At 66.1% G+C, this 57,671-nt stretch carries 44 protein-coding genes, 2 tRNA genes and 1 other RNA gene (2 of these 47 running past the window's edge); 23 read left to right on the forward strand and 24 right to left on the reverse strand.

The window, feature by feature from the left end:
- From RV045_RS05920 to RV045_RS05940, 5 genes are all read left to right on the forward strand, one after another.
- Nucleotides 1-457, forward strand: the 3' portion of a protein-coding gene (locus RV045_RS05920) for a hypothetical protein (protein WP_423234851.1). Its footprint begins 233 nt before the window's first position; 457 of the gene's 690 nt are visible here — the last part of the coding sequence; the start codon falls outside the window, past its left edge; the stop codon is at nucleotides 455-457.
- Between the two features lie 41 nt (nucleotides 458-498).
- On the forward strand, nucleotides 499-1,794 hold the full coding sequence (locus RV045_RS05925; RefSeq protein WP_423234852.1) for an MFS transporter: 1,296 nt from the start codon (nucleotides 499-501) through the stop codon (nucleotides 1,792-1,794).
- A gap of 85 nt (nucleotides 1,795-1,879) precedes the next feature.
- Nucleotides 1,880-5,389, forward strand: a complete 3,510-nt coding sequence (gene mfd, locus RV045_RS05930; protein ID WP_423234853.1) for a transcription-repair coupling factor — start codon at nucleotides 1,880-1,882, stop codon at nucleotides 5,387-5,389.
- A 1-nt stretch (nucleotide 5,390) separates the two neighbouring features.
- Nucleotides 5,391-6,020 (forward strand): DUF4230 domain-containing protein, encoded by a 630-nt coding sequence (locus RV045_RS05935; RefSeq protein WP_423234854.1) that lies wholly within the window; start codon nucleotides 5,391-5,393, stop codon nucleotides 6,018-6,020.
- Nucleotides 5,999-7,045, forward strand: coding sequence for a DUF2157 domain-containing protein (locus tag RV045_RS05940; protein ID WP_423234855.1), 1,047 nt, complete (start codon nucleotides 5,999-6,001; stop codon nucleotides 7,043-7,045). The genes RV045_RS05935 and RV045_RS05940 overlap by 22 nt, the downstream gene beginning before the upstream one ends.
- Before the next feature lie 77 nt (nucleotides 7,046-7,122).
- Here RV045_RS05940 and RV045_RS05945 read toward each other — a convergent pair.
- The 11 genes from RV045_RS05945 to ffs all read right to left on the reverse strand — a co-directional run bounded on the left by RV045_RS05945 (nucleotide 7,123) and on the right by ffs (nucleotide 17,089).
- Nucleotides 7,123-7,198: transfer RNA gene (locus RV045_RS05945), tRNA-Asn, on the reverse strand.
- A 65-nt stretch (nucleotides 7,199-7,263) separates the two neighbouring features.
- Nucleotides 7,264-7,587, reverse strand: a complete 324-nt coding sequence (gene fdxA, locus RV045_RS05950) for a ferredoxin FdxA (protein WP_423234856.1) — start codon at nucleotides 7,585-7,587, stop codon at nucleotides 7,264-7,266.
- A 126-nt stretch (nucleotides 7,588-7,713) separates the two neighbouring features.
- Nucleotides 7,714-9,546, reverse strand: a complete 1,833-nt coding sequence (typA, locus tag RV045_RS05955) for a translational GTPase TypA (RefSeq protein ID WP_423234857.1) — start codon at nucleotides 9,544-9,546, stop codon at nucleotides 7,714-7,716.
- A 134-nt stretch (nucleotides 9,547-9,680) separates the two neighbouring features.
- Nucleotides 9,681-10,676, reverse strand: coding sequence for a tRNA pseudouridine(55) synthase TruB (truB, locus tag RV045_RS05960; RefSeq protein WP_423234858.1), 996 nt, complete (start codon nucleotides 10,674-10,676; stop codon nucleotides 9,681-9,683).
- Nucleotides 10,673-11,047: a 30S ribosome-binding factor RbfA gene (gene rbfA / locus RV045_RS05965; RefSeq protein WP_423234859.1), complete on the reverse strand. Its 375-nt coding sequence runs from the start codon at nucleotides 11,045-11,047 to the stop codon at nucleotides 10,673-10,675. The genes truB and rbfA overlap by 4 nt, the downstream gene beginning before the upstream one ends.
- A 13-nt stretch (nucleotides 11,048-11,060) precedes the next feature.
- Nucleotides 11,061-14,027 carry a translation initiation factor IF-2 gene (gene infB / locus RV045_RS05970; RefSeq protein ID WP_423234860.1) on the reverse strand — a complete coding sequence of 989 codons (2,967 nt, stop codon included), beginning with the start codon at nucleotides 14,025-14,027 and terminating at the stop codon, nucleotides 11,061-11,063.
- A gap of 96 nt (nucleotides 14,028-14,123) precedes the next feature.
- Entirely contained in the window at nucleotides 14,124-15,602 is a 1,479-nt protein-coding gene (gene nusA, locus RV045_RS05975) for a transcription termination factor NusA (protein ID WP_423234861.1), read from the reverse strand.
- A gap of 77 nt (nucleotides 15,603-15,679) precedes the next feature.
- The gene (locus RV045_RS05980) at nucleotides 15,680-16,414 is read right to left on the reverse strand and encodes an LSm family protein (protein ID WP_423234862.1); all 735 of its coding nucleotides are present in this window, start codon (nucleotides 16,412-16,414) and stop codon (nucleotides 15,680-15,682) included.
- An 89-nt stretch (nucleotides 16,415-16,503) separates the two neighbouring features.
- Nucleotides 16,504-16,580, reverse strand: a tRNA-Val gene (locus RV045_RS05985).
- Nucleotides 16,581-16,684: 104 nt separating this feature from the next.
- Entirely contained in the window at nucleotides 16,685-16,906 is a 222-nt protein-coding gene (locus tag RV045_RS05990) for a cold-shock protein (protein ID WP_423234863.1), read from the reverse strand.
- An 86-nt stretch (nucleotides 16,907-16,992) separates the two neighbouring features.
- Nucleotides 16,993-17,089, reverse strand: an RNA gene (ffs, locus tag RV045_RS05995) — signal recognition particle sRNA small type.
- 71 nt (nucleotides 17,090-17,160) lie between these two features.
- Between ffs and RV045_RS06000 the strand changes: the two genes are divergently transcribed.
- The 3 genes from RV045_RS06000 to RV045_RS06010 all read left to right on the forward strand — a co-directional run bounded on the left by RV045_RS06000 (nucleotide 17,161) and on the right by RV045_RS06010 (nucleotide 22,223).
- A complete protein-coding gene (locus RV045_RS06000; RefSeq protein ID WP_423234864.1) occupies nucleotides 17,161-18,180 on the forward strand; it encodes an asparaginase in 1,020 nt (339 codons plus the stop codon).
- A gap of 57 nt (nucleotides 18,181-18,237) precedes the next feature.
- Nucleotides 18,238-19,041, forward strand: coding sequence for a hypothetical protein (locus RV045_RS06005; protein ID WP_423234865.1), 804 nt, complete (start codon nucleotides 18,238-18,240; stop codon nucleotides 19,039-19,041).
- Between the two features lie 62 nt (nucleotides 19,042-19,103).
- Entirely contained in the window at nucleotides 19,104-22,223 is a 3,120-nt protein-coding gene (locus tag RV045_RS06010) for a hypothetical protein (protein WP_423234866.1), read from the forward strand.
- Between the two features lie 105 nt (nucleotides 22,224-22,328).
- Here RV045_RS06010 and tldD read toward each other — a convergent pair whose 3' ends face one another.
- Genes tldD through RV045_RS06030 form a run of 4 tightly spaced genes read right to left on the reverse strand, consistent with a single transcriptional unit; the run spans nucleotide 22,329 to nucleotide 25,752 of the window.
- On the reverse strand, nucleotides 22,329-23,792 hold the full coding sequence (gene tldD / locus RV045_RS06015) for a metalloprotease TldD (RefSeq protein ID WP_423234867.1): 1,464 nt from the start codon (nucleotides 23,790-23,792) through the stop codon (nucleotides 22,329-22,331).
- The gene (locus RV045_RS06020) at nucleotides 23,789-24,766 is read right to left on the reverse strand and encodes a bile acid:sodium symporter family protein (protein WP_423234868.1); all 978 of its coding nucleotides are present in this window, start codon (nucleotides 24,764-24,766) and stop codon (nucleotides 23,789-23,791) included. The genes tldD and RV045_RS06020 overlap by 4 nt, the downstream gene beginning before the upstream one ends.
- Nucleotides 24,767-24,772: 6 nt before the next feature.
- Nucleotides 24,773-25,456, reverse strand: a complete 684-nt coding sequence (locus tag RV045_RS06025) for a nucleotidyl transferase AbiEii/AbiGii toxin family protein (RefSeq protein WP_423234869.1) — start codon at nucleotides 25,454-25,456, stop codon at nucleotides 24,773-24,775.
- A complete protein-coding gene (locus RV045_RS06030) occupies nucleotides 25,453-25,752 on the reverse strand; it encodes a hypothetical protein (protein WP_423234870.1) in 300 nt (99 codons plus the stop codon). The genes RV045_RS06025 and RV045_RS06030 overlap by 4 nt, the downstream gene beginning before the upstream one ends.
- A gap of 231 nt (nucleotides 25,753-25,983) precedes the next feature.
- On the opposite strand from RV045_RS06030, the gene RV045_RS06035 reads away from it, so the two are divergent.
- The 9 genes from RV045_RS06035 to RV045_RS06075 all read left to right on the forward strand — a co-directional run bounded on the left by RV045_RS06035 (nucleotide 25,984) and on the right by RV045_RS06075 (nucleotide 38,919).
- Nucleotides 25,984-27,234, forward strand: coding sequence for an MFS transporter (locus RV045_RS06035; protein ID WP_423234871.1), 1,251 nt, complete (start codon nucleotides 25,984-25,986; stop codon nucleotides 27,232-27,234).
- 50 nt (nucleotides 27,235-27,284) lie between these two features.
- Nucleotides 27,285-28,667 (forward strand): NarK family nitrate/nitrite MFS transporter, encoded by a 1,383-nt coding sequence (locus RV045_RS06040; RefSeq protein WP_423234872.1) that lies wholly within the window; start codon nucleotides 27,285-27,287, stop codon nucleotides 28,665-28,667.
- A 17-nt stretch (nucleotides 28,668-28,684) separates the two neighbouring features.
- Nucleotides 28,685-32,422 carry a nitrate reductase subunit alpha gene (locus RV045_RS06045; protein ID WP_423234873.1) on the forward strand — a complete coding sequence of 1,246 codons (3,738 nt, stop codon included), beginning with the start codon at nucleotides 28,685-28,687 and terminating at the stop codon, nucleotides 32,420-32,422.
- Nucleotides 32,423-32,427: 5 nt separating this feature from the next.
- Nucleotides 32,428-33,990, forward strand: a complete 1,563-nt coding sequence (gene narH, locus RV045_RS06050) for a nitrate reductase subunit beta (RefSeq protein WP_423234937.1) — start codon at nucleotides 32,428-32,430, stop codon at nucleotides 33,988-33,990.
- 10 nt (nucleotides 33,991-34,000) lie between these two features.
- Nucleotides 34,001-34,690 (forward strand): nitrate reductase molybdenum cofactor assembly chaperone, encoded by a 690-nt coding sequence (gene narJ, locus RV045_RS06055; RefSeq protein WP_423234874.1) that lies wholly within the window; start codon nucleotides 34,001-34,003, stop codon nucleotides 34,688-34,690.
- On the forward strand, nucleotides 34,687-35,370 hold the full coding sequence (gene narI, locus RV045_RS06060; RefSeq protein WP_423234875.1) for a respiratory nitrate reductase subunit gamma: 684 nt from the start codon (nucleotides 34,687-34,689) through the stop codon (nucleotides 35,368-35,370). Before narJ ends, narI begins: the two co-directional genes overlap by 4 nt.
- A 14-nt stretch (nucleotides 35,371-35,384) precedes the next feature.
- The gene (locus tag RV045_RS06065) at nucleotides 35,385-36,143 is read left to right on the forward strand and encodes a peptidylprolyl isomerase (protein ID WP_423234876.1); all 759 of its coding nucleotides are present in this window, start codon (nucleotides 35,385-35,387) and stop codon (nucleotides 36,141-36,143) included.
- A gap of 92 nt (nucleotides 36,144-36,235) precedes the next feature.
- On the forward strand, nucleotides 36,236-38,206 hold the full coding sequence (locus RV045_RS06070; protein WP_423234877.1) for a type IV pili methyl-accepting chemotaxis transducer N-terminal domain-containing protein: 1,971 nt from the start codon (nucleotides 36,236-36,238) through the stop codon (nucleotides 38,204-38,206).
- Between the two features lie 44 nt (nucleotides 38,207-38,250).
- Nucleotides 38,251-38,919 carry a response regulator gene (locus tag RV045_RS06075; protein ID WP_423234878.1) on the forward strand — a complete coding sequence of 223 codons (669 nt, stop codon included), beginning with the start codon at nucleotides 38,251-38,253 and terminating at the stop codon, nucleotides 38,917-38,919.
- Nucleotides 38,920-38,931: 12 nt separating this feature from the next.
- Here RV045_RS06075 and ychF read toward each other — a convergent pair whose 3' ends face one another.
- Entirely contained in the window at nucleotides 38,932-40,023 is a 1,092-nt protein-coding gene (gene ychF / locus RV045_RS06080) for a redox-regulated ATPase YchF (protein ID WP_423234879.1), read from the reverse strand.
- 134 nt (nucleotides 40,024-40,157) lie between these two features.
- Here ychF and RV045_RS06085 point away from each other — a divergent pair, with 134 nt between their 5' ends.
- Entirely contained in the window at nucleotides 40,158-42,566 is a 2,409-nt protein-coding gene (locus RV045_RS06085; RefSeq protein WP_423234880.1) for a Tex family protein, read from the forward strand.
- A 106-nt stretch (nucleotides 42,567-42,672) separates the two neighbouring features.
- Complete coding sequence (locus tag RV045_RS06090) at nucleotides 42,673-43,707, forward strand: sulfate ABC transporter substrate-binding protein (protein ID WP_423234881.1); 1,035 nt, start codon at nucleotides 42,673-42,675, stop codon at nucleotides 43,705-43,707.
- A gap of 54 nt (nucleotides 43,708-43,761) precedes the next feature.
- Here the strand turns inward: RV045_RS06090 and RV045_RS06095 are convergent, their stop codons facing one another.
- Both RV045_RS06095 and RV045_RS06100 read right to left on the reverse strand, forming a co-directional pair.
- Nucleotides 43,762-45,105 (reverse strand): Y-family DNA polymerase, encoded by a 1,344-nt coding sequence (locus RV045_RS06095; RefSeq protein WP_423234882.1) that lies wholly within the window; start codon nucleotides 45,103-45,105, stop codon nucleotides 43,762-43,764.
- The gene (locus tag RV045_RS06100) at nucleotides 45,105-45,554 is read right to left on the reverse strand and encodes a LexA family protein (RefSeq protein ID WP_423234883.1); all 450 of its coding nucleotides are present in this window, start codon (nucleotides 45,552-45,554) and stop codon (nucleotides 45,105-45,107) included. The genes RV045_RS06095 and RV045_RS06100 overlap by 1 nt, the downstream gene beginning before the upstream one ends.
- A gap of 44 nt (nucleotides 45,555-45,598) precedes the next feature.
- On the opposite strand from RV045_RS06100, the gene RV045_RS06105 reads away from it, so the two are divergent.
- On the forward strand, nucleotides 45,599-46,030 hold the full coding sequence (locus RV045_RS06105; RefSeq protein WP_423234884.1) for a signal peptide prediction: 432 nt from the start codon (nucleotides 45,599-45,601) through the stop codon (nucleotides 46,028-46,030).
- Here the strand turns inward: RV045_RS06105 and RV045_RS06110 are convergent.
- Both RV045_RS06110 and exaC read right to left on the reverse strand, forming a co-directional pair.
- Entirely contained in the window at nucleotides 46,006-46,383 is a 378-nt protein-coding gene (locus RV045_RS06110) for a DUF779 domain-containing protein (protein WP_423234885.1), read from the reverse strand. The genes RV045_RS06105 and RV045_RS06110 overlap by 25 nt on opposite strands.
- Nucleotides 46,384-46,434: 51 nt before the next feature.
- On the reverse strand, nucleotides 46,435-47,955 hold the full coding sequence (gene exaC, locus RV045_RS06115) for an acetaldehyde dehydrogenase ExaC (RefSeq protein WP_423234886.1): 1,521 nt from the start codon (nucleotides 47,953-47,955) through the stop codon (nucleotides 46,435-46,437).
- A gap of 290 nt (nucleotides 47,956-48,245) precedes the next feature.
- Here exaC and RV045_RS06120 point away from each other — a divergent pair, with 290 nt between their 5' ends.
- Both RV045_RS06120 and RV045_RS06125 read left to right on the forward strand, forming a co-directional pair.
- On the forward strand, nucleotides 48,246-50,294 hold the full coding sequence (locus RV045_RS06120; RefSeq protein ID WP_423234887.1) for a sigma-54-dependent Fis family transcriptional regulator: 2,049 nt from the start codon (nucleotides 48,246-48,248) through the stop codon (nucleotides 50,292-50,294).
- Between the two features lie 117 nt (nucleotides 50,295-50,411).
- Entirely contained in the window at nucleotides 50,412-51,200 is a 789-nt protein-coding gene (locus RV045_RS06125) for a FadR/GntR family transcriptional regulator (protein WP_423234888.1), read from the forward strand.
- A gap of 25 nt (nucleotides 51,201-51,225) precedes the next feature.
- Here RV045_RS06125 and RV045_RS06130 read toward each other — a convergent pair whose 3' ends face one another.
- The 4 genes from RV045_RS06130 to RV045_RS06145 are packed head-to-tail and all read right to left on the reverse strand — an operon-like array spanning nucleotide 51,226 to nucleotide 56,904.
- Complete coding sequence (locus RV045_RS06130; protein ID WP_423234889.1) at nucleotides 51,226-52,563, reverse strand: enolase C-terminal domain-like protein; 1,338 nt, start codon at nucleotides 52,561-52,563, stop codon at nucleotides 51,226-51,228.
- 59 nt (nucleotides 52,564-52,622) lie between these two features.
- Entirely contained in the window at nucleotides 52,623-53,954 is a 1,332-nt protein-coding gene (locus RV045_RS06135) for an enolase C-terminal domain-like protein (protein WP_423234890.1), read from the reverse strand.
- A gap of 26 nt (nucleotides 53,955-53,980) precedes the next feature.
- Nucleotides 53,981-55,525, reverse strand: a complete 1,545-nt coding sequence (garD, locus tag RV045_RS06140; protein WP_423234891.1) for a galactarate dehydratase — start codon at nucleotides 55,523-55,525, stop codon at nucleotides 53,981-53,983.
- A gap of 2 nt (nucleotides 55,526-55,527) precedes the next feature.
- Nucleotides 55,528-56,904, reverse strand: coding sequence for an MFS transporter (locus tag RV045_RS06145; protein ID WP_423234892.1), 1,377 nt, complete (start codon nucleotides 56,902-56,904; stop codon nucleotides 55,528-55,530).
- A 190-nt stretch (nucleotides 56,905-57,094) separates the two neighbouring features.
- On the opposite strand from RV045_RS06145, the gene kdgD reads away from it, so the two are divergent.
- Nucleotides 57,095-57,671, forward strand: partial view of a 5-dehydro-4-deoxyglucarate dehydratase gene (kdgD, locus tag RV045_RS06150; RefSeq protein WP_423234893.1) — the 5' portion only. The gene runs 329 nt beyond the window's last position; the window shows 577 of its 906 coding nt (coding positions 1-577); the start codon lies at nucleotides 57,095-57,097; the stop codon falls past the right edge of the window.

Raw genomic sequence — 57,671 nt, forward strand, 5'->3', positions numbered from 1 at the left:
GCCCCCGGCGCCGCGCCGCACGGCGCCCGGGGCGGCCGGGCTGTGGCTGGCCTGGAGCCACCAGGACACGCCGCCCCACCGGGGCACGCTGCTGGGCCTGGCCAGCCAGCCGCTGGGGCTGGACATCCAGCACCGGGGCCTCGTGCCTGCGCCCGAGCGCGCAGGCCTGATCCGCGACTTTCTGGGCGGCGAGCCGCACGCCACACCCTACAGCGCCGCAGCCTTGAGCGACGCCGCCTTCAACCACGCCTGGGTGACGATGGAGGCCTGCGACAAGGCGTTGCGCCGGGGCCTGCGCGAGGCCAGCCCGGCCGCCACGCGCGAACGCCAGCGCTGCCGCACCCGGCTGCTGTCGCCGCAGGAGCTGCAGGGCCTGGGCCTGCCTGCCACAGCAGCGCTGGACGCTGCACTGGCCTGGTGCGACGAGGCGGCAATTCCCCACGAAACCTGGGGTTGAGCCAGCCGAGCCACCCCAGGGAAAACCCTTAGAATTGCGCGATGTCTGCCACCGCTACCCCCTCCGCCCTGCCCGCCCGGCCGCCGCTGTACACGCAGCTGGACCGCAGCATCATCTGGTTCCCGCTGATGCTGGTGCTGTTCGAGTTCTCGGTCTACATCGGCAACGACATGATCCAGCCGGCGATGCTGACCATCACGCAGGAGTACGGCGCGGACAGCGCGTGGGTGCCGACCTCGATGACGCTCTACCTGCTGGGGGGCGCGGTGCTGGCCTGGTGCGTGGGCCCGATGTCCGACCGCTGGGGGCGACGCCCGGTCATGCTGGGCGGCGCGCTGCTGTATGCACTGGCCAATTTCGCCATCCTGCTGGCGCCCACCATCGAGGCCTTCATGGCCATGCGCTTCGTGCAGGGCATTGCGCTGTGCTTCATCAGCGCGGTGGGCTATGTCAGCATCCAGGAGGCTTTCGAGGAAAAAACCGCCATCAAGGTGATGGCGCTGATGGCCAACGTGGCCATGGTCGCGCCGCTGCTGGCGCCGCTGCTGGGCGCGGGCATCCTGAGCCACCCGCTGGGCTCGTGGCAGCTGATTTTCGTGCTGATCGGCGCCATCGCCCTGATCAGCCTGCTGGGCCTGACGCGCGCCATGCCCGAAACCGCCGTGCGCCTGGAGAAGGCCGATACGCTGGGCCAGATCGGCCGCTCCTACCTGGCGGTGCTGCGCAACCGCCCCTTTCTGCTGCTGGCGCTGGCCACGCCGCTGTCCGGGCTGCCGCTGCTGACCTGGATTGCGCTCTCGCCGCTGATGCTGATCCGCGACATGAGCCTGCCCACCTGGGCTTACGGCCTGGCGCAGGTGCCGGTGTTCGCCGGGCTGATCCTGGGCAACATCACGCTGGCGCGCGTCACCGACCGCGTGGTCGTGGGCCGCACCATCCAGTGGGCCATGCCGCTGATGGCCGTGGGCGCTGCGCTGCTGCTGGCCTGCAGCCTGGCGGGCCTGGGCTGCCCGCTGCAGATCAGCCTGCTGCTGGGCGGCATGGCGGTGATCTGCTTCGCGGAAGGGCTGACGTTTGCGGTGCTCTACCGCCTGTCGCTGATGGCCAGCGATGCGCCCAAAGGCGTGGTGGCCGCCGCGCTGTCCATGGGCGTGGCGGTGCTGTACGCGCTGGGCATCGAAGGCGGCAAACTCACCTATGTGGCTTTTGGCCTACCCGGATTCGCGGTGTTCAGTGCGCTGGGCCTGCTGGCCTTCGCTTTCTGTGTAAAAGGCGTGCTGCGCGAAGCCATCGCGGCACGCAGCCTGGACAAGGCCAGCGCCGCGCCCATGCACTGATCGCACGGGCGGCGTCCCCCTCGCGGGACGCGGGCTTGGCGGCGGCGCCTAAAATGGCCGATTGATCTGATCGGGGCCCTCTGACATGCCGTCCGCTGAATCTTCCGCTTTGCCTTTGCTGGCGCTCCCCAGCCTGTCCGGCCACAAACGCCATACCCTGCCCCGCCCGCCCGGTTCGGCCGACGCCGCGCTGCTGGCGCAGTTCGTGCGCCGCCAGGCGCAGACGCTGCAGCAGCCCGGCGCGCGCAAGCCGCTGACGCTCATCATCACCGCCGACCCCGCCGACAGCCAGCGCCTGTCTGGCGAGCTGAATTTTTTTGATCCGGACCTGGTCGTGGCGATTTTCCCCGACTGGGAAACCCTGCCCTGGGACACCTTCAGCCCGCACCAGGATCTGATCTCCGAGCGCCTGCTCACGCTGTGGCGCATGGCCCAGGGCGAGCTGGACGCCGTGCTGCTGCCCGCCACGACCGCGCTGCAGCGCCTGGCACCGCCGTCTTTTCTGGCGGGAACCACGTTCTACTTCCGTCACAAAAGTGCGATTGATGAAGCCGCGTTGCGCGCACAGCTCGTGCTGGCGGGCTACCACCACGTCAACCAGGTCGTGCAGCCGGGCGAATACGCCGTGCGTGGCGGCCTGATCGACATCTTCCCCATGGGCTCGCCGACGCCCTTTCGCCTGGATCTGTTCGACGACGAAATCGACGCCATCCGCACCTTCGACCCCGACACCCAGCGCAGCCTCTACCCCGTGCCCGAGGTGCGGCTGCTGCCCGGGCGTGAGTTCCCCATGGACGAGGCCAGCCAGCAGGCCTTCCGCCGCCGCTGGCGCGAGCACCTCAGCGGCGATCCCACGCGCTGCCGCATCTACAAGGACATGGGCCAAGGCCTGGCCAGCGCGGGCATCGAGTACTACCTGCCGCTGTTTTTTGACGCCACCGCGCCGCTGTTCGAGCACTGTCCGCCCGCCACCACCCTGGTGCTGCACGGCGAAATGGAAGCCGCCCTGACCAGCTTCTGGACGGACACGCGCGAGCGCTTCCGCTTCATGCAGCACGACCCCGAGCGTCCCATCCTGCCGCCGGAGCAGCTCTTTTTGACGGTGGACGATTTCTTCGCACGCAGCCACGATCTGCCCTGCCTGCTGCTGCGGGGCAGCGGCGAAACCGCCTGGGCACGGCCGCTGCCCGACGTGCAGGTCGAGCGCGGACACAGCGATCCGCTGCACCGCCTGCGCCTCTTCCTGAAGGACACGTCGGCGCGCACGCTGCTGGTCGCCGAGAGCGCAGGCCGCCAGGAAAGCCTGCTGGACATGCTGCGCGAGCACGATCTGGCCCTGCCGCCCAGCGGCTCGCTGGCCGATTTCGTGCGGGGCGATCAACCCATGGCGATCACGTCGGGCGATCTGGCCAGCGGCTTTTACCTGCTGGACGAGGCCGATGATCTGCGCGTGGCGCTGATCACCGAGACCGAGCTTTTCGCCGCCAGCCCCAGCAGCCGCCGCCGCAAACGCCAGGAGCAGGGCAGCGCGGTCGAGGCGCTGATCCGGGATCTGTCCGAGCTCAAGCTGGGCGACCCCGTCGTGCATGTGCAGCACGGCATCGGGCGCTACCAGGGCCTGATCAACCTGGACGCGGGCGAGGGGCAGAGCTCCGAGTTCCTGCACCTGCTTTACGCGGGCGACGCCAGCCTGTATGTGCCCGTCAGCCAGCTGCACCTGATCGGGCGCTACACCGGCGTCAGCCCCGAAGAGGCGCCGCTGCACCGCCTGGGCAGCGGCCAGTGGGACAAGGCCAGGCGCAAGGCGGCCGAGCAGGTGCGCGACACCGCCGCCGAGCTGCTGGCGCTCTACGCCCGGCGCGCCGCGCGCGAAGGCCACAGCCACCGCTTTGACGTCGGCGATTACGAGGCCTTTGCCGCCAGCTTCGGCTTCGAGGAAACGGCCGACCAGAACGCCGCCATTCACGCCGTCATCCAGGACATGGTCAGCCCCAAGCCCATGGACCGCCTGGTCTGCGGCGACGTGGGCTTTGGCAAGACCGAGGTCGCGCTGCGCGCTGCCTTTGTCGCGGTCACCGGCGGCAAGCAGGTGGCGCTGCTGGCGCCGACCACGCTGCTGGCCGAGCAGCACTACCAGAACATCGCCGACCGCTTCAGCCCCTGGCCGGTCAAGGTGGCCGAGCTGTCGCGCTTCCGCTCGCCCAAGGAGATCAAGGCCGCGCTGGAGGGCATGGCCAGCGGGCAGATCGACATCGTCATCGGCACGCACAAGCTGCTGTCCAAAGACGTGAAGTTCCAGCGCCTGGGCCTGCTCATCATCGACGAGGAGCACCGCTTTGGCGTGCGCCACAAAGAGGCCATCAAGGCGCTGCGCGCCGATGTGGACGTGCTGACGCTGACGGCCACGCCCATCCCGCGCACGCTGGGCATGGCGCTGGAGGGGCTGCGCGATCTGTCCGTCATCGCCACCGCGCCGCAGCGCCGTCTGGCGATCAAGACGCTGGTGCGCACCGAGAACAGCAGCATCATCCGCGAGGCCATGCTGCGCGAGCTCAAACGCGGCGGTCAGATCTACTTCCTGCACAACGAGGTCGATACCATCGAAAACCGCCTGCAGAAGCTGCAGGAGATCCTGCCCGAGGCGCGCATCGCCGTGGCCCACGGCCAGATGCCCGAGCGCGAGCTGGAGCGCGTCATGCGCGATTTCGTCGCCCAGCGCTACAACGTGCTGCTGTGCTCGACCATCATCGAAACCGGCATCGACGTGCCCAGCGCCAACACCATCCTGATCAGCCGTGCCGACAAGTTCGGTCTGGCGCAGCTGCACCAGCTGCGGGGCCGCGTGGGCCGCAGCCACCACCAGGCCTACGCCTACCTGCTGGTGCCCGACGCGCAGGCCCTGCCCAAACCGGCGCAGCAGCGCCTGGACGCCATCCAGAGCATGGAAGAGCTGGGCAGCGGTTTCTACCTGGCCATGCACGATCTGGAGATTCGCGGCGCGGGCGAGGTGCTGGGCGATCACCAGAGCGGCAACATGATGGAGGTGGGTTTCCAGCTCTACAACGACATGCTGTCGCAGGCGGTCGAGGCGCTCAAGCGCGGCGAGGAGCCCGACGTGCTTAACCCGCTGTCCATCGCCACCGAGGTCAACCTGCACTCGCCCGCCCTGCTGCCCGACAGCTACTGCCCGGACGTGCAGATTCGGCTCTCGCTCTACAAACGCCTGGCCAGCGCCAGCCAGCCGCACCACATCGACGCGCTGCTGGAAGAAATCACCGACCGCTTCGGCAAGCTGCCGCCGCAAGGCCAGGTGCTGCTGGACAGCCACCGGCTGCGCGTGCTGGGCCAGCCCTATGGCGTGCTGAAAATCGACAGCAGCCCCGGCGTGACCACGCTGCAGTTCAAGCCGCACCCGCCCATCGACCCCATGGCCATCATCACGCTGGTGCAGAAAAACCGCCACATCCAGCTCTCGGGCAACGACAGGCTGCGCATCACCCGCACCATGGACCAGGTCGACGACCGCGTGCGCTTCATCCGCGACGTGCTGCGCTCGCTGGGCCAGCCGCTGACCACGGCGGCGGCCGTCCACTGAGATGCTGACGCGCTTTTTTGCCCTGATCGGCGCTCTGGCGGTGGGCGCCGCACTGGCCCTGCTGCTGCGCCCGGCCGCCGCGCCGCCCGAGGCCCCCGCCCCGCCGCTCATCGCACTGGAGGCCATGGGCCAGCTGGTCTCGGTGAAAGTGCATGAATCCAGCGTCATCGAGGTCACCGAAAACATCGCCCAGGACATTCCGCTGACCGGGCGCGAGCTGCGTTTTGGCTCGGCGCGCGCACTGCTGGTGGCGCGGGGTGAATGCCTGGCCGGCACCGATCTGCGCGCCAGCCACTACCGCGACATTGACGCCACCGCGCGCACCGCCACCCTGGTGCTGCCGCAGCCGGGGGTGATTTCAGCGCGCGTCAATCACGGCCCCCGCCAACAGGGCGGATCGTATTTTTACGAGATCACCGGCAGCGGTCTGGAACCCTTTCTGCCCGGATCAGCCACCCGCACCAAGGCCACCGACGCCGCCCTGGCCCGCGCCGAAACCGTCATCCGCCAGGCCTGCGCCAGCCAAAGTGTGCTGGAAAGCGCGCGCAGCAACGCCCTGGCCGTGCTGCGGCCACTGTTCGCCGTCACCGGCTGGACGGTGACGCTGGCGTGGGCCACGCCCGCACCGTGAACATCGACCGCCACCAGCTCGATGCGGCCGCCCGCGCGGGCCTGATCGCGCCCGGTCAGGCCGAGGGGCTGTGGCAGTTTCTGGCCGCGCAGCAGGGCAGCCGCGCCACGCTGCGCCTGACGCACGTGCTCTACCACCTGGGCGGGCTGATCGCCATAGGCGCGATGACGCTGTTCATGACCCTGGCCTGGGAGCGCCTGGACGGCTGGGGTATTGCCGGGCTGGCGCTGCTGCTGGCGGCGGGCGCCCTGCTGCTGGCCGAAGCGCTGCGCCGCCGCGATCTGCTCCTCCCCACCGGGCTGACCGCCGCGCTGGCCGTGGCGCTGACCCCGCTGGCGGTCTGCGGCGTGCAAAAGGCGCTGGGTCTGTGGCCGACCGAGGGCTGGCCTGCGTCCGGCTTCGAAAACCGCTGGCTGCCGATGGAAGCCGCCACCGTGCTGACCGGCCTGCTGGCGCTGTGGCGTTACCGCCTGCCCTTTCTGGTTCTGCCCATCGCCATCGCGCTGTGGGCCCTGAGCCAGGACGCCGCGCCACTGTTTTTGGGCGCCAGCAGCAGCGATCTGCCCTGGGGCCTGCATGAGCGCGTCTCGCTGGCTTTGGGGCTGGCCCTGATACTGACAGCGGTCTGGGTGGATGTGCGCACGCGGCGCACGCCCGATTTCGCCTTCTGGCTGCACCTGGCTGGCGCCAGTGCCTTCTGGGTCGGCCTGTCCCTGATGAGCACCGGCAGCGATCTGGCCCGGTTCGTCTACCTGGGCCTGAATGTGGTGATGGTCCTGGGCGCCGCACTGCTCTTGCGCCGCGTTTACGCCGTCTTCGGGGCTCTGGGCATCACCGCTTACCTGGCCTGGCTGGCGCAGATCGTCTTTGCCAACAGCCTGCTCTTCCCCCTGGCGCTGGCCGCCATCGGCCTGGGCGTGATGGCGCTGGGCATCGTCTGGCAGCGCTGCGAGGCACAGCTGGCACGGCGATTGAGCACATGGCTGCCGGAGCGCTGGCAGGGCCTGGGACGCCACGGGTCCTGACACCCCGAAAAGCACAGAATTCCGGGTTGGCCAAACAGAAACCCCCGCAGCGTTGCCACTGCGGGGGTTTTGTATTTTGGCTCCTCGACCTGGGCTCGAACCAGGGACCTACGGATTAACAGTCCGGCGCTCTACCGACTGAGCTATCGAGGAACAGAAGCAAAGATTATAGCCAGATTTTCAGCGCTGTGTCGGTGGGCGCTGAAATTTTTTCGCCTTCAGCGGATCAGCTCGTCGAGCTTGTCCTTGCGGTTCTTCCACTCGTCGGCGTCGGGCAGCGCGGCCTTGCGCTTGGTGATGCTGGGCCAGCCCTTGACCAGCTCGGCGTTGAGCTGGATAAAGTGCAGCTGGTCGGACGGCACGTCTTCCTCGGGGAGGATGGCGTTGACCGGGCATTCGGGGATGCAGACCGCGCAGTCGATGCACTCGTCGGGGTCGATGACCAGGAAGTTCGGGCCCTCGCGGAAGCAGTCGACGGGACAGACATCGACACAGTCGGTGTATTTGCAGCGGATGCAGGCTTCGGTAACCACGTGTGTCATGGCGGCATTTCCAGATTCAGCAGGTTCGGCAGACGGGCGTCACGCCCGAAAAACAAGGATTGTAGCGGCTGAGCCCGAGGCCCGCAGGCCCCGGGATTCAGGGGTGCACAAGGACGGGATCCGGCCTCAGGCGTTGGACTCGCGGGAGGCGCGCTTGCGCTCGTGCTCCTGCAGGTGGCGCTTGCGCAGGCGGATGCTCTTGGGCGTGATCTCGACCAGCTCGTCGTCCTCGATGAACTCGACGCCATATTCCAGCGTCAGGTCGATCGGCGGGGTGATCTTGATGGCGTCTTCCTTGCCCGAAACGCGGAAGTTGGTCAGCTGCTTGGTGCGCGTGGCGTTGACCACCAGATCGTTGTCGCGGCTGTGGATGCCGACGATCATGCCTTCATACACGGCGTCGTTGGGCTTGACGAACATGCGGCCGCGATCGTCCAGTTTGCCCAGCGCGTAGGTGAAGATTTCGCCCGCATCCATGCTGATCAGCACGCCATTCTTGCGGCTGGCGATCTCGCCCTTGTGCGGCTCGTAGCCGTCAAAAATGTTGCTGATCAGGCCAGAGCCACGCGTCAGGTTCAGGAATTCGTTGGAGAAACCGATCAGGCCACGCGCCGGAATGCGGTACTCCAGGCGCACGCGGCCCCGGCCGTCCGGCTCCATGTTGACCAGTTCGCCCTTGCGCTCGCCCAGCGCCTGCATGACGCCGCCCTGGTGCTGTTCTTCCACGTCGGCGGTGACCAGCTCGATGGGCTCGCAGCGCTCGCCGTTGATCTCCTGGAAAACCACGCGCGGTTTGGACACAGCCAGCTCGTAGCCTTCGCGGCGCATGTTTTCCAGCAGGATGGTCAGGTGCAGTTCGCCCCGGCCGGAGACTTCAAAAATGCCGTCTTCGCTGGTTTCGCGCACGCGCAGCGCGACGTTGCTCTGCAGCTCTTTCTGCAGGCGGTCCCAGATCTGGCGGCTGGTGACGAACTTGCCTTCGCGGCCGGCCAGCGGGCTGGTGTTGACGCAGAAGTTCATGGTCAGCGTCGGCTCGTCGATCTTGAGCATGGGCAGCGGCGAGGGCTGCGCCGGGTCGGTCAGCGTCACGCCGATGCCCAGGTTCTCGATGCCGTTGACCAGCACGATATCGCCCGGACCGGCTTCGGCGGTCTGCACGCGGGCCAGACCCTCGAAGGTCAGCACCTGGTTGATGCGGCCCTTGAAGCTCTTGCCGTCCGGCCCTTCCATGACCAGCACGTCCATGGAGGGCTTGAGCGTGCCCGCATTGATGCGGCCCACGCCGATGCGGCCGACGAAGCTGTTGTAGTCCAGCGCGGAGATCTGCAGCTGCAGCGGCGCCGCCGGGTCGCCCTGGTGGGCCGGCACGTGCTTGAGCACGGTGTTGAACAGCGCCGACATGTCGGGGCCCCACTGCTCGCCGGGCTCCCCTTCGGTCAGGCTCGACCAGCCGTTGATTCCGGAGGCGTAAACCACGGGGAAATCCAGCTGCTCGTCGGTCGCGCCCAGCTTGTCGAACAGATCGAACGCGGCGTTGATGACCTTGTCGGGGTTGGCGCCCGGCTTGTCCACCTTGTTGACGACGACGATGGGCTTGAGACCCAGCGCCAGCGCCTTGCGCGTCACGAAACGCGTCTGCGGCATGGGACCTTCCTGAGCGTCGATCAGCAGCACCACGCCGTCCACCATGGACAGGGCGCGCTCGACCTCGCCGCCGAAATCCGCGTGTCCGGGCGTATCGACGATGTTGATGTGCGTGCCCTCCCAGGTCACGGCGCAGTTCTTGGCCAGGATGGTGATGCCACGCTCGCGTTCGATGGCGTTGTTGTCCATCACCGTGTCCACGACTTTTTCGTGTTCGGCGAAGGTGCCGCTCTGGCGCAGCAGTTGGTCAACCATGGTGGTTTTGCCGTGGTCAACGTGGGCGATGATGGCGATATTGCGGATTTGGCGACTCATGTCAGGATTTCTCGGTGAGCGGGACAGTTGGGACAGGGCGGGCGGCGGACCGGCTCTGCGGCAGGTCGCGGGGAGCCCGCAAGAGGGAAAACCAGGAAAGATCAGGTGGGAATCAGGCGGCTAGCAGGCGGATATCAGGCCGGTCGGGGCGCCTGGTCCAGCACAGCCTGCACTTCGGGCGGGCTGAGCAGGCGGTCGGGAATGAGTTCGCGGGCGCGGATGTGCGCCATCCCCAGAAAAGCGGCGGGCTGGGGTCCGTAGACGCGCACGCGCTCGCGGTCCGGCAGCGCCGTGCGGCGGCGCAGGCCACTGAGGAATCGGCCCGATTCGGCATCGTCCAGACGCACCACGGGCGCGTCCTGGATCAGGGTATCGACCCCGCGCAGTACGCCCGCAGGCCACTGCGGCAGCGGGCGCTCGGCCAGGCCTTCGAGCTGCTCCAGCGTGACGCCGCTGGCGACCTCCAGATCGCCGCTGGCCACGCGGCGCAGTCCAGCCAGGTGGGCGCCGCAGCCGAGCTGCTGCCCGATGTCGTGCGCCAGGCTGCGGATGTAAGTGCCTTTGGAGCAGCGCACGCGCAGCCTGAGCAAGGGCATCTGCAAATCCAGCACCGTGACTTCATGCAGGGTAATGCGGCGCGGCGTGCGCTCCACTTCCAGACCCTGGCGGGCCAGCTCGTAGAGCGGCTGGCCGTCTTTTTTCAGGGCGCTGTACATGGGCGGCAGCTGCTCCTGCTCGCCCTGCAGCGCGGCGCAGACGGCGGCGATGCGCTCGGACGTCACGCCGTCCAGCGGGCGCTCGTCAAGCACGGGTGTTTCGGCGTCGAAACTGGCCGTGGTCTGGCCCAGGCGCAGGAGCGCCTCGTAGGTTTTGTCCGCGTCCAGGCCGCTGGCGGAAAACTTGGTCGCGGCGCCCAGGCACACGACCAGCAGGCCGTCGGCCAGGGGGTCGAGCGTGCCCGCGTGGCCGCCTTTTTCGGCGCCCGTGAGGCGGCGAACGCGAGTGACCGCGTCCTGCGAGGTCAGGCCGCGCGGCTTGTCCAGCAGCAGCACGCCGTGGATGGCGCGACGCGGCGCGCGCACCCGCTGGGGGCGGGCCGCCGGGGCTGTGCTGACGCTGGCAGGGTTCACGGCTGGGGCTCGTCCCCGGGGCTGTCCTGCAGCGCCTGTGTGATCAGCGTGCTCATTTGCGCGGCGCGCTCCAGCGTCGGATCGTAGAAAAAATGCAGCGTCGGCACGGTGTGAATGTGCAGGCGCTTGAAGAGGCCATTGCGCAGGAAACCCGCCGCCTCGTTCAGCGCCTCGCCGGTGGCGGTCTTGTCGCCGACCAGCACGGTGAACCAGACCTTGGCGTGGGCGTAGTCGGGGGTGACGTCCACCCCGCTGAAGGTGACCATGCCCAGGCGCGGATCTTTCAGCTCGCGCACCAGCTCGGCCAGATCACGCTGGATCTGGTCGGCCACGCGCAGGCTGCGGTTGGGGGTGGATTTCTTGTGTCGCATGAGGCCCGGTCGCTCACTCGAGAGTGCGCGCCACTTCCTTGATCTCGAAGAATTCCAGCTGGTCACCTTCGTAGATGTCGTTGTAGTTCTTGATCGTCATGCCGCACTCGAAGCCCTCGCGCACTTCGCGGACATCGTCCTTGACGCGCTTGAGCGTATCGATCTCGCCGGTGAAGACCACGATGTTCTCGCGCAGCACCCGCACGCGCGAACCGCGTTTGACCACGCCCGAGGTGACCATACAGCCCGCGATGGAGCCGATGCGCGACACCTTGAAGACCTGGCGGATCTCGGCGCCGCCGATGATCTCTTCCTTCTGCTCGGGAGCCAGCATGCCGCTCATGGCCTGCTTCACGTCGTCCAGCGCGTCATAAATGATGCTGTAGTAGCGCAGATCGATGCCGTTGCCTTCGGCCAGCTTGCGGGCCTGGGCGTCGGAGCGCACGTTGAAGCCGATGACCACCGCCTTGGAGGCGATCGCCAGGTTGACGTCCGATTCGCTGATGCCGCCGACGGCCGCGTGCACGATCTGCACCCGGACTTCCTCGGTGGACAGCTTGAGCAGCGACGCGGCCAGCGCTTCCTGCGAGCCCTGCACGTCGGCCTTGATGATGATGGGCAGCGTCTGGGCAGCGCCCTGGCCCATCTGCTCCATCATGGATTCGAGGTTGGCGGCCTGGCGGCGGTTCAGCGTCACTTCGCGGTACTTGCCCTGACGGAAAGTGGCGATTTCGCGGGCGCGGCGCTCGTCGGCCAGCACCATGAAATCGTCGCCCGCCTGAGGCACTTCGGTCAGGCCCTGGATTTCCACCGGGATGGACGGGCCGGCTTCGGCGGTGTTCTGGCCGTTTTCGTCCAGCATGGCGCGCACGCGGCCATAGCTGGCCCCGGCCAGAACCACGTCGCCGCGCTTGAGCGTGCCACTGCGCACCAGCACGGTCGCGACCGGGCCACGGCCCTTGTCCAGACGCGCTTCAACCACCAGGCCCTTGGCCATGGCGTCGACGGGCGCGCCCAGCTCCAGCACTTCGGCCTGCAGCAGGACCTGCTCCAGCAGCTCGTCGATGCCCTGGCCGCTCTTGGACGACACGCCGATGAAGGGCGAATCACCACCAAACTCTTCGGGCACGACGCCTTCGGCGACCAGCTCGTTCTTGACGCGGTCCACGTTGGTGTCGGGCTTGTCGATCTTGGTCAGCGCGACCACGACAGGCACCTTGGCGGCCTTGGCGTGGGCGATGGCTTCCTTGGTCTGCGGCATGACGCCGTCATCGGCGGCGACCACCAGGATGACAATGTCGGTCGCCTGCGCACCGCGGGCCCGCATGGCCGTGAAGGCCTCGTGACCCGGGGTGTCCAGGAAGGTGATGGTGCCGCGCGGCGTCTCGACGTGGTAGGCGCCGATGTGCTGCGTGATGCCCCCGGCTTCGCCCGAAGCGACGCGCGAGCGGCGGATGTAATCCAGCAGCGAGGTCTTGCCATGATCGACGTGGCCCATCACGGTGACGACGGGCGCGCGGGTGATCATCTCGCCCGAGTAGGCGGCGTGTTCGTCCTCGGTAAAGGCTTCCGGGTCGTCCAGCTTGGCGGCCAGCGCCTGGTGGCCCATTTCCTCGACGAGGATCATGGCCGTTTCCTGATCCAGCTGCTGGTTGATGGTGACCATCTGGCCCAGCTTCATCAGCGCCTTGATCAGCTCGGAGGCCTTGACGGACATCTTGTGCGCCAGGTCGGCCACCGAAATGGTCTCGGGCACATGAATCTCCTGCACCACGAACTCGGCCGGAGCGACAAACGACGGCGAATTGTCCTGGCCACGGCCACCACGGCGACCGCCGCGCGGGGCTTTCCAGCCCGCACGTCCGGCGGAAGTGTCGGTGCGGCCCTTGGTCGCGGCGCGGCGCTTGGCGGCGTCGTCGGCCCAGCTGGACGACAGCTTCTCGGATTTGACCGATTTCTTGTCGCCGGGCTTGACCTCGGCAGCCTTGGCCTTGGCAGCCACAGCGGCCGCATCGGGCTCGGGCTTTTTGGCCGTCAGCACCTTGCGCGGCGCAGCCATCATGGCGCGGATCGCGGCGGCTTCGGATTCAGCGGCCTTGCGGCGCTTTTCCACGTCCTGCAGGTTGGTCAGCGGCGCAGCGGCAGCAGGCGCAGCGCTGGCAGCGGCGGTCTCTGCCACGGCCGGAGCCGCCGGGGCCGCTTCAGGCGCGGACGCAGGGGCAGCCACTGCTTCGGCGGGCGCTTCGACCTTGGCGGGTTCCGCCTTGACCGGCTCGGCCTTGGGCGGCGCCTTGGGGGCCGTGGGTTTGAAGTTGTAATCAATGCGCGCGCCGATGCGCGGCTTGGCGGGCACGCCGTCCAGCACCACGCGGCCGGATTCGATGGCAGCATCTTTGGCCGCCTCGCGGGCGGCACCGGCGGCCTGGGCGGATTCGGCCTGCGCAGCTTCAGCAGCAGCGCGCTCGGCGGCGGCGGCTTCCTGGCGGGCGGCCTCGGCGGCAGCTTCAGCGGCTTCCTGGGCGCGGCGGGCCTCGGCGGCGGCCTGGGCCTGCAGAGCCTCTTCTTCAACGCGCAGGCGCTGGGCGGCCAGTTCGGCGTCGCGCAGGGCCTGGTTGCGGCGCTCGGCCTCCTGGGCCTCGTGCTCGCTCTGGGCCACCGACGCGGCGCTGTCCACATCCTCGCGGCGCACAAAAGTGCGCGTCTTGCGCACCTGCACCTGGATGGTGCGGGCCTTGCCGCTGGCGTCGGCCTGCTTGATCTCGCTGGTCTGCTTGCGCGTCAGCGTGATCTTCTTGGTCGGGTCAGGAACGGCTGCGCCAGACTCGCTGCGCAGATGGGCCAGCAGACGGGTCTTGTCGCTGTCGCTCATCACGTCCCCGGCCGAAGACTTGGGCACGCCGGCCGCTTTGAGCTGCATCAGCAGCGTATCTGTCGGTTGTTTGAGTTCCGCAGCAAACTGGGCAACGGTGGTCACAGCCATGAAATTTTTCCTTCGCTGAAGCCAGCGCACCCGCGCCAGACTTCGTATCTCTTGCAATGCCTTGCGGCGCTTCAGTCGTTGTTCATACGGCCGCCGTCAGGTCGTGAACCAGTGCTCGCGCGCTTTCAGGATCAGCGCGGTCGCCTGTTCTTCGGACATGCCGGTGATCTCCACCAGCTCGAACACCGCCAGGTCGGCAAAATCGTCCAGCGTGGCCACGTCGGCGGCGGCCAGGCTGGCCAGCGCTTCGGGGCTCAGGCCCTCCAGGCTGGAGAGCTCGCGCGTCGCCTGGTTGACCCGCTCGGCCTGCGCGATCTCCTGCGTCAGCAGCACATCTTTGGCGCGCTTGCGCAGTTCGTGCACGGTGTCTTCGTCGAAGCCGTCGATCTCCAGCATCTCCTGCAGCGGCACGTAGGCCACTTCTTCCAGGGTGGTGAAGCCTTCGGAGATCAGGATCTCGGCGACCGTCTCGTCCACGTCCAGCTTGCTGACGAACACGTCGCGGATGCCGGCGGTTTCGGCCTCCTGCTTGGCCATCGATTCCTCGGCGCTCATGATGTTGATGCGCCAGCCGGTCAGCTCGGACGCCAGGCGCACGTTCTGCCCGCTGCGGCCGATGGCCACGGCCAGGTTTTCCTCGTCAACCACGACGTCCATGGCGTGTTTTTCTTCGTCCACCACAATGGACTGCACGTTGGCCGGGGCCAGCGCGCCGATGACGAACTGCGCCGGATCATCCGACCACAGCACGATGTCGACCCGCTCGCCCGCCAGTTCGTTGGTCACGGCGTTGACACGCGACCCGCGCACGCCCACGCATGTGCCGATGGGATCGACGCGCTTGTCGTAGGACACCACAGCAATTTTGGCGCGGCTGCCAGGGTCACGGGCGCAGCTTTTAATTTCCAGCAGGCCCTGCTCGATTTCGGGCACTTCCTGCGAGAACAGCTCGATCATGAATTGCGGGCTGCTGCGCGACAGCATGATCTGCGGGCCGCGCACAGTCTGCTCCACGCCCATCAGCAGGGCGCGCAGACGGTCACCGGCGCGCAGGTTTTCGCGCGGGATGGTTTCGCTGCGGCGCAGACGGCCTTCGACGCGGCCGGATTCGACCAGGATGTCGCCCTTGTCGCTGCGCTTGACGGTGCCGATGAAAATTTTCTCGTTGCGGTCCAGGAAGTCGTTGAGCAGCTGCTCGCGCTCGGCGTCGCGCACCTTCTGCAGGATGACCTGCTTGGCGGCCTGCGCCCCGATGCGCCCGATGGGCACGGATTCGATGGCCTGCTCGATGTACTCGCCCACCTCGACGCCGGGGCGCTCGTCCTGCGCCTCGAAGTGCAGCATCTCGCGGTCGGGCTCCTGCAGGCCGGCCTCGTCGGGCACGACCAGCCAGCGGCGGAAGGTTTCGTAGTGGCCGGTGTCGCGGTCCACCGCCACACGCACGTCCACGTCTTCCTCGTAAAAGCGCTTGCTGGCCGAGGCCAGCGCAGCCTCAACCGCCGCGAAGACCACATCGGCTTCGACGTTTTTCTCTTTGGATATGACATCCACCAACAACAAGATTTCGCGACTCATGCCGTCCAGTTCCTTCCGTCCCGTCTGCCCCGGGGGCAGCCCTCTGTTCTGTTTGATCCGTGTGTGCGGGGGCGGCCTCAGTCGCCGCGACCCCGTCCGCGAAAATCCACCACCGGCACCAGGGCCGCCGACTGCAGCTCGTGCAGCTCAAAATCCAGCGAGCGTGGCGCCAACGCCACCTCGCCTGCCTCAGTCTCTGTCCCGGCCAGTGCGCCTTCTTCCACCGGCAGCGCCACCATTGGCTCGGCCTGGCGGGCGCGGGCGTTGCTGGCCTTGCTCTTGCGGGCTTTTCCGCCCGCCGCCGCAGCGCCCGCTTTCACGCCGGATTTCACGCCAGTCTTGCCCCCGGATTTCGACGCCGCATCGTCCAGCAGCAGCGCCCAGTGGCCGTCCGCCGCGCCATCGTGGCGGAACAGCACGCCTTCGTACTTCTTGCGCCCCAGAAAAGGCTGGCGCAGCGTCAGGCGCACGCGCTCGCCCGTGAAACGCTCGAAATCAGACGGCTTGTTCAGAGGCCGATCCAGCCCGGGCGAGGACACTTCCAGGCGTTGATACTGCAGGTTCTCGACCTCCAGCACGTACTGAAGCTGGCGGGTGACGCGTTCGCAATCCTCGACCAGCACGAATTCGCTCTCGCCCGTCAGGTAAACGTGGCCGGGCACCCGGTCTATCGTGACCTGCAGCGTGGCGCGCGGCCCCCACTGCACATCGACCAGGTCATAGCCCATGCCGCTGACGGTGGCCTCAAGGGCAGCACGCCACCCGCCGGATGAAGGCGCCGGCTGAGGCTGGATGCTGTCTGTATCACGCATGAAAAAGGTATCACCCGAATGATCCAAAACGGATCGTCCAAAAAAAAGGCACTCCGGACAACCCCGCAGTGCCTTTTCTACCGCTTGTTTGGTAGGCGCGATTGGACTCGAACCAACGACCCCCACCATGTCAAGGTGGTGCTCTAACCAGCTGAGCTACGCGCCTAAGGTCAAGCAAGCATTGTAGCAGAAAATTTTGGCAACGCAGCAGCGACTGCTTGAGTTTTCTGCCGGTGTCCTGGCCGCCAAGCGACAGTCAGGACGGGGTGGTCAGACCGTCTGGGTCTTTTCCGCCACACGGATGTTCTGGGCCATCAGGCCACGCGGGCCGGTGGCGATGTCAAAACTGACGTAAGCGCCTTCTTTGAGCGTCTTGAAGCCTTCCATGGCGATTGCCGAGAAGTGCGCGAAAACATCTTCGCCACCGCCCTCAGGCGCAATAAAGCCGAAGCCTTTGGTGTCGTTAAACCATTTCACTGTTCCGAATGCCATGTTTATCTCCGTGTAAAACTGGCAAACCAAGACAGGAGCGGACGACCTAAACTTGCTTGCCTGTGCCGCAAGAGCGCGGCGTGGGGGTTGACGAGCCTGATCTCGGCACTGGTCACAATGGCTGGGGCTGCTTCGTTCCCGACCTGACCCGGTTCACCACGCTTCCATGCGAGGAGGCCCGTCGCTGATCATTGTATGACAAGGCAGCGCAAACCCAAGTTTTCGCCATTTCGCTACACCGCAAAAGGTTTTTTGTGCCAGAAACTTCACTACAGCTGGGTATTTTTGCCTTGGGAGGCACGATTGCCGGTACGGCCAATGCCCCTGGCGCGACCGTGGGTTATCGCGCGGGCGCTCTGGATATCAGCGAACTGCTGCGTGGACTGCCCTTTCCGGCGCACTGCGCGCTGACGGCGCGGCAGGTGGCGGCCATCGACAGCAAGGATCTGACCGCCTCCCACTGGCACGATCTGCTGGACGCCATGGACGCCAGCCCCGGGCATCAGGCCGCTGTCGTCACCCACGGCACCGACACCCTGGAAGAAACCGCCCACTGGCTGTGGCGGCTGCACGCGCCCGGCCAGCGGCCCGTGGTGCTGACCGCCGCGATGCGCCCGGCCGACGCCCCCGGCGCCGACGGCCCGGGCCATCTGGTGGACGCGCTGGCGCTGGCGGCTGACCTGGCACAGCGCCACGCGGCAGGGCAGCCCTCGGCGGTGTGGGTGACACTGCACGGGCAGATCTGGCGCGGTCTGGACATGGACAAAACCCGCCCCTACCACCTGCCCGCCTTCGAATCGGTGGACTCCGGACCGTGGGGGCTGGTGGAGAACAGCCACGTGCGCTGGCTGCGCGACCCGGCTGCGGCGCTGCAGCCGGGTCCGCAGGATCACGCGCAGGCGCTGGCGACCCTCGCCGCTGGCGCGCAGCGCTGGCGGCAGGACCGGGATGCGCCCTGGCCCTGGGTGGAGGTGATTTACGCGACGGCGCAGGCCGACCCCCGCCTGATTCCGGCGCTGGTTCAGGCGGGCGTTCAGGGGCTGGTGCTGGCCGGGCTGGGCAATGCGCAGGTGCCGCAGCGCTGGGAAGCGGCTGTCGAGGCCGCCCGCGCGGCAGGCATCACCGTCTGGGCGTCGTCGCGCTGCACGCGCGGCCAGCCGGTGCCTGCGGGACAGCCGCCTTTTTCGGCGCCCCAGCACAGCGGCCAGTTCCTGTCGCTGGCGCGGCTGCGGCTGGATTTATGCCTGACTTTGCTGGCTTTTCGACGGGCCTGACGCGGCGGGCGGCGCCCATAATCGGCGCACTTCCTGAAATTCAACGTCGGGTCATTCATGTTTGCCGCCCTCAAGAAGCTGCTGTCAGCCGCTCACCGCTCCCGCCGCTGGAGCGAAGCGGCCGCGTGGGCGCGGTCACAGAACGCGGTGCTCAAACCCATCCGCGACCAGGACGGCTTTGTCATCGAAGGCGAAAGCCAGGGCCGCGCCTGGCGCCTGGAGTGGGGGCCGTCGCGGCGCATTTATATTCCCGGCCCCGAACTGCGCCTGATCGCCCACGACGCCCTGCCCCCCGAAATGCTGCTGCTGGCGGCCAACCGCCATCTGGCGGCCGAAATGGAAAAGACGGTGTTCGAGCAGTTCACCGGCGCCGTGCAGACACGGGCTGATCTAAACACCCCGGAAGAAATGCGCTGGCTGGTGATGATCCCCAAAGTGCCCGCCAGCGACGTGCCCAAGGTGCGCACGCACTGGATGGCGCTGGCCAGCCATGTGCCCTGGATGGTGCACTGGCTCAATTCCAGCCTGGGCGACGCGCTGGGCGCGCACTACCCGCAGCACAGCCCGGTCACCCACCCGGCGGTGTGGGTGGGGCTGCGTGGCAAGCTCACGCTGCGCACCGGCCTGGCCACGCCCACCGCTGCGGCGCTGGATTACTGGCTGAAACTGTTCACGCTGGCGACCGCTCAGGCGGCGCAGGTCGGACTGGCGCCCCCACCCGCTCCAGACAGCCGCAGCGATCTGGACGCCAGCACCACCCCGGCGCTGTGGATGCCCAGCCAGATGCCCACCCTGCCCATCGGCGACACCGACGACGCACCCCGGCCGCCCCAGGGGCACGGTTCCCAGCCGGTACACTGACCGCCATGTTAGATTCGGCTCCAGGATACACCGCCCGGCCCTTTCACCGTCCCCCATCAGGCATGTCCAAAGCAATCCCCCCCCTGCTCGCACTCACGGCCGCTCTGGCCGCCGCCTTCCCGGCCCAGGCGGCCACGCTGGGGGCATTTGCTCCCCAGGCCGAGATCGGCTCCGCACTGCGCTGGCAGATTCCCCTCCAGGGCAACGATCTGCCGCTGGATGCGTCCTGCGTGCGCGTCAGCGCCACCCAAGGCGACAGCGGACTGCGCATCAGCCACAGCGTGACCGGCAATGTCCTGACCATCCGCTCGCTGGGCCCTGTGCAGGAGCCCGTGGTCAATGTGCGCATCAGCCTGGGCTGCCCGACCACATTTGATCGCACCCTGGTCGCCCTGGCTGATCCGCCGGGCAGCGCCCGTGCGGCACCGGCGGTCGCTGCACCGGCTCCAGTTGCAGCGGCGCCTTCGGCTCCGGCTGTGGCCACGACCATTGCTCAGGCAGAAGCCAGCGCAGCAACGGCTGCGGCCCCTGCCGTGACGCCTGCCCCGGCGCGCCTGCCGCGCGTCCCCAGTGCCGAGCTGCCCGCGCTGGCCCAGGTGCCGACGCCCGCCCGCAATGTGCCGCCCGCCACACCGGAGCGCAGTGCGCAGGAAGCGCCACGCACGTCAGTGCTGGATGCGCCAGCGTCCACCCCATCTCCTGTGGCCGTCAGCCCGGATGCCCTGCTGGCCGCGCAATTGCGCACGGCCGACGAAGCCATTGCCCGCGCGCTGGGACGCGCCGTACCCAGCGCCAGCCGCAGCGCCAGTGCAGCGCCCCCGCGCCGCGCCGCCGAAAGCCGCGCCACGGCGCCCCGTCGCAGCACGGCCAGCGTGACGCGCAAGCGCCCCGCTGCACCGCCCAGCCGCCCGAGCCGGGCGCTGGCTGCGGCCTCTGCCGCATCGGCTGCCACCAGTGCCGATCTGGACGACACCCTGCCGCTGACCGCCGGGGTGCCCCGCTCGCCGCAGGTTGGTGACCGCCTGCGCCTGGACGACATCCAGCACGGCCTGACGCTGGACGACCAGTGGGTCGAGCCCACGGCCAACGCCACGACCACCGCTGGACAGGCCAGCGAGCAGATCCTCTTCGGCCAGGACGCCGCCGCCAGCGAGGCGCGCATCCTGCAGCTCGAGAAAGAAGTCGGCGATCTGCGCAGCCAGGTCGCCCAAGGCGGTTCAGGCAGCGCAGGCGCTCCGGCGGCCAGCGCAGGAACTCCAGCCAGCGACGACAGCAGCTGGATGACCTGGGCTCTGGCCGCAGGCGGTGGCCTGCTGGCCCTGCTGCTGGCCCTGGCCGTGATGCGCCGTCGCAAAGGTCAGACGAAAGACGCTGGCAGCGACGCGGCCCAGTCTCTGGCACCCCGCACCGCCGCCAAAACGCCGCTGCAGCCCTGGGAGACCGCACCCGAGACCGCCCTGCCCGTGGCAGCACCCGAACCCCCGACGCCCGCAGTTGCGCCGGCGCCCGAAGCCGCTCCGGCCAGCTTCTTTGAAGAGCTGGATGAGCCCGCCGCTGCACCGGCCGTGGCCGCCGCTGCGCCCGAACCGGACAACGCCGATCTGCTGCTGGACGAAGAATGGGCCCAGCCGCCCAGCGACGAGCTGACCGCGCACTTCCACTACGACGATCTGGTCGATCTGCAGCAGCAGACCGAGTTTTTTGCCGCCTTCGAGGACGACGACAAGGCCGTGGCCCTGCTGGGCGAATCGGTCAAGGGCCGCGCCGCGCGCTGCCCGATCGTCTACGGCCACCTGCTGGAGCTGCTGCAGCGCCAGGGCGACGAAGCCACGTACGCGCAGGTCAGCGAGCGCTACCGCCGCCTGTTTGGTGCTGCAGCGCCCGCCTTCGGCCAGCCTGTGCTGGACGGCCCGGGCCTCGAAACCTACCCCGAGCTGCTGCAGCCGGTGGAAGACGCTGCCGCGCAGCCGCAGGAGGCCATGGCCCTGCTGGACGGCATCCTTTTCCCGACCTCGCCCGAACTGTCCAGCCTGACGCTGCCCGCTTACTGCGACGCTCTGGCGCGCTACGGCGAGCTGCACACGCGCTGGACCGAACAGGGCGGTCTGACCTCGCCCGCAGCCAGCCTGCCTTTCGCCGACGACGCGCTGCAGTCGCGGGCCACCAGCAGCCCGGTCGAGGCGGCGACTGCCGCCGCTCCAGCCGCCGCAGTCGCCATGGCGGCCGCTGCGACTGCCGCCGCTGCTGCGGGCGCCGCCGCCGCGCTGGCCAGCCCCTCGGCCCCAGCCGAAGCCGCCGCCGGATCGGACGATGACGACCAGGCCGACAGCCCGCTGGCCGAGTTCCAGCGCCTGTTTGGCGCGGAACCCGAAGCCGAATCAGGTGCAGAGGCCAGCGAAGAGGCCACAGCCCACTCGGCCCACGACGCCAGCAGCGATGACCTGGACATTGATCTGGATGACGGCGCCGATGCGCCGTCCGCCGACCTGAGCGTGGCCCAGGTGGCCGCGCCGCCCGCGCCGGAAGGTTGGCCGCAGACGCCGCAGCAGGCGCAATCCCTGCCGGTGTTCGAGGGAGCCGCCGAGGGCGACGAGGAACTGCTGTCCGCCTTCAGCGAGGCTTGGGACGCCGCTGAAAGCGTGCCGCCCGACGAGCACGGCGGCGACATCACCGATTTCACGCCCATCCCGGATCTGCCGGCGACGCCAACGCCAGCCCAGACGGAAACCCCCGAAGACGTGCTGGACGCGGGCGACCTGGATCTCGATTTCGATCTGGACGATCTGGCGCTGGAAGAACCCGCCGCCGCGCCCGCACCCGCTGCGGAAAGCCCGGACGTACTGGCCGATCTGGAGGCCGAGCTCGACAGCATGGCCCTGAGTCCGGCTGGTGCGCCCGAACCGGCTGCCGACGAGGCGGTGGACGTCGATTTCGACGCCCTGCTGGGCGACATGGCGCTGGACGACAGCCCGGCAGTGGCTTCGCCCGCCCCGGCCCCTGCGGCGGCGACGGCTGCAGCGGCCAAGAGCGACGATCTGGACTTCGATTTCGACGACCTGCTCGCCCTGAGCGAAGACGGCGCCAAGGCCAGCCAGACCCCGGCGGCGGCCGCTCCCGCCCCCGCTGATCCGGCCGACGATTTCGCCAGCCTGCTGCGCTCCAACAGCGGCAAGAAGTTCTGATCCGAAGAAGCTGAAGCTGGCACGCGGATCGCCCCCGCGCCGCCCACAAAAAACCCCGGTCACCGCAAGGTGCCGGGGTTTTTTGTGGGGGAGGCCGCGGCCGGGTCAGGCGGTACCGCCCACCGTCAGGCCTTCGATGCGCAGCGTAGGCTGGCCGACGCCGACGGGCACGCTCTGGCCCTCTTTGCCGCAGACGCCCACGCCGGTGTCCAGCTCCAGGTCGTTGCCTATCATGGACACGCGGGTCAGTACGTCGGGGCCGTTGCCCACCAGCGTCGCGCCCTTCACGGGGTACTGCAGCTTGCCGCCTTCGACCCACCAGGCTTCGCTGGCCGAGAAAACGAACTTGCCGCTGGTGATGTCGACCTGACCACCGCCGAAGTTGACGGCATACAGGCCCTTGTCCAGGCTGGCGATGATGGCCTGCGGATCGTCCTGCCCGGCCAGCATATAGGTGTTGGTCATGCGCGGCATGGGCAGGTGGGCGTAGCTTTCGCGGCGGCCGTTGCCGGTGGGCGCCACTTTCATCAGACGCGCGTTCAGGCTGTCCTGGATGTAGCCTTTGAGGATGCCGTCCTCGATCAGCACGTTGCGCTGGCTGGCGCAGCCTTCGTCATCGACGTTGAGCGAACCCCGGCGGTCGGGCAGCGTGCCGTCGTCCAGTACGGTGACGCCTTTGGCCGCCACGCGCTCGCCGATGCGGCCCGCGAAGGCGCTGGAGCCCTTGCGGTTGAAATCGCCCTCCAGCCCGTGGCCGATGGCCTCGTGCAGCAGCACGCCGGGCCAGCCCGGGCCGAGGACCACAGTCATCTCGCCGGCCGGTGCGGGGCGGGCTTCCAGGTTGAGCAGCGCACCCTGGACGGCCTTCTCGACGTAGCTGGCAACCAGTTCATCGTTGAAATACAGCAGGTCGTAGCGCCCGCCGCCGCCGGACGATCCCACCTCGCGGCGGCCGTTCTGCTCGGCGATCACGGTGACCGACATGCGCACCAGCGGGCGCACATCGGCGGCGCGCGTGCCATCGGCGCGGGCGATCATCACCACATCGTATTCGGCAGCCAGGCCGACCATGACCTGCACCACGCGCGGATCGCGGGCGCGGGCCAGGCGCTCGGCGCGCTCCAGCAGGCTGACTTTGGCCGCGCTGTCCAGCGAGGCGATGGGGTCAAAGGGGCGGTACAGCTCGCGGATGGGCGCGATGATCTGGGGCGCATCGACCTTGATGCGGCGGCTCTGCCCTGCCGCCGCAATGCTGCGCACGGTGCTGGCGGCGCCCAGCAGGGCGTCGGGCGTCAGCGCGTCAGAGTAGGCGAAGGCGGTTTTTTCGCCCGACAGGGCGCGCACGCCCACGCCCTGGTCAATGGAGAAGCTGCCGCTTTTGACGATGCCTTCCTCCAGGCTCCAGCCCTCGCTGCGCGTGTACTGGAAGTAGAGGTCGGCGTCGTCCACATCGTGGGCGGCCATGCGCGAGAAGGCCTCGCGCAGATGGGCTTCGGTGAGGCCATGAGGCTCCAGAAGGAGCTGCTGCGCGACGGCCAGTCGCGCCAGGGTGGGTTCAGTGCTGATCATGGGGTGATTGTAGGAGCGCCATCCGCGGCCTGCACGCCTTTTGCGGGAAGCCCGGCGCGGCGGGACCAGTATGCGGCCAGGATAGAGCCGGACACGTTGTGCCAGACGCTGAAAATGGCGCTGGGCACCGCCGCCAGCGGCGTGAAATGCTGCGTGGCCAGCGCCACGCCCAGGCCCGAATTCTGCATGCCCACCTCGATGGCCAGCGTCTTGCGCGACGGGTAAGGCAGCCCGGCCAGCTTCGCCGCGCCATAGCCCAGCAGCAGACCCAGCCCGTTGTGCAGCATGACCACGCCCAGGATGAGCAGGCCGCTGTCCAGAATGCGCGCGCGGCTCAGCGCGACCACGGCGGCCACCACCGCCACAATGGTCAGCACCGACACCAGCGGCATCGCCTGCTCGATGCGCTGCGTGCGCTCGCCCAGCAGCGCCTTGGCCGCCATGCCCAGCACCACCGGCACCAGCACGACCTGAACCACCGAGATGAACATGGCCCAGGCCGACACCTCCAGCCACTGGCTGGCCAGCAGGTAAATGAGGGCCGGGGTGACAAGCGGCGCCAGCAGCGTGGTCACCGAAGTCAGCGCCACCGACAGCGCCGTATCGCCGCGCGCCAGAAAGGTGATGACGTTGGACGCCGTTCCGCCCGGACAGGCGCCGACCAGGATGACGCCCACGGCCACTTCCGGGGGCAGACGCAGCCCGGTGGCCAGCGCCCAGGCCAGCCCCGGCATGATGATGAACTGCGCCGCCACGCCAATCGCCACGGCGCGCGGCTGGGCCAGCACCTTGCGGAAATCACCCAGCGACAGCGTCATCCCCATGCCAAACATGATCACGCCCAGCATCAGCGGAATCCACGGGCCAATCCAGGTGAAAGCCGATGGCGCCAGCAGCGCCAGCCCCGTGAAAGCCAGCACCCACAAGGCAAAAGTGCGGCCCATCCAGGCGCTCAGGGTATTTATTGTCGGCATATATTTTCAGTTCGAACAGGTCAGGTGTTTTGATCCGAGCGCCACAGTCGGGAGCTCACGCACCATTTTCACGGATTCGATGAGGGTATTTTTCTCGGCTGAAGTCAGTGTTTTCAGATCACCATCATTGAAATAGACCAGCGCCTTCAGGCTCTCACTGGGCTGAAAGTTGAGGCCGAACATCACGCGGGCGCTGGCAAGGCCGCGTGACAGACTGACCCCGGCATTGATCATGGCGGCAATGTCGCGATAATCTTTGGCCTCGGCGCGTTGAAGAACGACTTTGACTTTGGTCGCCATCAGATCATCAAAAGAAGCCACCTGCAAAATACCGTCGTCGGTATATTCAGGCTCACCGACACGGCCAAAGGTGATATTGCCGAAGAAGGCGATTTTGACGCGATCCAGATCTGAATCCCCCGGAGCAACCTGTACCACCCAGGCGTTTTCCTGATCCTGAAGTGTCGTGGCCTGCGACAGGAATGGAAAAGCTGCCCGGATGGCATCACGATTCAATGGGTTTGCCGAGAAAAAATCAAAATCGATTGAATCCCGGCGCCCAAGCCGAAGTGCAATTGCAGTGCCGCCATACAGTACAAAACCGATCTTCGGGGCACTGGCAAGCTCAGGCCAAAGGCGCTTTTGAGCGCCGGGCAGTATGTCAAAGCAAGGTTTAAACCGCCCTGTCATGCAAACCGCCGCACTGGCAAGGCGGGGACATCATCGTCGGCAATGGCCAGCCCCAGCCGGTAGTGCCAATATGCCCAGGAGCGCTCATTGAACTGGCCGGCTTGTGCATTTATCAGGATGTCGCGCAGGGCATCGTCGCCCACCTGTGAGGCCAGTAACTGGACATCGGAGTAATCCCCGATATTCATCACCTGGGCAATCACCCGCTCAGGCATAGTCACAGCTTCTTCGGGCGATTTCCACCAGATGTATTTATGCGCCAATGGTTTCAAATGCTCCAGACTGATCTGAATCATGGGGATATGGGCCCTGACAGTTTGAGGGTTTAAGGCTCAGAAATCTTACGGCATCAGGGACAGGGCGACAACCCGCATGACCCGCCCCTCCCCCAGAAGAACTAGTTCTTCTGGCCTCCCGCCACCCTCCCGCTGGCGAATTCACGGCGCGGGCCCTGCCGCCTACAGTGCCGGATGACCCTGGGGCCCGTTCCGGCCCGGGGATTTTCACCCCTTCATCCGCCCGACATCATGCCTGCCGCCGCCGCATCACCCCCCTCGTCCCGCCAGGCCAATTCGGTTCTGGTCGCCAGCACCGTGGCCTTCACCCTGTGCTTCGCCGTCTGGATGATGTTTGCCGTGCTGGGCATTCCCATCAAGAAGCAGCTGGGCCTGAACGACACCCAGTTCGGCCTGCTGGCGGCCATGCCGGTGCTGACCGGCGCGCTGGTGCGCGTGCCGCTGGGCATCTGGACCGACCGCTACGGCGGCCGCCCGGTGTTCGCGCTGCTGATGCTGGCCTGCGTCGTGCCGATCTGGCTGATGAGCTACGCCACCCAGTACTGGCACTTTCTGGTGCTGGCGCTGTTCGTGGGACTGGCCGGGGGATCGTTCTCGGTGGGCACGCCCTACGTGGCGCGCTGGTTCAGCCGCGAGCGCCAGGGTCTGGCCATGGGCATTTTCGGCGCGGGCAATTCGGGCTCGGCACTGACCAAGTTCGTCGCTCCGGCCCTGATCGCTGGCGCGGGCACCTGGACCATCGTGCCCAAGGTCTACGCCGTGGTGATGGCCGTGACGGCCGTGCTGTTCTGGCTGTGCACCTCCAGCCGCCCCGAGCACCTGGTGACCCAGAGCGCCAGCCTGCGCGAGCAGATGCGCCTGCTGCGCGACCCGCGCGTGTGGCGCTACTGCCAGTACTACTCGGTGGTGTTTGGCGGCTACGTGGCGCTGGCGCTGTGGATGACGCAGTACTACATCGGCGAATACGGCTTCGACATCAAGCTGGCCGCGCTGCTGGCGGCCTGCTTCTCGCTGCCCGGCGGCGTGCTGCGCGCCGTGGGCGGCTGGGTCTCGGACAAGTACGGCGCCTACAAAACCACCTGGTGGGTGATGTGGGTGTGCTGGGTCTGCCTCTTCATCCTGAGCTACCCGCAGACGCACTTCACCGTGCTGACCGAAAACGGCCCGCGCAGCTTTGACATCGGCCTGAACCCCTGGATGTTCACCGCGCTGCTTTTCGTCGTGGGCATCGCCACGGCCATCGGCAAAGCCTCGGTGTTCAAGTTCATCGCCAACGACTTCAGCGACAACATCGGCGCCGTCTCCGGCGTGGTCGGCCTGGCCGGGGGCCTGGGCGGCTTCCTGCTGCCCATCCTGTTTGGCATCGCGCTGGACCTGACGGGCATCCGCTCCAGCTGTTTCATGCTGATGTACGGCACCGTCTGCATCAGCCTGATCTGGATGCACTTCAGCTTCCGTGACAAAGCGTCCCAGTCCGCCTGAACCCGAACCGCATTTTTCTGAACCCTGATCCTGTCTGACCCGGAGCTGTTATGTCCTCACCCGTTCTCACCCGCTGGGAGCCCGAAAATCCCGCTTTCTGGAAGGAAAGCGGCGCGCGCGTCGCCAGCCGCAACCTGTGGCTCTCGATCCCGGCGCTGATGCTGGCCTTCATCGTCTGGATGCTGTGGAGCGTGGTCGTCGTCAACCTGGACGCCGCCGGGTTCGAGCTGTCCAAAAACCAGAAATTCTGGCTGACCGCCCTGCCCGCACTCTCGGGCGCCACGCTGCGTATTTTCTACAGCTTCCTGGTGCCGATTTTTGGCGGACGGCGCTGGACGGCGCTGTCCACCGCCAGCCTGCTGATCCCGGCGCTGGGCATGGGCTTTGCGCTGCGCGACCCCAGCACCAGCTACCCCACGCTGCTCATCCTGGCGCTGCTGTGCGGCCTGGGCGGGGGCAACTTCAGCTCCAGCATGGCCAACATCAGCTTCTTCTACCCCAAGGCCAGCAAGGGCTACGCCACGGGCATGAACGCAGGCATCGGCAACCTGGGCGTGAGCGTGGTGCAGTTTGTGGTGCCCGTGGTGATCGCCATGAGCCTGGGCGCGGCCTTCGGCGAGGGCCATGTCAGCGTCAAGGACGGCGTCGAGCGCACGATGTGGCTGCAGAACGCCGGTTTCGTCTGGGTGCCCTTCATCATCGTGTCGGCGCTGGCGTCCTGGTTTGGCATGAATGACATCGCCGACGCCAAGGCGTCTTTCGCCGACCAGGCGGTGATTTTCCGCCGCGCGCACAACTGGCTGATGTGCTGGCTGTACGTGGGCACGTTTGGCTCTTTCATCGGCTTCTCGGCCGGTCTGGCGCTGCTGACGCAGTCGCAGTTCCCCGGCATCAACCCCACGGCCTACGCCTTCCTGGGGCCTTTTGTCGGCGCGCTGACGCGGCCCGTGGGCGGCTGGATCTCTGACCGCCTGGGCGGCGCGCGCGTGACGCTGTGGACCTTCATCGGCATGTCGCTGGCGGTGGTTGGCGTGATCGCCTTCCTGCCCTCCGGCGGAACGGGCGGCAACTTCTACGGCTTCCTGGGCATGTTCATCGTGCTGTTCGCGCTGACCGGCATCGGCAACGGTTCGACCTTCCGCATGATCCCGGTCATTTTCCTGACCCAGCACCAGCGCGCCGCCAAAGGCAAAGGCGAAGCCGCCCAGAAGCTGGCCGTGCAGGACGCCAGCCGCGAGGCCGCCGCCGTGCTGGGCTTCTCGGGGGCCATTGGCGCCTACGGCGGCTTCTTCATCCCGAAATCGTTCGGCACCTCGATCGAGATGACCGGCAGCCCGATGGGCGCGCTGCTGCTCTTCATCGGCTTTTACATCACCTGCATCGCCATCACCGGCTGGTTTTACGCCCGCCGCAATGCCCCCATGCCCTGCTGAAAGCGAAGGAAAACACCATGAGCCACTTTCTCGACCGGCTGAAATTCATGTCCAGGGTCAAATCCACCTTCTCCGACGGCCACGGCGCGGTGGTGGACGAAGACCGCACCTGGGAAAACGCCTACCGCAGCCGCTGGCAGCACGACAAGATCGTGCGCTCGACCCACGGCGTGAACTGCACGGGCTCGTGCAGCTGGAAGGTCTACGTCAAGAACGGCCTGATCACCTGGGAAACCCAGCAGACCGATTACCCGCGCACCCGCCCCGATCTGCCCAACCACGAACCGCGCGGCTGCCCGCGGGGCGCCTCTTACAGCTGGTATGTGTACTCGGCGCAGCGCGTCAAGTACCCCATGGTGCGCGGCCGCCTGATGGCGCTGTGGCGTGAAGCGCGCCGCACGCTGGACCCGGTCGCCGCCTGGGAGGCCATCAGCCAGAACCCCGAAAAAGCCGCGCGCTACAAGAGCGTGCGCGGCCAGGGCGGCTTTGTGCGCGCCGACTGGGACACCGTCACCGAGATCATCGCCGCCGCCAACGCGATGACCATCCAGAAGTTCGGGCCGGACCGCATTCTGGGCTTTTCGCCGATTCCGGCCATGAGCATGGTCAGCTACGCCGCTGGCAGCCGCTACCTCAGCCTGCTGGGCGGCGCCTGCCTGTCCTTCTACGACTGGTACTGCGACCTGCCCCCGGCCAGCCCGCAGATCTGGGGCGAGCAGACCGACGTGCCTGAATCGGCCGACTGGTACAACTCGACCTACCTGATGGTCTGGGGCAGCAACGTGCCCATGACGCGCACGCCCGACGCCCACTTCTACACCGAGGTGCGCTACAAGGGCACCAAGACGGTGGCCGTGTCGTCCGACTTTGGCGAAATGGCCAAGTTTGGCGACATCTGGATGGCGCCCAAGCAGGGCACCGACGCCGCGCTGGCGCTGGCCATGGGCCATGTGGTGATGACCGAGTTCCACCACGGTCAGAAATCCGATTACTTCGCCGATTACGCGCGCCAGTACACCGACATGCCCATGCTGGTGCTGCTGCGCGACAGCGACGGCACGCTGGTGCCTGACCACTTCCTGCGCGCCTCCCACCTGGCCGGTGACCACGGCGAGGCCAACAACCCCGACTGGAAAACGCTGCAGATCGACGAGCTGACCGGCGAGCTGGTCGCGCCCAACGGCACGGTGGGCTTCCGCTGGGGCGAGGCCGCGCACGCGGGCGGCGAGAAAGTCGGCCGCTGGAACCTGGAGATGAAAGACGGCGGCTCGGGCCGCACCGTGCGTCCCCGGCTCACGCTGCTGGATGACGCGCACGAGGTGGTCGAAGTCGGCATGCCCTACTTCGGCGGCGAGCACGGCGACATCCTGCGCCGCCGCGTGCCCGCCCGGCGCCTGACGCTGGCCGATGGCAGCAGCGCACTGGTCGCCACCGTGTACGACCTGCAGATGGCCAACTACGGCGTCAACCGCGGCCTGGGCGGCGACAACGTGCCCGTCAGCTACGACGACGACGTGCCCTACACGCCCGGCTGGCAGGAAAAGCACACCGGCGTCAAATCCGCGCTGGTGGTGCAGGTGGCGCGCGAGTTCGCCCAGAACGCGCACGACACGCACGGCAAGAGCATGGTCATCGTCGGCGCGGCGCTGAACCACTGGTACCACATGGACATGACCTACCGCGGCATCATCAACCTGCTGATGATGTGCGGCTGCGTCGGCCAGAGCGGCGGCGGCTGGGCGCACTACGTGGGCCAGGAAAAGCTGCGCCCGCAGTTCGGCTGGGCGCCGCTGGCCTTCGCGCTGGACTGGCAGCGCCCGCCGCGCCAGATGAACGGCACGAGCTTCTTCTATGCGCACACCAGCCAGTGGCGCCACGAAAAGCTGCATGTGAACGAGATCATGTCGCCCACCGCCCCGGCCTCGCGCCACCAGGGCATGAGCCTGATCGATCTGAACGCGCAGTCCGAGCGCATGGGCTGGCTGCCCTCCGCGCCCCAGCTGCAGACCAACCCGCTGGAGCTGACCGCCGCCGCCGAGGCCGCTGGCGTCAACCCGGTGGATTACGTCACGCGCGGCCTGAAGTCGGGCGATCTGCGCATGAGCTGCGACGATCCGGACAACCCCGCCAACTTCCCGCGCAACATGTTCGTGTGGCGCTCCAATATCCTGGGCAGTTCGGGCAAGGGCCACGAGTACTTCCTGAAGTACCTGCTGGGCACGCAGAACGCGCTGTTTGACGACCCCGCCGACGCCGTGCGTCCCAGCGAAGTCGTCTGGCACGAAGAGGCCGCGCAGGGCAAGCTGGATCTGCTCACCGTGCTGGATTTCCGCATGAGCACCACCTGCCTCTATGCCGACATCGTCCTCCCCACAGCCACCTGGTACGAGAAGGACGATCTCAACACCAGCGACATGCACCCCTTCATCCACCCGCTGAGCGAGGCCGTCCAGCCGCTGTGGGAAAGCAAGACCGACTGGGAAATCTACAAGCTGCTGGCGAAGAAGTTCACCGAGATCGGCGGGCCGCTGCTGGGCACGCGCAAGGACATCGTGCTGACCCCGCTGATGCACGACACCCCCGGAGAGCTGGGCCAGGCGCTGGAACCCAAGGACTGGAAGCGCGGCGAGTGCGATCTGATCCCGGGCAAAACCGCGCCCAACATGACGGTGGTCGAGCGCAATTACGCCGACATTTACCGCAAGTTCACCTCCATCGGCCCGCTGATGGAGAAACTCGGCAACGGCGGCAAAGGCATCAACTGGAACACCGAACACGAGGTGAAGGAGATCGCGGGCCTGACGCGCACCGTGGCCGACGCCGGCGTCAGCCAGGGCCGTCCGCGCCTGGACACCGCCATCGACGCGGCGGAAATGATCCTGACCTTCGCGCCGGAAACCAACGGGCATGTGGCCGTCAAGGCCTGGGAGGCGCTGTCCAGAATCACCGGCCGCGACCACAGCCACCTGGCCGTGGGCCGCGAGCACGACAAGATCCGCTTCCGCGACGTGCAGGCGCAGCCGCGCAAGATCATCTCCGCGCCGACCTGGTCGGGGCTGGAGAGCGAAGAGGTCAGCTACAACGCCGGTTACACCAACGTGCATGAGCTCATCCCCTGGCGCACCCTGACCGGCCGCCAGCAGTTCTACCAGGACCACCGCTGGATGCTGGATTTCGGCGAAGGCTTCTGCGTCTACCGCCCCGCCATCGACACGCGCACCATCGCGCCGGTGCTGGGCAAGAAGAGCAATGGCGAGAAGGAGCTGGTGCTCAACATCCTGACGCCGCACCAGAAGTGGGGCATCCACAGCACCTATTCGGACAACCTGCGCATGCTCACGCTGAGCCGTGGCGGCCCGCACGTGTGGATCTCCGAAACCGACGCACGCAAGGGCGGACTCGTTGACAACGACTGGATCGAGGTCTTCAACAGCAACGGCACGCTGACCGCGCGGGTGGTCGTCAGCCAGCGCATCCCGGACGGGGTGTGCCTGATGTATCACGCGCAGGAAAAAATCGTCAACGTGCCGGGCGCCGAGACCAGCGGCAAGCGCGGCGGCATCCACAACTCGGTGACACGCACCGTGCTCAAACCCACCCACATGATCGGGGGCTACGCCCAGCAGGCCTGGGGCTTCAACTACTACGGCACCGTGGGCAGCAACCGGGACGAACTGGTGGTGCTGCGCAAGATGCGCAAGGTGGACTGGATGGAAGGACCGCTGGTCCCGAACGAAGAAGGAGTCGCTCAATGAGACCCATGAAAATCCGCGCCCAGGTCGGCATGGTGCTGAACCTGGACAAATGCATCGGCTGCCACACCTGCTCGGTCACGTGCAAGAACGTCTGGACCAGCCGCGACGGCGTCGAGTACGCCTGGTTCAACAACGTCGAATCCAAGCCCGGCATCGGCTATCCCAAGGAATGGGAAAACCAGGGCAAATGGAAAGGCGGCTGGATGCGCAACGCCGCCGGGCGCCTCGTGCCCCGCCAGGGCGGCAAGCTGCGCATCCTGGCCAACCTGTTCGCCAACCCCAACCTGCCGGCCATCGACGATTACTACGAGCCCTTCACCTACGATTACGAGCACCTGCAGAAGGCGCCGCTGAGCAAGACCCCGCCCACGGCGCGGCCGGTCTCGGTGATCACCGGGCAGAAGATGGACAAGATCGAATGGGGCCCCAACTGGGAAGACGATCTGGGCGGCGAGTTCGCCTCGCGCAGCCGCGACGCCCTGTTTGAGGGCGTGCAAAAGGAGATGTACTCGACCTTCGAGAACACCTTCCTGATGTACCTGCCGCGCCTGTGCGAACACTGCCTGAACCCCGCGTGCGTGGCCTCCTGCCCCTCGGGCTCGGTCTACAAGCGCGAGGACGACGGCATCGTGCTGGTCGACCAGGACAAGTGCCGGGGCTGGCGCATGTGCATCTCGGGCTGCCCCTACAAGAAGATTTACTACAACTGGCAGAGCGGCAAGGCCGAAAAGTGCACCTTCTGCTACCCGCGCATCGAAGCCGGTCAGCCGACCGTCTGCTCCGAGACCTGCGTCGGGCGCATCCGCTACCTGGGCGTGCTGCTCTACGACGCCGAGCGCATCGAAGCCGCCGCCAGCGTGGCCAACGAGCAGGATCTGTACGAGGCCCAGCTGCAGTGCTTCCTGGACCCGCACGATCCTGAAGTGATCGCCGAAGCGCGCCGCCAGGGCATCCCTGAAAGCTGGCTGGAATCGGCCCGCAAATCGCCCGTCTACAAAATGGCAATGGACTGGAAGGTCGCTTTCCCGCTGCACCCGGAATACCGCACGCTGCCCATGGTGTGGTACATCCCGCCGCTGTCGCCCATCCAGGCCGCTTTCGAGCAGGGCCAGATGCCGCACAGCACCTGCGGCGACAGCATCATCCCCGACGTGAAGAGCCTGCGCATTCCCGTGCGCTACCTGGCCAACCTGCTGACGGCGGGCAAGGAAGCCCCGGTGACGCTGGCGCTGGAGCGCATGCTGGCCATGCGCGCTTACAAGCGCGGCGAGGTGGTCCACGGCGCGGGCGACGCCGCCGTGATCGAGCGTGTGGGCCTGGATGCCGCCACGGTCGAGGACATGTACCAGACCATGGCCATCGCCAACTACGAGGACCGCTTTGTCATCCCCAGCAGCCACAAGGAAATGGTGGAAGACAGCTTCAACGACAAGGGCTCGTGCGGCTTCACCTTTGGCAACGGCTGCTCGGGCGGGACGTCGCAGGGCTCGCTGTTCGGCAAAAAGCCCCAGGGCAGCGTGGTGTTTGCCGACATGCCCAAGTCGCGCAAAGCCCGCGCCCAGAGCTGAGGACATCACCATGAACACGTCTTACCGACTGCTATCCGTCCTGCTGGATTACCCCGGCCAGGAGCTGCTGGATGCCGAGGGCGAGATCCGCGCCGCGCTGCAGCAGCTGCCTGCGCTGGCCGGGCCGCTGGAGCCGCTGCTGGGCTTTCTGTACCGCGAAGGCCACAGCCTGATCGATCTGCAGGAAAACTACACGGCCACTTTCGACCGCAACCCCGGCCATGCGCTGCACCTGTTCGAGCACATTCACGGCGAAAGCCGCGATCGCGGCCAGGCCATGGTCGATCTGCTGCAGGAGTACCAGCGCCACGGCTTCGAGCCCGCCATGGCCGAGCTGCCCGACCACGTGCCGCTGTTTCTGGAGTTCCTGAGCCTCGTCCCCGAGGCCGAAGCCAGCGGCCTGCTGGGCGACGCCATCCATGTGCTGGCCGGGATCGGCGAGCGGCTGGCGCGCAACGAAAGCCCCTACGCCGCCGTCTTCACCGCGCTGCGCAGCCTGACCGACGTGGTCCCCCAGCCGCCCGAAGTAGCGCCCGTGCGCGACATGGATGAAGCCATGGAGACCTTCGGCCCCGGCGTGGACGGCATCGAGCCGCTGCTCAAGCCCGGCCACGCTGCAGGCGGCCTGCACCCCGTCCAGTTCCACCCCCGTTCTGCCCGTCCGGCCCGCCCGGCCCACGCTCAAGGGAGCATGACATGAGCCTCGTCCACCAGTTTTTCTTCGGCATCTACCCCTACATCGCGCTGTCGGTGTTCTTTCTGGGCAGCCTGGCGCGCTTCGAGCGCGAGCAGTACACCTGGAAATCCGACAGCTCGCAGATGCTGCGCCCGGCGCAGCTGCGTCTGGGCAGCATCCTCTTTCATATCGGCGTGCTGGGGCTGTTCTTCGGCCACCTGGTCGGCCTGCTGACGCCACTGGCGGTGTGGGACTTTCTGGGCGTGAGCCACAGCTTCAAGCAGGGCGTGGCCATGCTGGCGGGCGGCATCATGGGCCTGACTGGCCTGGCCGGTCTGCTGATCCTGATGCACCGCCGCTGGAGCGACCCGCGCATCAGCGCCACCAGCCGCTTCAGCGACAAGCTGCTGCTGGTCTGGATCCTGATCACGCTGCTGCTGGGCCTGAGCACGATTCCCGTCTCCGCCGGTCACCTGGACGGCCACGCCATGGTCCAGCTGATGAGCTGGGCGCAGCGCATCGTCACCCTGCGCGGCGATGCGGCCAGCTATGTCGAAGACGCCAGCATCATCTTCAAGCTGCACCTGTTCATGGGCATGACGCTGTTTGTGATCTTCCCCTTCACCCGCCTCGTGCACGTGTGGAGCGGCTTTGGCGCCCTGGCCTATCTGGGCCGCGCCTGGCAGCTGGTGCGTCCGCGCTGAACCCGAAAGCGACCATGCCCATCGTCATCAACGGTCACGAGCTGACCGACGCCGAGATCGAAGCCGAGCTGCCCGCCCACGCCAGCGCCAGCCACCCCCTGAAAGCCGCCACGACGGCGGTGGCGCTGCGCCACATCCTGCTGGACGAGGCCGCCCGCCTTGGCCTGAAGCAGGACGACGAGGAAGCCACCCTGGCCGCCCTGCTGGACGACCAGGTGCCGCTGCTGGAGGCCGACGAGGCCACCTGCCGCCAGTGGTACACCCGCAACCCGGCGCTGTGCCGCAGCGGCGAGCTGATCGAGGCCGATCACATCCTCTTCCAGGTGACGCCCTCGGTGCCGCTGGAAACGCTGCGCGCGCTGGCCGCGCACACGCTGGCCGAACTGCAGGCCGGGCTGGAGAGCGATCCCGGCCTTTTCGCCCAGCGCGCCCGCGAGCTGTCCAACTGCCCGTCCGGCGCCACGGGCGGCAGCCTGGGCCAGCTGCGCCGGGGCGACACGGTGCCCGAGTTCGAGCAGGCCGTCTTCGCCCTGCCCGCCGGGACGCTGCTGCCGCGCGTGCTGGAAACGCGCTTTGGCCTGCACCTGGTGCGCGTGACGCACCGCGTCGAGGGCGAACGGCTGCCCTTCGAGGCCCTGCACACGCGCATCCGCGAAGCGCTTCAGGCGCACCAGCGCGATCTGGCCTGGCGCCAGTTCGTGCAGGTGCTGGTCGGCCGCGCCAGCGTCCAGGGCCTGGACCTGGCGGGCAGCGACACCCCGCTGGTGCAGTAAGCGATTCAGGCATCGCGGACCCCGGAATTTCGGGCGACTGGCCGGGCCGTGTCGCGTTAAGCTCAGCGTTTTGATTGCCTGCGGGCCCGCGCATGTCCTCCACCCTGACGGCCGATTCCTCTGCTGATCCCGGCGCTGCCGCTGCAGCGGTGGCGTCGCCCCCGCTGCAGCGCCGCCGCGACCGCCTCTCCACGCGCATCGTCACCACCACGCTGCTGGCGCTGATCACCGTCGCGGCCATGATCGGCTGGACGCTGTGGCTGTCCTGGAACCTGGAAGGCGCCGCCGCCGCCATCAACGACACCGGCAGCCTGCGCATGCGTGCCAACGGCATTGGTGTGGCCCTGCTGCAGGGCGAAGCCAGCACGCCGCAGGCGCGCCAGGGCCGCGACGACGTGGAAGCGACGCTGGCGCGGCTGGAACGCGGCGTGCCTGCACGCCCGCTGTTCCTGCCCAGCGACAGCCAGATTCAGCAGCAGTTCCACCGCGTGGTGCAGCTGTGGCAGCAGCAGATGCAGCCCGATCTGGCGCGCGCCCTGGCCGGCCAGGGCGGCGGCGCCTACCTGGCCTCGCTGCCGGGCTTTGTCGCCGAAGCCGACCGCCTGGTGCGCCTGATCGAGGCCGACAACACGCGCAAGACCTCGCTGCTGCGCCTGTCGCAGGCGGCACTGCTGCTGCTGGCCAGCTGCGGCACGCTGACCATGATTTACCTGCTCTACCTGTGGATCCTGGCGCCCGTGCAGCAGCTTCAGGGCGGGCTGCAGCGCATGAGCCAGCGCCAGTTCGACGTGCGCCTGCCCGTGGAGAGCCGCGACGAATTCGGCGAGCTGGCGGTCGGCTTCAACCGCATGGCCGACGAGCTGTCCGGCCTGTATCTGGGGCTGGAAGCGCGTGTGGCCGAAAAAACCCGGCAGCTCGCCACCCAGAACCGCGAGCTGGAAGCGCTGTTCGGCATGGCCGAATTTCTCAACCAGTCCATGGACATTGAAGCCCTGTGCCGGGGATTCCTTGCACGCGTGCAGCGCCAGTTCGGCGCCGAAGGCGGCAGTATCCGCGTGATCGATCCGGAAGGCGACAAACTGCACCTGGTCGTCTCGACCGGCCTGGACGACGGCCTGACCGAGCGCGAGCACTGCATGCCCGTTGACGCCTGCCTGTGCGGGCGCGCGACGCAGCAGGGCGTGGTCGTGATCCGCGATTTCCGCCAGATGCCGCGCGCGCCCAGCGTGGAGTTTCCCTGCCAGAAAAGCGGCTTTGCCAGCCTGGCGGTGTTCCGCATCGTCATGGCCAACGAGGTGCTGGGATCGTTCTCGCTGCACTTTCGCACCACGCGCGACGTCACGCCGTCCGAGGCGCAGATGCTGGAAACGCTGGGCCAGCAGCTCGGCGTGGCGCTGGACAACCGCCGTCTGGGCGCCAAGGCGCGCCAGCTCGCCGTCGCGCAGGAGCGCCAGCTGCTGGCACAGGGGCTGCACGACAGCATCGCGCAGGGGCTGAACTTCCTGAACCTGCAGGTGCAGATGCTGGACGGCGCCGCGCGCGACGGGCGACTGGACGAAATCAGCGAGATCGTTCCGCTGCTGCGCACCGGCGTGGAGGAAAGCTACCAGGATGTGCGCGAGCTGCTGAGCAACTTCCGCAGCCGCCTGGAACAGGGCGAACTGGCCGACGGTCTGCGCGACACGGTGGAGCGCTTCCGGCGCCAGACCGGGCTGTCGGTGGCGCTGGATATTGATGGCGACGGCGCGCCGCTGCCGCCCGAGCAGCAGCTCCAGGTGCTGTTTATTTTGCAGGAAGCGCTGTCCAACATCCGCAAGCACGCGCAGGCCCACACGGTGCGCGTGCGCGTGGTCAACGGGCGCGATTTCGAGCTGTCCATCCGCGACGACGGCCAGGGCTACGACCCGCTGGAGGTCGCGCAGCGCGACGAATCGCACGTCGGCATGACCATCATGCACGAGCGCGCCCGCCGCATCCGCGCCCATCTGACCCTGATCAGCCAGCCGCAACAGGGCTGCGAAGTTCACCTGCTGCTGCCCGCCCATGCCCGCCAGACGGCCTGAAGCGCCCTGCCCCGATCTGTCCCGATCTTTTTTTCGAGAACCCCATGACCCTGCGCATCCTGCTGATCGACGATCACAACCTGTTCCGCTCCGGCGTGCGCCAGCTGCTGGCCCGCCAGCCCGATTTCGAGGTGGTGGCCGAAGCCGGTGACGGCCTGGAAGGCCTCAAACGCGCCAAGGCCAGCCAGCCGGACGTGATCCTGCTCGATCTGAACATGCCCGGCCTGTCGGGGCTGGAAACCCTGCAGCTGCTGGTCCAGGACGTGCCCGCCGCCGCCGTCATCATCCTGACCGTCAGCGAAGACGCCGACGAGCTGGGCCATGCCCTGCGCAGCGGCGCACGCGGCTTTCTGGTCAAGAACATCAACGCCGACGCGCTCTACGACGCCATCCGCAAGGCCGCGCGCGGCGAGCCGGTGATCGCCGACAGCCTGACCGCCAAGCTGGTCGAGCAGGTCCGGGCCGGTCCGCCTGCCGCAGCACCCGCCCCCGCGTCCGGTTCGGAACTCGACCGCCTGACCCCGCGCGAGCGCGATATCGTCGCCGGCCTGGCGCGCGGCGAAAGCAACAAGGAAATCGCCCGCCGCCTGGACGTGGCGGAGAGCACCGTGAAAATCCACGTGCAGAATGTGCTGAAAAAGCTGCAGTTCACCAGCCGCGTCCAGGTCGCGGTCTATGCGGTGGAGCATGGGCTGACGCAGGCGGGGGGGTGAGTATGGGCCGAATCAGACGTTGAACAGAAAGTTCATCACATCCCCGTCCTTCACCACGTATTCCTTCCCTTCGGCGCGCATCTTGCCCGCATCCTTGGCCCCCTGCTCGCCCTTGTAGGTGATGAAGTCCTCGTAGGCGATGGTCTGGGCGCGAATGTAACCGCGCTCAAAGTCGGTGTGGATCACCCCAGCGGCCTGCGGGCCGGTGTCGCCTTTGTGGATGGTCCAGGCGCGCACTTCCTTGACCCCGGCGGTGAAGTAGGTCTGCAGGCCCAGAAGGCCAAAAGCGGCGCGGATCAGACGGTTCAGGCCGGGCTCGTCCTGGCCCATTTCGGCCAGGAACAGGGCGCGGTCCTCGTCTTCCATTTCGGACAGTTCGGCCTCGGTCTTGGCGCAGATGGCCACGACAGGGCCGTTCTGCGCGGCCGCGTAGTCCTTCAGGCGGTCCAGGAAGGGGTTGTTCTCGAAGCCGTCTTCCGAGACGTTGGCCACAAACATGGCGGGCTTGGCCGTGATCAGGCACAGGGGCTTGAGCAGAACCCGCTCTTCCTTGCTGAAATCAATGGTGCGCACCGGCTTGGCTTCGTTCAGTGCGGCTTCGCACTTTTCCAGCACCTTGACCAGAGCGATGGCTTCCTTGTCGCCCGCGCGGGCCACCTTGTTGTAGCGGTGCAGGCTCTTTTCCACCGTGCCCATATCGGCCAGGCACAGCTCGGTCTGGATCACCTCGATGTCGGAGATCGGGTCGACGCGGCCATTGACGTGCACCACGTTGCCGTCCTCGAAGCAGCGCACCACATTGACGATGGCGTCGGTCTCGCGGATGTGGGAGAGGAATTTATTGCCCAGACCCTCGCCCTTCGAGGCGCCAGCCACCAGGCCCGCGATGTCCACAAATTCGACCACCGCCGGCAGCACGCGCTCGGGCTTGACGATTTCCGCCAGGGCGGCCAGGCGCGGGTCAGGCAGCTCCACCACGCCCACATTGGGCTCGATGGTGCAGAACGGGTAGTTCTCGGCGGCGATGCCCGCTTGGGTCAGCGCGTTGAACAGGGTGGATTTGCCGACATTGGGCAGACCGACGATGCCGCATTTGAGGCTCATGGTGTTCCTTGGGAGATTGCGGCAACGCCGCGTGCAATCTGTCATTTTACCGTGCCGCTGTAGCGTCAGGCGGGACGGAAGCGGCGCCGATCTGTGGCAAAGTCGCCCCCTTCTCTGGCCCCAAACTTGCTGACATGACCCAAAAAATCATTGCCCAGATCGCCCAGGAACTGCAGGTGCGTCCCGCTCAGGTGCAGGCCGCCGTCGAGCTGCTGGATGGCGGCGCCACCGTGCCCTTCATTGCGCGCTACCGCAAGGAAGTCACCGGCAATCTGGACGACACGCAGCTGCGCGAGCTGGAAACCCGCCTGGTCTACCTGCGCGAGCTGGAAAGCCGCCGCGCCAGCGTCATCGCCAGCGTCGAAGAACAGGGGAAGATGACGCCCGTGCTGCTGGCCGCTTTCAGCCAGGCCGCCACCAAGCAGGAGCTGGAAGACCTCTATCTGCCCTTCAAACCCAAGCGCCGCACCAAGGGCATGATTGCCCGCGAGGCCGGGCTGGAGCCGCTGGCCGACCGCCTGGTCGCCGACCCGCAGCTCGATCCTTTGCCGCAGGCCGCCGCCTTCATCAACGTGGAGGGCGGTTTTGCCGACGCCCCCGCCGTGCTGGACGGCGTGCGCGACCTGCTGGCCGAGCGCTGGGCCGAAGACGCCGCGCTGGTCGGCAGCCTGCGCGAGTGGCTGTGGAACGAAGGCTATCTGCTGTCGCAGCGCACCGCCGCCAGCGACGAAAACGCGGCGGACGTGGCCAAGTTCCGCGACTATTTCGACTATTCCGAGCCCCTGCACAAAGTGCCCTCGCACCGCGCGCTGGCCGTCTTCCGGGGCCGCCAGGCGCAGGTGCTGGACGCGCGCCTGACGACCGCCGAAGGCCTGCCCGAGGGCCATCCCGGCCAGCGCCCCGCGGCTGCGGCCGGAACGCCATCCGAGGCCGACATGCGCATCGCGCGCCACCTGAAGTGGCAGCACAGCCGCCGCCCCGGCGACGATTTCATACGCCGCGCCATCACCTGGACCTGGAAGGTCAAGCTCAGCCTGAGCCTGGAGCGCGATCTCTTCACCCGCCTGCGCGAATCGGCCGAAACAGTCGCCATCCAGGTCTTTGCGCAGAATCTGCGCGACCTGCTGCTGGCCGCCCCGGCGGGCAAGCGCGTGGTGATGGGGCTGGACCCCGGCATCCGCACCGGCGTCAAGGTGGCCGTGGTCAGCGACACCGGCAAGCTGCTGGACACCGCCACCGTCTACCCGCACGAGCCGCGCAAGGACTGGGACGGCGCGCTGCACACACTGACGCGCCTGTGCGCGCAGCACGGCGTGCAGCTCATCGCCATCGGCAACGGCACCGCCAGCCGCGAAACCGATGCGCTGGCGCGCGACCTGATCGAGCGCGTTGCGCAGCTGGACGGCGCGCCCGCGCTGCAGAAAATCGTCATCAGCGAAGCGGGCGCTTCGGTCTATTCCGCCAGCGAGTTCGCCAGCAAAGAGCTGCCTGGCCTGGACGTCAGCCTGCGCGGCGCGGTCAGCATCGCGCGGCGCCTGCAGGATCCGCTGGCCGAACTGGTCAAGATCGATCCCAAGAGCATCGGCGTCGGCCAGTACCAGCACGATGTCAACCAGAGCGCGCTGGCGCGCACGCTGGACACCGTGGTCGAGGATTGCGTGAACGCGGTCGGCGTCGATCTGAACACCGCTTCGGCGCCGCTGCTGGCGCGCGTGTCGGGGCTGTCCGGCACGGTGGCCGGGCACATCGTGGCCTGGCGGGACACCCACGGCGCGTTTGACAGCCGCCAGCAGCTGCTGAAAGTCACCGGCCTTGGGCCACGCACGTTCGAGCAGGCGGCGGGTTTTCTGCGCATCAGGGGCGGCAGCAACCCGCTGGACATGACGGGCGTCCACCCCGAAACCTATCCGGTGGTCGAGAAACTGCTGGGCCAGCTCGGCCAGCCCATCACCGAAGTCATGGGCCGCAGCGACGTGCTGGCCCGCGTCAAGCCCGAGCTGCTGGCCGATGGCGGCGTGGGTCTGCTGACCGTGAAAGACATCCTGCAGGAGCTGGACAAGCCCGGTCGCGACCCGCGCCCGGATTTCAAGGTGGCGCGCTTCAACGACGGCGTGAGCGATATCAAGGACTTGCGTGAAGGCATGGTGCTGGAAGGCACGGTGAGCAACGTGGCGCAGTTTGGCGCTTTCGTCGATCTGGGCGTGCACCAGGACGGGCTGGTGCATGTCAGCCAGCTGTCCAGCAAATTCGTCAGCGATGCGCGCGAGGTGGTCAAAACCGGCGACATCGTGCGCGTGCGCGTGCTGGAGGTCGATTTGCCGCGCAAGCGCATCGGCCTGTCGCTGCGCCTGGACGCCGAGGCGCCGCGCCAGTCCGGGCCGCGCCAGTCCGGACCACGCAGCGGCGAGCGCCCGGAAGGCCGGGGCCCGGACAGCCGGGGGCCACGCAGCTCTGACCGCGCCCCGGCCAGCCGCCCTCGCGAAGCCGCGCCGCAAAGCGCCATGGCGGCGGCGTTTGCCAAGCTGCAGCAAGGCCGTCGTTAATGCCAAAATGTCATTTACAAATGAAAAACTATTTCTTTTAGTTTTCATTCGGCGCATCCAGAATGCAGATTCGCTTGTGCAACCACTCACATTCTGGATCGCCGCCATGACCAACCGCCGCCAGTTTCACCGCGCCGTAACCCGTCTTGTCACCCTTGCGGCCACGCTGGCCGTCACCGGCCTGCCCGCTTTGAGCGCGCAGGCGCAGCCCGCGCCGGTGACGCTGCTCAATGTGTCCTATGACCCGACGCGCGAGCTTTACGACGAATTCAACAAGGCCTTCGCCCGCCAGTGGAAGGCCAGAACCGGCCAGGACGTGAGCGTGCGCCAGTCGCATGGCGGGTCGGGCAAGCAGGCGCGATCCATCCTGGACGGGCTGGACGCCGACGTCGCCACGCTGGCGCTGGCCGGTGACACCGACGAGCTGGCCCGCATCGGCAAGCTCATCCCGCCGGACTGGCAAAAGCGCCTGCCGCACAACAGCTCGCCCTACACATCGACCATCGTGCTGGTGGTGCGCCAGGGCAATCCCAAAGGCATCAAGGACTGGGACGACCTGGTCCGACCGGACATCAAGGTCATCACGCCCAACCCCAAAACCTCGGGCGGTGCGCGCTGGAACTACCTGGCCGCCTGGGAGTACGCCAAGCGCAAGTACGGCGGCGAGGACAAGGCGCGCGATTTCGTGCGCAGGCTTTATCGCAACGTGCCGGTACTGGACGCCGGCGCGCGCGGCTCAGCCATCAGCTTTGGCCAGCGTGGCCAGGGTGACGTGCTGATCGCGTGGGAAAACGAGGCCTGGCTGCTGGACAAGGAGGCCGGGCAGAAGTTCGACATCGTCTACCCCTCGCTGTCCATCCTGGCCGAACCGGCGGTGACGGTGGTTGACCGCAACGTGGACAAAAAAGGCACGCGCGCCGTCGCCACCGCCTACCTGGAATACCTCTACAGCGACGAGGGGCAGGACATCATCGGCAAAAACTTCTACCGCCCGATCTCGGCCAAGGCACAGGCCAGGTACGCCGCACAGCTGCCCAGGCTGAACCTGTTCACCATCGATCAGGCCTTCGGCGGCTGGGACAAGGCCAGCCGGACGCATTTTGTGGATGGCGGGACGTTTGATGCAATTTTTGCGCGCTAGCCCACCCCGTCCCGGAAGTGAACCCCCACAAAATGCGCCGACAGGATGCGCTTCTCAGGGTCTGAACGCCTGGGCTAATCCCTTGTTTACGGTTGCAGATTGCTCTGCATCACCGCCCACCACCCGCAGCTCATCCAGACGCGTGGTGTAGCGCGGCGAGCGGCGGGCCTGTTTCATCTGCCAGTCGCGGACCTCGCCTGTGGTGGTGCGGCCCAGGGTGACAGTGTCGCGGCCGAAGCGGCGGTTGATGGCGTCGATGGCGGCCATGGCCGCGCTGGGCGGCTGGGGCGGCGGCGCGAACAGGTCGGCCTGCGCAGGCGCCTGGGCAGGGCGCAAGTCGAGCAGCATCACGCCCGCCTTGCGGTAGTCGAAGCCGGGACGCCACAGCGCATCGAGCGCGGCCAGCGCGGCGCCCGCCAGGCGCGGGCTGCTGTCGGTCGGGTCCAGCGGCACGGTCAGCGCGGCGCGGTACTGCGCATCGTTCGGGCGGAAAGGGCTGGTGCGCATCATCACGTGCACGGCGCTGCAGAACAGGCCCTGCGCACGCAGCCGCGTCGCAGCGCTGGCGGTGAAGGCCATCAGCGCTTCGGCCATGACGGCCTTGTCGGTCACGGCCTGGCCAAAGCTGCGGCTGAACATCACCTGCTGGGTGGGCGGCGGCGCGTCTTCCAGCGGCAGGCAGGGCTCGCCCGCCAGCTCGCGGGCGGTGCGCACCAGCACGATGCTGAAACGCTTGCGCAGCACGCCCGCGTCGGCGCGGGCCAGATCCAGCGCCGTGCGCAGCCCCAGCGCTTCCATCTGCGGCGCCAGGCGACGGCCCACGCCCCAGACCTCGGCCACCGGCGTGGCGTCCAGCAGGATGGCCTGCTGGCGCGGGCTCTGCGCCGCCATGTCGCACACGCCGGCCAGTTTGGCAGGATAGCTGCCGGGCTTGCGCGCGGCGCTTTTGGCAATGTGGTTGGCCAGCTTGGCCAGCGTCTTGGTCGGCCCGAAACCGATGCAGACCGGCAGACCGGTCCAGCGCTGCGCCCGCTGCTGCATCGCCAGACCCAGCGCGGGGCGGTCCGCCAGGCCGCTGACATCCAGGAAAGTCTCGTCGATGCTGTAGATTTCCTGCCCGGGCGCCATGTCGCCCAGCACGGTCATCAGGCGGTGGCTGAGATCGCCGTACAGCTCGAAATTGGCCGACAGCGCGACCAGATCGCCCCGGCGCTCCAGGTCGCGCAGCTCGTGCATGGGCTGGCCCATGCGCACGCCCAGCGCCTTGGCCTCGTCGGAGCGCGAAATGGCGCAGCCGTCGTTGTTGGACAGCACAACCACCGCCCGGCCTTCCAGGCGCGGGTGGAAAACGCGCTCGCACGAGACGTAAAAGTTGTTGGCATCGACCAGCGCGAACATCACAGGCTCCTCAAACGGCCCGCGCGGTGCGGGCGCAGGCTGGTCACGACGACGCCCCACAGCCGCCACTCCGAGCCCTCCTGCGGCTCGAAACTGGGGCCTTCGCTGCCGTGTGCCTCCAGGCGCAGCACGCCGTCGCGCTGGTGCAGGCGTTTCACGGTGAGTTCGCCGTCCAGGATGGCGACGACCACGTCGCCGTGCTGCGCGTCCAGTGATCGGTCCACGACGACGACATCGCCGTCGAAAATGCCCGCGCCCTCCATCGACCGTCCCGACACGCGCAGAAAGAAGGTCGCCTCGGGGTGATCGGTCAGCAGATCGCGCAACTCGATGGGGCGCACGTCAAAGTCGGCCGCAGGCGAGGGAAAACCCGCTGGAACGCGGCTGGATTCAATCAGCTGGACCAGAACCGGGTCGGTGCTGGCGATGCGGTGGACGGTGGTGGTCATGGTGATCCTCAGGCAATCCATTATCCCGCGCTATGCTTTCTCCCATGAACCCCATTCCTGCTTTATGGCGCATCCTCTGGCCCCTGCCCTGCAGCGCGGTGGGCCTGGTGCTGGGCCTGCCGCTGCTGGCGCTGGGCGGCAGTGTGCGGCGCGTCGGGCCGACGCTGGAGATCGCATTGCGTGCCCGCCAGTACGAGCTGCCGCGCTGGGTGCACCGGCTGCGCTTTGGCGGCATCACCTTCGGCCATGTGATCCTGGGGCAGAGCCACGAGCTGCTGGCCGTGCTGCGCGCGCACGAGCGTGTGCACGTGCGCCAGTACGAGCGGCTGGGGATTTTCTTCTTTGTGGCCTATCCGTTGGCCAGCCTGGTGTCCTGGTGGCGCGGGCAGGGCGCGCACGCGGGCAACCGCTTCGAGCGCCAGGCTGTGGCGCAATCAGCGCCCGATAGCGATCAGGCCAGGTCCCGCTCGACCTGATCGCGCACGCTCGCCCATTCCTCATCGGTGAAAAGGCGCGAGCGCGTGTGAAAGGCCTTGCCCGTGCTGCCTTCCAGCGAGAACGTGCCGCCATGGCCGTCGATCACATCCAGGATCAGCTGGGTGTGCTTCCAGTAGTCGTACTGCAGTTTGCCGATGTAAAACGGCATCCCGCCGACGTGGCCCAGCAGGACGTCCTGCGGACCTATGGTCAGGTCGGTGGGCAGGTAGCAGTTGGCGGCGCTGTTGTCGCAGCAGCCGCCCGACTGGTGGAACATCAGCGCGCCATGCTCCCGGTGCAGTTCGGCAATGAGCTGCAGCGCAGCCTCGGTCGCAATGACGCGGTCCACCATGGCGGTCTCCTTTCAGGCTTTGGGGCGATCGGGCGGTCGGGCGGCAGGCGGTCAGAAGAAGCCCAGCTTGTTCTCGCTGTAGCTGACCAGCAGGTTTTTGGTCTGCTGGTAATGGTCGAGCATGACCTTGTGCGTCTCGCGGCCGATGCCCGATTCCTTGTAGCCGCCAAACGCCGCGTGCGCCGGGTAGGCGTGGTAGCAGTTGGTCCACACGCGGCCGGCCTTGATGGAGCGGCCCATGCGGTAGGCGACGTTGCCGTTGCGGCTCCACACGCCCGCGCCCAGGCCGTACAGCGTGTCATTGGCGATGGCCAGCGCTTCGGCCTCGTCCTTGAAAGTGGTCACGGCCAGCACGGGGCCGAAGATTTCTTCCTGGAAGAGGCGCATTTTGTTGTGCCCTTTGAAGACCGTGGGCTGCACGTAATAGCCGCCCGCCAGATCGCCCGGCAGCAGGGCGCGCTCGCCGCCGATCAGCAGCTCGGCGCCTTCCTGGCGGCCCAGTTCCAGGTAGGAGGTGATTTTGGTCAGCTGCTCCTGCGAGGCCTGCGCGCCGATCATGGTGGATGCGTCCAGCGGGTTGCCCTGGGTGATGGCGGCGATGCGCTTGAGGCAGCGCGCCATGAACCCGTCGTAGATCGATTCGTGGATCAGCGCGCGGCTGGGGCAGGTGCAGACTTCGCCCTGGTTGAAGGCGAACAGCACCAGGCCTTCGACGGCCTTGTCCAGGAAGCCGTCGTCGCGCTCCATGATGTCGGCGAAGAAGACGTTGGGCGATTTGCCGCCCAGCTCCAGCGTGGCCGGGATCAGGTTGTTGGCGGCGGCCTGTGCGATGACGCGGCCGGTGCTGGTCGATCCGGTGAAGGCGATCTTGGCGATGCGCTTGCTGGTCGCCAGCGGGAAACCCGCCTCGCGGCCATAGCCGTTGACCACGTTCAGGACGCCAGGCGGCAGCAGATCGGCGATCAGCTCGATCAGGATCAGCAGGCTGATGGGCGTCTGCTCGGCGGGCTTGAGCACCACGCAGTTGCCCGCACCCAGCGCCGGGGCCAGCTTCCAGGCCGCCATCAGGATGGGGAAGTTCCACGGGATGATCTGGCCGACCACGCCCAGCGGTTCGTGAAAATGGTAAGCCACGGTGTCGCCGTCGATGTCGGACAGCGCGCCTTCCTGCGCCCGCACGCAGCCCGCGAAGTAGCGGAAGTGATCGCTGGTCAGCGGGATGTCGGCGTTCAGGGTTTCGCGGATCGGCTTGCCGTTGTCCACGGTTTCGGCGTAGGCCAGGCGCTCCAGGTGGGCGTCGATGCGGTCGGCGATCTTCAGCAGGATATTGGCCCGCACGGCGGGTGGCGTCTTGCCCCAGCCGTCGGCGGCGGCGTGGGCGGCGTCCAGCGCCAGCTCGATGTCCTCCGCGGTCGAGCGCGCGGCCTGGGTGTAAGGCTTGCCGGTGATGGGCGTGATCACATCAAAGTACTGGCCTTTGACCGGCGCACGCCACTGGCCGCCGATGAAGTTGTCGTAGCGGGCCTGGTACTGGATTTTGGCGTCGGCCGAGCCGGGTGCGGCGTAGATCATGGTGGGTCTCCGGGGGTTATGGTCTGTTGTGCTCAGTGGCAGTCTGGGGGCAGCGGCCTGCCCATGCAGAATCATTGCAAGGGCCGTGCCAGCGCAGCCCTGCCCTGTGCGGCGGCTGCGAAGCGGGGCGTAACTGTCACAGGGCGCAACAGCGGCCGGGCCGGGTGTCCGGCCGGGTGTCACTTTCTGTGACAGTTGCCACTGCGCCAGTCCCGTTGCGGTGGGGGGTTTGTGGTCTGCCACTACACTGGTCCGAACAGGCTGCGACAGATGGCCTGCAGGAGACAGCGATGCGTGCATCCCTTGCGTCATCCGGCCCGCTGCGCCAGTGGCGGCGGCAGTGGCTGGACCACGGTGCGTCCCCGCAGCTCAGCGCCGACGCGCCGAGCATGCCCGGCCTCACGCCGGAGCTGCTGCGCTCGTGGCGCCGCTCGCTCGATGCGGGCCTGAGCCCCATGGGCCGCCTGGCGCCGCCCGACAACGCCAGCGGCCCCGAGCTGCAGCGCCTGCGCAGCCGCCACCACGACATGATCCGCCACGCCCTGCCGGTCATGGACCACCTGATGGGTCAGGTCGGCCAGAGCCTGGTCGTGCTGGCCGATCCGCTGGGCGTGCTCATGCACACGCGCGGCAGCACCGCCTTCGCCAGCAAGGCCGAGCGCGTGGCCCTGCTGCCCGGCGCGTCCTGGCACGAATCCTGGCGCGGCACCAACGCCATCGGCACGGCGCTGGCCGAAAGCCAGGCGGTGGAAATCCACGGCGCTGAACACTACCTGGACCGCCACGCCTGCCTGACCTGCGCCGCTGCGCCCATCGCCTCGCCCACGGGCGAACTGCTGGGCATTCTGGACATTTCGGGCGATCCGCGCGGACGCCTGCCGCACAGCCTGGGTCTGGTGACCCTGGCCGCGGGCCTGATCGAGAACAGCCTGATGCGCGCCGGAGCCAGCCCGCACCTGCTGCTGCAGCTGCACCCCACGTCAGAGGGCCTGGATTCGGTGGATCAGGCGCTGCTGGCGGTATCGCCCGATGGCTGGATCGTCGGCGCCAACCGCCGCGCGCTGGCGCTGCTGGGCCTGCAGCAGCGCGACATCGGCGGACTGGCGCTGGACCGCGTTCTGGAGGCGCGCATCGGCGATCTGATCGCCCTGGCGCGTGGCGGCCAGCCCCGGCAGCTCGCGCCCAGCAGCGCAGCGGGTGAGGCGCTGCACCGGCCGGAGCGCCTGTTCGTTCGCGTCCACGCCCCAGCCTGCGAGCCGCCGCTGCACGCCGCCTCGGCCCAGGCGACGTCGCGCGCCAGCGCCCCGCCTGCGCCAACCGCCCCGGCCCATCCCCCCGATGCGCTGGCCGTGCTGGACAGTGGCGACGCCGCCTGGCGCGAAGCCGCCCGCCAGGGTCGCCGCCTGATCGCGCGGCAAGTGCCGCTGCTGATCGCGGGCGAATCGGGCGTGGGCAAAGAGGTGTTTGCGCGCGCGCTGCACGCTGTCTCGCCGCGCGCGGCCGGGCCTTTTGTGCCCATCCACTGCGCGGCGCTGCCCGAGGGGCTGATCGAGGCCGAGCTCTTTGGCTACACCGGCGGCGCCTACACCGGTGCCAGCCGCCAGGGCGCGACCGGCCGCATCCGCCAGGCGCACGGCGGCACGCTCTTCCTGGATGAGATCGGCGACATGCCGCTGGCCCTGCAGGCCCGCCTGCTGCGCGTGCTGCAGGACCGCGAGGTGCAGCCGCTGGGCAGCGGCGCAGCGGTGCGGGTGGATTTCACCCTGTTGTGCGCCAGCCACCGCGATCTGCAGCGCGAGGTGGCGCAGGGGCGTTTCCGCGAAGATCTTTACTACCGCATCCAGGGCGTCACGCTGACGCTGCCCGCGCTGCGTCAGCGCAGCGACCGCATCGCGCTGGCGCACAGCCTGGTCGCCCAGCTTCAGGCCGAAGCCGGGGAAGAAGCCCAAGGCGAGACCAGCGTCGGGCTGTCTCCCGCGCTGCAGTCCGCCCTGCAGCGCCACCCCTGGCCGGGCAATGTGCGCCAGATGCGCAGCGTGCTGGCCGCCGCGCTGGCGCTGCGCGATGCGCACGAACCCCTTCTGGACCTGCACCACCTGCCGCCCGCTTGGCTGGACGAGGCCCTGGCCCAGCCCGACAGCGCAGCCCCGCACCCGCCGCCCGGCAGCGAGCACGTCCACGCCGCCGCCAGCGCTTCGCCGCGCACCTTGCGCGAGCTGTCCGACCAGGTCATGGCCCGCGCGCTGGAAAACGCCCGGGGCAATGTCTCCGCCGCCGCCCGCCAGCTCGGAATCAGCCGCCAGACGGTGTACCGGTGGCGGGCTGGGGGAAATGCATAAGAGTTCGACTGCTCACCGAAAAGACCACACAGTCGGCACCATCACATCACAAAACCAAGTCAGTTCATTCCTACATTTTCTCCTGCCGCAGATGGACAGAGCGACACAACAACTTGTATGATGACCGTATATTCCTCTTTTAAAAATTTTAACACCCATATGCCTGCCACCCCTCTTTCAAAAAGAAAAACCCGGAGTCTGACCGATGAAGTGGTTGCCGCTATTTCGCAGAAAATCAGCGACGGAATTTATGTGGCGGGCGCCAAATTACCCAAAGAAAACCTGCTGATTGAAGAATACGGCGTCAGCCGGACTGTCATACGCGAGGCCATTTCCCGGCTGCAGGCCCATGGCCTGGCTCAGACAAAGCACGGCATAGGAACGTTTATACTTTCTCCTGAAGCTGGGGTCTCTGTACGAGTCGGAACCAGCCAGCTTAATACTTTACGCGATGTTATTGCCATTCTAGAACTGCGGATCAGCCTGGAAAGCGAAACTGCTGGCTTGGCAGCCCAGCGACGCAGCCGGGATGACTTGGCCCGAATTCACCAGGCAGCACAGGACTTTGGGAGCTGTATTTCTGCGGGCACGGATACATCAACCGCAGATATTGACTTTCACCTGAGTATTGCCAAAGCCACAGGCAATCATTACTTTCATGATATCCTGCTCCAGCTCAGTCAGGCACTGATCCCCAGACGGCGCCTGGGACCAATGCCTTGGAGCCAGCATAACAATCAGGCCAGTTATCTTCAGAAAATTCATGAAGAGCACCTGTCGATTGTTGACGCCATTTCCCGTCAGGATCCGGAAGGAGCACGGGCAGCGATGCGAACCCACCTGGGCAATAGCCGTGAGCGGCTGCGTAAAGCACAGGAGCAGGCTCTGCCGGAGCAGATCGGCTGAGCCAACTCTGCCTTTGGCGTGGTTGTCAACGGACCATAGCCGGTTTCTTGGGATCAAAAGTCCAGCCGGGTATCAGAAACTGCATGGCTGCGGCATCATCTCTAGCGCCCAGTGCCCTGTTTTTGTAGAGCTGGTGCGCTGCCTCAATGCGCTCTATATCAGGCTCTATACCCAGCCCGGGCTTATCAGGCACATGCAGCAGGCCACCCCGAATCTGCAGCGGCTCCTGTGTCAGCCGCTCTGTGCCTTCCTGCCAGATCCAGTGGGTATCAATCGCCGTGACCCGACCGGGTGCAGCGGCGGCCACATGGGTGAACATGGCGAGCGAAATATCAAAGTGGTTATTGGAATGGCTACCCCAGGTCAGACCGAACATGTGGCATAGCTGAGCCACTCGAACCGATCCCGACAATGTCCAGAAATGAGGGTCTGCCAACGGAATATCCACAGACTGAAGCTGGATGGCATGGGCCATCTGCCGCCAGTCTGTAGCAATCATATTGGTCGCTGTGGGCAGGCCAGTCGCCCGCCGAAATTCGGCCATCACCTCGCGGCCGCTGTAGCCCTGCTCTGCGCCACAAGGATCCTCTGCATAAGCCAGCAAATCATGCCTGTTCCTGCACAGGGCAATGGCCTCTTGCAGACTCCATGCACCATTGGGATCCAGGGTGAGCCTAGCCTTCGGGAAACGCTTTGCAATCGCTTCAATAGCAGCAATTTCCTCTTCACCCCGCAGGACGCCACCTTTCAGCTTGAAATCATTGAACCCATAAACCTCATAAGCGGCGCTGGCCAGATCCGCTACCGCCTCAGGTGTCATCGCCATTTGATGACGCAGACTGTGCCACTTGTCGCTTTGGCCATCAAACGGCTGATAGTCCAGTCCGGTCTGGCGACTGTCTCCCACATAAAACAGGTAACCCAGAACCTCGACAGCGCTGCGCACCTGTCCGTCACCCAGCAGCTGCGCCACAGACACACCCAGAAACTGCCCCATCAAATCAAGCAGCGCCGCCTCAAGGGCGGTAATCGCATGAATGCTGACGCGCAGATCAAAAGTTTGCAGGCCCCGTGCCGAGGGAGCGTCCTGTCCGAGATCAACATGAACATCCTGAAGTAGTTTTTTATAAATTGAAATCGGCTGCCCTAGCAGGTGGGGTACAGACTGCTCAAGTGCATGCGTGATTTTTTCACCCCCCGGGACTTCACCCAGACCGGTATGCCCTGCACTGTCTGTCAGGATCACAATATTTCGAGTGAAATAAGGGCTATGCGCACCACTCAGATTCATCAGCATGGCGTCACGGCCAGCAACAGGGATAACGCGCATCGAAACGATCGTGGGAATACTGGATAGAGCCATATTAAGTCCTCTTGTCAAAAACCATCAATCAAAGCCGCCTGCAACACTGTGTCGGCAAGTCAGCGAACCATCGCGGGTTTGCGTCGGTCAAACTGCCATCCGGGTATCAGGAAGCGCATGGCCGCAGCGTCATCGCGCGCACCGTCGCCCAGAATCCGGTGCAGGGCATTCGCCGCCTCGATGCGCTCCCAGTCTGGCTCCAGCCCCAAGCCTGGTGCATCGGTCACAGCAAGGCGCCCCTGACTGATCTGCAGCGGATTGCGGGTCAGATGCTGACCTTCCTGCCAGATCCAGTGGGTGTCCAAGGCCGTCGGTCGCCCCGGAGCCGCTGCACCCACATGAGCAAACATGGACAGCGAAATATCAAAATGATTGTTTGAATGGCTACCCCAGCTCAGCCCCCAGTCGTCACAAAGCTGCGCCATGCGTACTGCACCGTCCAGCGTCCAAAAGTGCGGGTCAGCCAACGGAATATCCACCGCTCCCAGCAAAGTGGCGTGCGCCATCTCGCGCCAGTTGGTAGCGATCATGTTGGTCGCGACACGCAGCCCCGTGGCCCGGCGGAATTCAGCCATGACCTCACGACCGCTGTAGCCCTCCTCGGCACCGCAAGGGTCTTCGGCATAAGCCAGGACATCGCGTTGTCCCCGACAAAGCCCAATGGCTTCGCACAAGCTCCATGCACCATTGGGATCCAGCGTGATATGCGCACCGGGAAAACAGGCGGACAGCGCACGAACGGCCTGAATCTCCTGCTCGCCCGGCAGAACGCCGCCCTTGAGTTTGAATGCACGAAAACCATACCGGTCGACAACCGCCTGCGCATGGCGAACGATATCATCGGGTGTCAACGCCGACTGGTGGCGCAGACGATACCAGTCATGATTTCCAGGGCTGTGCGCCAGGTAAGGCAGGGGGGTCCGCGTACGGTCCCCTACGAAGAACAGGTAAGCCAGGACCTCAACCTCGTCCCGCTGGCGTCCCGGCCCCAGCAGATCGACAACGGGAACGCCCAGATGTTGTCCCAGCAGATCGAGCAGGGCAGCCTCAATCGCTGCCACGGCGTTGACCTTGAGCTGAAACGTCCACGCCCCACCACCCAGCGTCGCAAAATCGGACTGCTGGTGGTGACCATGTATCTGCTGGACCAGACGCTTGACCCGCGCGATAGGCTGTCCGATCAGTAGCGGCTCAGCCTGACACATGGCTTTTTCGATGACCGCGCCACCAGGCGCCTCGCCCAGACCGGTATGGCCTGCACTGTCCGTTAGAACCACAATATTGCGTGTAAAGAAGGGCCCATGCGCGCCGCCAATGTTGAGCAGCATGCTGTCATGCCCCGCCACCGGTATGACGCGCATGGAGACAATCGTGGGGGATGAATGAAGCATGCCGCTCCTTAATCTGAAAATATCTGTCAGGTCACTGGCGCCGGATTAAACAGCGCCAGTGCATTGTGAATCTTCCAGTGTTCAGCCCAAGTTTTTCGACGTCCGCTGGCAACATCAAGCAGAAAGTGGAACATTTCCCAACCCACTTCCTCAACTGTTTTCTCTCCTGTGGCAATTGTTCCCGCATTGACATCCATCAGATCATGCCAACGTCTGGCCAGATCGGATCGCGTAGCCACTTTGACCACCGGCACTGCCGCTAGTCCATACGGCGTTCCGCGGCCCGTCGTGAAGACATGAATATTCATTCCAGCGGCCATTTGCAGCGTGCCACAGATGAAGTCACTCGCCGGTGTTGCGGTGTAATTCAACCCCCGCACAGTGACCTTCTCACCTGGGGAAACCACACCCACAATATCACTAACCCCTGACTTAACGATGGATCCCATCGCCTTCTCAACAATATTATTCAGCCCACCCTTTTTGTTGCCCGGTGTCGTATTGGCACTTCGATCAACACCACCCCGCTGAAGATAAGTGTCATACCAAGCCATCTCATGCCGCAAAGCCTGCGCCACTTCCGGTGTTGCCGCCCGTGCGAGCAACTGTGCAATGCCATCACGCACCTCGGTGACTTCGGAAAACATTACGGTTCCACCGGAACGGACGATCAGGTCACTGACATACCCGACAGCAGGGTTTGCTGTAATACCTGAAAATGCATCACTCCCTCCACACTGCACCCCAACCACCAGATCAGAAGCCGGACAGGTGACACGGCGGCGCCGGTTGAGTCGCTCCAGCTTTTCGCGAGCCAGAAGAAGAATATGCTCTATCATGGCCTCAAATCCGATATGACAGTCGTCCTGCAGAACCACACGGCTATCGCTAGCGACAGGAATCGCCCCTGCGGGTAAAAGCCGGTCTGGCTGTAGTTTTTCACAGCCCAAGCTGATCAGCAGAACTTCACCGCCAAAATTCGGATTCAATACGATATTGCGTAGAGTGCGAATCGGTATATCCGCACCTGGTGCATCAATAGCAACTCCGCAGCCATAAGTGTGCTCAATTGCGACCACGTCATCCACGTGGGGATAAAGCGGGAGAAGTTCACTGCGGATACGCGATAGCGCATGTTCAACTACCCCAGCCACGCACTGAACTGTGGTGCTGATCGCCAGAATATTCCTTGTACCAACAGAGCCATCGGTATTTCGATACCCCTCAAAGGTATATCCAGACAATGGCGCAGGAATACCCCGGCAGCGCCCTCCGGATGGAAGTCGTTCCAGTTCCGGCGGTGAAGGCATGCTCATCAGGCTGTCTTTCACCCAGCAGCCAGTTGTCAAGTTTTCAGTGGCGTAGCCAATGGCGACACCATACCGGACTACCGCCTCACCTTGCGCAACCGGAACCAGCGTAAATTTATGCCCTTGCGGGACACCATCCTGCAAAACCAGTCCGGGCTTAATGACTGTGCCGGACGGCAGGCCCCCGTCATTGGCGACAATCGCAACATTATCATCATTGTGAATCTTCAGGATAATGGGGTCATTCGCACGTTGATTCATAATCAACCTTTCAAACCAGAAGCCAACTGAATACGCTCGATTTTACCGACCATCAATAGATACGCTGCAGCAGCAATGAATGCGTGAACCACCACATAGATCAAGGCGCCATTGAATGATCCGGATCCGGCAACAATATAGCCAATGACAATAGGCGTCACGATACCGGACAGATTACCGAACATATTAAAAAGCCCTCCACTCAAGCCACTGATTTCACGGGGAGCCACATCAGCCATTACCGCCCATCCCAGCGCACCAACCCCTTTTCCAAAGAAGGCCAAAGCCATGAAAGTGACCACAAGAATCTGCGAGTCTGTGTAATTGCACAGCACCATGACCATGGACAGTAGCATTCCGCCAATAATCGGCATCTTCCGGGCAAAGGTTAGCGAACCCGATCGGCGCAGCAGAGCATCCGAAATCATTCCGCCCAAAACACCGCCGGCAAAACCACAGATGGCAGGAATCGAGGCCAGAAATCCAGCCTCCATGATTGACATCCCACGCTGCTTGACCAGGTAAACCGGGAACCATGTGATAAAAAAGTACGATAGAGCGTTGATGCAGTACTGTGCAAGATAGATTCCAACCATCATTCGGGACCGGAGTAGCTGTCGAACATGGTCAAAGTTGATGCGCTGGGATGCGGATCTGGCTGCACCTTGATCCAAGTGAACCAATCCCCCGCCCGCCTCAATGTAGCGCAGTTCAGCGGCATTGATTCGCGGATGATCTGCTGGCGAATGGATGACTTTCAGCCAGACAAAACTCACAATAAGTCCGACTCCCCCCATAAAGAAGAAAACATGCTGCCAGCCCATGGCATGAACCAGCCAAGCCATGACAGGCGAGAAAATCACTGTCGCAAAGTATTGTGCAGAATTGAAAATGGAGGCAGCGGTACCGCGCTCCTGCGCAGGAAACCAAGCCGTAACAATGCGGCTATTACCTGGGAATGAGGGAGCTTCAGCCAGCCCAACCATGAAACGCAAAAGAAACAGCATGACAATCGCTGTCGAAAGATCGCCGACATTACCGATGAAGCCCTGCAGCAGTGTGAATCCCGACCATGTGAAGATGCTCCAAAAATAAACTCGACGCGATCCGAACCGGTCCAGCAGCCACCCCCCCGGGATCTGCCCGAGAACATAAGCCCACGAGAAGGCCGAAAAAACGTAACCCATGCCCACAGATCCCAGCTCCATGTCGTGGGCCATGGATGGGCCTGCAATCGACAGCGTGGCCCTGTCCCCGTAATTGATGGAAGTGACCAAAAAGAGCATGGCCACGATCCAGAAGCGGGTTCGGGTCGGCTGCCCTCCGTTGCTGGAGGCGGCCTGCCCAGCCAGGCGCTGCACGGCATTGATTGACGTCATTCAGGATCTCCAAACCTTGCCGTGTTGCAGCGGCATCGGCATTGTGTTTAATCACGAAATGTCATACTATGTCATACATCACTGCAAAATCAAGTTATTTTTAGGGCTTTGACACCAGTAGTTTCCCTGGTATCAGTTGAGCACAAATTATGTTGTATGATGTCTTTCTCGAAAATTTAATGGAGATCCCATGACACCCCAAGAGCTCAAGAGCATCGTTTCGGATGGCCTGCTGTCCTTCCCCGTTACCGACTTTGACGCGCAGGGCGAATTCCGCCCGGACACCTACCGCGAACGTCTGGAGTGGCTGGCCCCTTACGGCGCAACGGCTCTGTTCGCCGCCGGTGGCACGGGCGAATTCTTCTCGCTAGCCCCCCAGGAATACGCCCGGGTCATCCGGACGGCCACAGACACCTGTCAAGGCAAAGTGCCGATTCTTGCCGGAGCCGGCGGCCCCACACGGGTGGCTATCTCTTACGCGCAGGAGGCGGAACGGCAGGGTGCTCAAGGCATTCTGCTGATGCCGCACTACCTGACCGAAGCCTCGCAGGAAGGGATCGTCAACCACGCAGAGCAGGTCTGCCGCTCCGTCAAAATCGGGGTCATCATTTACAACCGGGCGAATTCCCGCCTGGGGGCAGATGCTCTGGAACAGCTGGCTGAACGCTGCCCGAACCTGATCGGGTTCAAGGACGGGGTCGGTGACATCGAAGCCATGGTCACCATCCGTCGCCGTCTGGGTGACCGCTTCTCGTATCTGGGAGGCC

This window comes from Amphibiibacter pelophylacis, assembly GCF_037688875.1.
GTDB lineage: Bacteria > Pseudomonadota > Gammaproteobacteria > Burkholderiales > Burkholderiaceae_C > Amphibiibacter > Amphibiibacter pelophylacis.

What these genes read in the sequence shown, in the direction of transcription:
- garD (WP_423234891.1), bottom strand. Translation starts at nt 55,525, where the DNA reads ATGAATCAACGTGCGAATGACCCCATTATCCTGAAGATTCACAATGAT.
- RV045_RS06120 (WP_423234887.1), top strand. Translation starts at nt 48,246, where the DNA reads ATGCGTGCATCCCTTGCGTCATCCGGCCCGCTGCGCCAGTGGCGGCGG.
- RV045_RS06005 (WP_423234865.1), top strand. Translation starts at nt 18,238, where the DNA reads ATGTTTGCCGCCCTCAAGAAGCTGCTGTCAGCCGCTCACCGCTCCCGC.
- RV045_RS06035 (WP_423234871.1), top strand. Translation starts at nt 25,984, where the DNA reads ATGCCTGCCGCCGCCGCATCACCCCCCTCGTCCCGCCAGGCCAATTCG.
- narJ (WP_423234874.1), top strand. Translation starts at nt 34,001, where the DNA reads ATGAACACGTCTTACCGACTGCTATCCGTCCTGCTGGATTACCCCGGC.
- RV045_RS06110 (WP_423234885.1), bottom strand. Translation starts at nt 46,383, where the DNA reads ATGGTGGACCGCGTCATTGCGACCGAGGCTGCGCTGCAGCTCATTGCC.
- RV045_RS06105 (WP_423234884.1), top strand. Translation starts at nt 45,599, where the DNA reads ATGAACCCCATTCCTGCTTTATGGCGCATCCTCTGGCCCCTGCCCTGC.
- RV045_RS06095 (WP_423234882.1), bottom strand. Translation starts at nt 45,105, where the DNA reads ATGTTCGCGCTGGTCGATGCCAACAACTTTTACGTCTCGTGCGAGCGC.
- RV045_RS05990 (WP_423234863.1), bottom strand. Translation starts at nt 16,906, where the DNA reads ATGGCATTCGGAACAGTGAAATGGTTTAACGACACCAAAGGCTTCGGC.
- exaC (WP_423234886.1), bottom strand. Translation starts at nt 47,955, where the DNA reads ATGATCTACGCCGCACCCGGCTCGGCCGACGCCAAAATCCAGTACCAG.
- RV045_RS06045 (WP_423234873.1), top strand. Translation starts at nt 28,685, where the DNA reads ATGAGCCACTTTCTCGACCGGCTGAAATTCATGTCCAGGGTCAAATCC.
- RV045_RS06145 (WP_423234892.1), bottom strand. Translation starts at nt 56,904, where the DNA reads ATGACGTCAATCAATGCCGTGCAGCGCCTGGCTGGGCAGGCCGCCTCC.
- RV045_RS06085 (WP_423234880.1), top strand. Translation starts at nt 40,158, where the DNA reads ATGACCCAAAAAATCATTGCCCAGATCGCCCAGGAACTGCAGGTGCGT.
- RV045_RS05925 (WP_423234852.1), top strand. Translation starts at nt 499, where the DNA reads ATGTCTGCCACCGCTACCCCCTCCGCCCTGCCCGCCCGGCCGCCGCTG.
- RV045_RS05980 (WP_423234862.1), bottom strand. Translation starts at nt 16,414, where the DNA reads ATGCGTGATACAGACAGCATCCAGCCTCAGCCGGCGCCTTCATCCGGC.
- mfd (WP_423234853.1), top strand. Translation starts at nt 1,880, where the DNA reads ATGCCGTCCGCTGAATCTTCCGCTTTGCCTTTGCTGGCGCTCCCCAGC.
- tldD (WP_423234867.1), bottom strand. Translation starts at nt 23,792, where the DNA reads ATGATCAGCACTGAACCCACCCTGGCGCGACTGGCCGTCGCGCAGCAG.
- rbfA (WP_423234859.1), bottom strand. Translation starts at nt 11,047, where the DNA reads ATGCGACACAAGAAATCCACCCCCAACCGCAGCCTGCGCGTGGCCGAC.
- ychF (WP_423234879.1), bottom strand. Translation starts at nt 40,023, where the DNA reads ATGAGCCTCAAATGCGGCATCGTCGGTCTGCCCAATGTCGGCAAATCC.
- RV045_RS06010 (WP_423234866.1), top strand. Translation starts at nt 19,104, where the DNA reads ATGTCCAAAGCAATCCCCCCCCTGCTCGCACTCACGGCCGCTCTGGCC.
- fdxA (WP_423234856.1), bottom strand. Translation starts at nt 7,587, where the DNA reads ATGACACACGTGGTTACCGAAGCCTGCATCCGCTGCAAATACACCGAC.
- RV045_RS06030 (WP_423234870.1), bottom strand. Translation starts at nt 25,752, where the DNA reads ATGATTCAGATCAGTCTGGAGCATTTGAAACCATTGGCGCATAAATAC.
- nusA (WP_423234861.1), bottom strand. Translation starts at nt 15,602, where the DNA reads ATGAGTCGCGAAATCTTGTTGTTGGTGGATGTCATATCCAAAGAGAAA.
- RV045_RS05935 (WP_423234854.1), top strand. Translation starts at nt 5,391, where the DNA reads ATGCTGACGCGCTTTTTTGCCCTGATCGGCGCTCTGGCGGTGGGCGCC.
- narI (WP_423234875.1), top strand. Translation starts at nt 34,687, where the DNA reads ATGAGCCTCGTCCACCAGTTTTTCTTCGGCATCTACCCCTACATCGCG.
- RV045_RS06090 (WP_423234881.1), top strand. Translation starts at nt 42,673, where the DNA reads ATGACCAACCGCCGCCAGTTTCACCGCGCCGTAACCCGTCTTGTCACC.
- RV045_RS06065 (WP_423234876.1), top strand. Translation starts at nt 35,385, where the DNA reads ATGCCCATCGTCATCAACGGTCACGAGCTGACCGACGCCGAGATCGAA.
- typA (WP_423234857.1), bottom strand. Translation starts at nt 9,546, where the DNA reads ATGAGTCGCCAAATCCGCAATATCGCCATCATCGCCCACGTTGACCAC.
- infB (WP_423234860.1), bottom strand. Translation starts at nt 14,027, where the DNA reads ATGGCTGTGACCACCGTTGCCCAGTTTGCTGCGGAACTCAAACAACCG.
- RV045_RS06125 (WP_423234888.1), top strand. Translation starts at nt 50,412, where the DNA reads ATGATGACCGTATATTCCTCTTTTAAAAATTTTAACACCCATATGCCT.
- RV045_RS06100 (WP_423234883.1), bottom strand. Translation starts at nt 45,554, where the DNA reads ATGACCACCACCGTCCACCGCATCGCCAGCACCGACCCGGTTCTGGTC.
- RV045_RS06070 (WP_423234877.1), top strand. Translation starts at nt 36,236, where the DNA reads ATGTCCTCCACCCTGACGGCCGATTCCTCTGCTGATCCCGGCGCTGCC.
- narH (WP_423234937.1), top strand. Translation starts at nt 32,428, where the DNA reads ATGAAAATCCGCGCCCAGGTCGGCATGGTGCTGAACCTGGACAAATGC.
- RV045_RS06040 (WP_423234872.1), top strand. Translation starts at nt 27,285, where the DNA reads ATGTCCTCACCCGTTCTCACCCGCTGGGAGCCCGAAAATCCCGCTTTC.
- RV045_RS06130 (WP_423234889.1), bottom strand. Translation starts at nt 52,563, where the DNA reads ATGGCTCTATCCAGTATTCCCACGATCGTTTCGATGCGCGTTATCCCT.
- RV045_RS06020 (WP_423234868.1), bottom strand. Translation starts at nt 24,766, where the DNA reads ATGCCGACAATAAATACCCTGAGCGCCTGGATGGGCCGCACTTTTGCC.
- RV045_RS06135 (WP_423234890.1), bottom strand. Translation starts at nt 53,954, where the DNA reads ATGCTTCATTCATCCCCCACGATTGTCTCCATGCGCGTCATACCGGTG.
- RV045_RS06025 (WP_423234869.1), bottom strand. Translation starts at nt 25,456, where the DNA reads ATGACAGGGCGGTTTAAACCTTGCTTTGACATACTGCCCGGCGCTCAA.
- RV045_RS06075 (WP_423234878.1), top strand. Translation starts at nt 38,251, where the DNA reads ATGACCCTGCGCATCCTGCTGATCGACGATCACAACCTGTTCCGCTCC.